Source organism: Streptomyces sp. CLCI03 (assembly GCF_053615355.1).
On the sequence record NZ_JBSIFU010000001.1, the window covers coordinates 170,619 to 227,410 of the forward strand.

Below are 56,792 nucleotides of genomic sequence, written 5' to 3' on the forward strand. Positions count from 1 at the left end.
GACCGACCCCCGGCCCCCAAGGAGCGCCTTCCCATGTCACGACCCCGCAGGCGGATCACCCTCGCCGGCATCATCGACGGCCCCGGCGGCCACGTCGCCGCCTGGCGCCACCCCGCCACCCAGGCCGACGCCCAGCTCGACCTCGACTTCCACGTCCGCAACGCGCGGACCCTGGAACGCGGCCTGTTCGACGCCGTGTTCATCGCGGACATCGTCGCCGTGTGGGGCACCCACCTGGATTCCCTGTGCCACACCTCGCGCGCCGAGCACTTCGAGCCACTGACGCTGCTCGCCGCCTACGCGGCAGCCACCGAGCACATCGGCCTGGCCGCCACTGCCACCACCACCTACAACGAGCCGCACCACATCGCCCGCCGCTACGCCTCGCTCGACCACCTGAGCGGCGGCCGCGCCGCCTGGAACGTCGTGACCTCCGCGGCGCCGTGGGAATCCGTGAACTTCGGCCGCGCCGATCACCTGGAGCACGGCCGGCGCTACGAACGCGCCGAGGAGTTCATCGACGTCGTCAAGCAGCTGTGGGACGCGGGCGCCGACCTCCGCGACGGCCTGCCGGGCACCCCCGTCCACCACCACGGCGAACACTTCGACGTCGTCGGGCCGCTCGACGTGGCCCGCCCCCCGCAGGGCCGGCCCGTCATCATCCAGGCAGGGTCCTCCCCGGTCGGCCGGGAGTTCGCGGCCCGCCACGCCGAAGTCATCTTCACGCGCCACAACCGGCTCGCCGACGCCCAGGACTTCTACACCGACCTCAAGGCCCGAGTCGCCGGCCACGGCCGCGACCCGCAGAAGGTCCTGGTCTGGCCGACCCTCTCCCCGATCATCGCCGGAACCGAAGCCGAGGCCCGCGCCATCCTCGCCGAACTCCAGGACCTGGTGCCCGACCACGTCGCCCTGCGCACCCTGCAGGACTTCCTCGGCTTCGACCTGACCGGCCACCCCGTCGACGGACCCGTCCCCGACATCCCGTACACCAACCAGTCCCAGAGCACCACCGAGCGTCTGATCGGCCTCGCCCGCCGCGAGAACCTGTCGATCCGCGGCCTCGCCCTGCGCCTGATGGGCGACGTGATCGCCGGTACGCCCGAGCAGATCGCCGACCACATGGAGTCGTGGTTCACGCAGGGCGGCGCGGACGGCTTCAACATCGACTTCCCCTACCTCCCCGGCTCGGCCGACGCCTTCGTCGACCACGTCGTCCCCGAACTCCAGGCCCGCGGCCTGTACCGGACCGCCTACGAGGGCACGACCCTGCGCGAAAACCTCGGCCTCGACCTCCCCGTACGTTCCCAGAAGGCAGGTTCCGCGTGATGTCCGCCCAGAACACCGCCCCCGCCCCGCTGCTCATCGCGGCCGTCGCCCCCCACACCAGGGGCCCGCTGGACCTGCGCGGTCTCAAGGCCCTCGCGCACGCCGCCGAGCGCGTCGGCCTCGACGCCCTGCTGCTCGGCGACGGCGACGCCGAGGCACCGGCCGCCTACGAAGGCACCACCGCCGCCGCGGCCCTGGCCGCCGTCACCGAGCACATCGGCCTGCTGCCGGCCACACCGCCGGGCAGCCTCGCGCCCTACCATCTGGCCCGGATCACCGCGTCCCTCGACCACCTCAGCCACGGCCGGGCCGGCTGGTGCGCGACCGGCACCGGCCCGGGCACCGCCGCCGCGGCCGAGTACCTCCACGTCGTCAAGGGCCTGTGGGAGAGCTTCGACGCCGACGCCTTCGTCCACGACCGCGCCGGGGGCGTCTACTGGAGGCTCGACGGCCTCCAGCGGCTCGACCACGACGGCGAGCACTACACGGTCGCCGGCCCGCTGAACGTCGCCCGCCCGCCCCAGGGCCACCCGGTGATCGCTGCGACCGACCCCGCACTCGCCGCCGACGCGGACCTCCTCCTGCTGGAGACCGACGACCCGGCCGAGGCCGGCCGGATCCGCGCCCGCGTCCGGCAGGACGTCCTCGACGCCGGCCGCGACGCGGACGCCGTCAAGGTCGCCTTCACCCTGCCCACAGGTGCCGGCGCCGACGAGATCGCCCAGTGGTGCACCGCGCGACTCGCCGACGGGTTCATCGTCCCGCTCACCGCGCCCGACGACCCGTTCCTCACCACCACCGCCGAAGAGCTGCGCCGTTGCGGCCTGCTCCGCGCCTCCTCCACTCCCCGCACGACACTGCGCGACCGCCTCGGCCTGGCGCACCCGGCCGGCCGCCTCGCCGCCGCGGCGTCCTGACGGAGCGACCCCGATGAAGACGCTCATCCTGACCGGCAGCACGGCGGCCGCGTCCAGCACCGCCCGCCTGGCCGGACTCATCCGCCACCGGATCCAACGGCGCGACCTCGACGCCGTCGTATCCGACCTGGACCGGAGCCTGCTGCGGCTGCCCGGCCTGGACGCCGACGCCTACACCGGCGGCGCCCTCGCCCAGGACCCTGGCGTCCGCCACCTGGCCGACCGACTCGCGGACGCCCGGGCCGTCGTCCTGGTCACACCGGTCCAGCACGGCAGCTACTCCGGCGCCCTGAAGAACCTGCTCGACCACGCACCGCGCGCGGCGCTGCGCGACAAGCCGGTGCTGGTGGCCGCCACCGGCGGCACCCTTCACCCGGGCTCTGCCGCCTGCGACCACCTGCGCGCCGTCGCCCGTTCCCTGGGGGGCTGGGCCGTGCCCACCCAGGTCATCGCACAGCGCTCGGAACTGACCGCCGCCGAGCCGCCGCCGCAGTTGACCGCCCGCATCGACCGCGCCGTCGGCGAACTCCTGCTCGGCGCCCGCATGCTGGCCCCGGCCGCCCTCTGACGGCCGCCCTCCGAACCTGCCAACCCGCACCCTGGAGAAACATGTCCCGCCGTCTGTTCACCTCGGAGTCCGTGACCGAGGGCCACCCCGACAAGATCGCTGACCAGATCAGCGACACGATCCTCGACGCGCTCCTCACCGAGGACCCGACCTCGCGCGTCGCCGTGGAGACCCTCATCACCACGGGTCTCGTGCACATCGCGGGAGAGGTGACGACGAAGGCCTACGCGCCGATCGCGCAGCTCGTCCGGGACAAGATCCTCGAAATCGGCTACGACTCCTCGAAGAAGGGCTTCGACGGCGCCTCCTGCGGCGTCTCGGTGTCCATCGGCGCCCAGTCCCCGGACATCGCGCAGGGCGTCGACACCGCCTACGAGAAGCGCGTCGAGGGCGACGAGGACGAGCTCGACAAGCAGGGCGCCGGCGACCAGGGCCTGATGTTCGGCTACGCCTGCGACGAGACCCCCGAGCTCATGCCGCTGCCGATCCACATCGCGCACCGGCTCTCGCGCCGCCTGTCCGAGGTCCGCAAGAACGGGACCGTCCCGTACCTGCGCCCCGACGGCAAGACCCAGGTCACCATCGAGTACGACGGCGACAAGGCCGTCCGCCTCGACACGGTCGTGGTCTCCTCGCAGCACGCCTCGGACATCGACCTCGAAGGCCTGCTCGCTCCCGACATTCGTGAGCACGTCGTCGAGCACGTCCTGGCCCGGCTGGCCGAGGACGGCATCAAGCTGGACACCGAGGGCTACCGCCTGCTGGTGAACCCGACCGGCCGCTTCGAGATCGGCGGTCCGATGGGCGACGCCGGCCTCACCGGCCGCAAGATCATCATCGACACCTACGGCGGTATGGCCCGCCACGGTGGCGGCGCCTTCTCCGGCAAGGACCCGTCGAAGGTCGACCGCTCCGCCGCCTACGCCATGCGCTGGGTCGCCAAGAACGTGGTCGCCGCCGGCCTCGCCTCGCGCTGCGAGGTCCAGGTCGCGTACGCCATCGGCAAGGCCGAGCCCGTCGGTCTCTTCGTCGAGACCTTCGGCACCGAGACGACCTCCCGCGACCGCATCAGCCGGGCCATCACCGAGGTCTTCGACCTGCGTCCGGCCGCGATCATCCGCGACCTGGACCTGCTGCGCCCGATCTACGCCCGAACCGCCGCCTACGGCCACTTCGGCCGTGAGCTGCCGGACTTCACCTGGGAGCGCACCGACCGCGCCGAGCAGCTCAAGGCCGCAGCCGCCCGCTGACCCCCGTACGACCGCCCACCCCACCCCGCCCCGCAAGCCGCCCCCGCCGACCACGGGACCCCGGCCCACACCGTCCCGATCAGGAGGCCACGTGCGTATCGCGGTGACCGGATCCATTGCCACGGATCACCTCATGGCCTTCCCGGGCCGATTCGTCGACCAGCTGCTCCCGGACCAGCTGGAACACGTCTCGCTGTCCTTCCTCGTGGACTCGCTCGAAGTGCGGCGGGGCGGGGTGGCGGCCAACATCGCCTACGGGCTCGGCGGACTGGGCCTGGCCCCCGTCCTCGCCGGGGCGGTGGGCGCGGACTTCCACGAGTACGAGGTCTGGCTCAAGGACCACGGGGTCGACACCAGCGCGGTGTACGTCTCCGACACCCGCCAGACCGCGCGCTTCATGTGCATGACCGACGAGGACGCCAACCAGATCGCGTCCTTCTACGCGGGCGCCATGGAGGAGGCGGTCGAGATCGACCTGAGCAGGCTCACCGACCCGGGCGACTCTCCCGTCGACCTGGTGCTGGTGTCGCCCAACGACCCGGCCGCGATGGTCCGCCACACCCGCCAGTGCCGGGCACTGGGCATCGAATTCGCCGCCGATCCCTCCCAGCAGCTCGCCCGACTCGACGGCGACGAGGTGCGGGAGCTGGTGACGGGCGCGCGCTGGTTGTTCACCAACGCCTACGAGTCCGCGCTGCTGCGCGAGCGCACGGGCTGGGACGAGCCGGACATCCTCGATCGGGTCGGCACCTGGGTGACCACCCGGGGCGCCGACGGCGTCCGGATCGAGCGCAAGGGCGAGCCCGCACTCACCGTGCCGGCCGTCCCCGGAGTCCGCACCGAGGATCCGACGGGCGTCGGCGACGCCTTCCGGTCGGGCTTCCTCGCCGCCGTCAGCTGGCAGCTGCCGCTGGAGACCGCCGCTCAGCTGGGCTGCGCGGTGGCAGCCCTCGCCCTCCGGACCGTGGGTCCCCAGGACTACGAGGTCGACGGTGCCGGGCTGCTGGAGACGGTCGCCGCGGTGTACGGGCCCGAACCGGCCCGGCTGCTGGGCCCGGCGCTGGAGAAGCTGATATGAACCGGACCCGGGCCGATGCCCTCCGGGAGGCGCTCGCGACCCGTGTGGTCGTCGCCGACGGTGCCATGGGAACGATGCTCCAGGCGCAGGACCCCACCATGGAGGACTTCCAGCAGCTGGAGGGCTGCAACGAGGTCCTCAACGTGACCCGCCCCGACATCGTGCGCTCCGTCCACGAGGCGTACTTCTCGGTGGGTGTGGACTGCGTCGAGACCAACACCTTCGGCACGAACTACGCGGCTCTGGCGGAGTACGACATCGCCGAACGCAATTTCGAGCTGTCCGAGGCCGGTGCGCGTATCGCCCGCGAGGTCGCCGACGAGTTCACCGCGTCCACGGGGCAGCAGCGCTGGGTGCTGGGCTCGATGGGCCCCGGCACGAAGCTGCCCACGCTGGGCCACATCACCTACGGCCGGATCCGCGACGCCTACCAGGTCAACGCCGAGGGCCTGCTCTCCGGCGGCGCCGACGCGCTGCTCGTGGAGACCACGCAGGACCTCCTGCAGACGAAGTCCTCGATCATCGGTGCCCGCCGGGCCATGGAGGCGCTCGGCGTGAGCGTCCCGCTGATCTGCTCCGTCACCGTCGAGACCACCGGCACGATGCTGCTGGGCTCGGAGATCGGCGCGGCCCTGACGGCGCTGGAGCCGCTCGGTATCGACATGATCGGCCTGAACTGCGCCACCGGGCCGGCGGAGATGAGTGAGCACCTGCGCTATCTCGCGCGCAACGCCCGTATCCCGCTCTCCTGCATGCCCAATGCGGGTCTGCCGGTCCTGACCAAGCAGGGCGCGCACTACCCGCTGACCGCCCCGGAGCTCGCCGACGCGCAGGAGACCTTCGTCCGTGAGTACGGGCTCTCCCTGGTCGGCGGCTGCTGCGGCACGACCCCCGAGCACCTGCGCCAGGTCGTGGAGCGGGTCCGCGGCACCGCGGTCACCGAGCGCACCCCCCGGCCCGAGCCCGGCGCCGCCTCGCTCTACCAGACCGTGCCGTTCCGTCAGGACACCTCGTACATGGCGATCGGTGAGCGCACCAACGCCAACGGCTCGAAGAAGTTCCGTGAGGCCATGCTGGAGGCCCGCTGGGACGACTGCGTGGAGATGGCCCGGGACCAGATCCGTGAGGGCGCGCACATGCTCGACCTGTGCGTGGACTACGTCGGCCGTGACGGCGTCGCCGACATGGAGGAGCTCGCCGGTCGTTTCGCCACCGCCTCCACGTTGCCGATCGTCCTGGACTCCACCGAGGTGCCCGTCATCCGGGCGGGTCTGGAGAAGCTGGGCGGCCGGGCGGTCATCAACTCCGTGAACTACGAGGACGGCGACGGCCCCGAGTCCCGCTTCGCGAAGGTCACGGGGCTGGCCCAGGAGCACGGCGCCGCGCTGATCGCGCTGACGATCGACGAGGAGGGGCAGGCCCGCACCGTGGAGCACAAGGTCGCGATCGCCGAACGGCTCATCGCCGACCTGACGGGCACCTGGGGGATCCGTGAGTCGGACATCCTCATCGACACGCTGACCTTCACGATCTGCACCGGTCAGGAGGAGTCCCGTAAGGACGGCATCGCCACGATCGAGGCGATCCGCGAGCTCAAGCGACTCCACCCGGACGTCCAGACCACCCTGGGCCTGTCGAACATCTCCTTCGGTCTGAATCCGGCGGCCCGTGTCCTGTTGAACTCGGTCTTCCTCGACGAGTGCGTCAAGGCGGGCCTGGACTCCGCGATCGTCCACGCCTCCAAGATCCTGCCGATCGCCCGGTTCGACGAGGAGCAGGTCACCACCGCCCTCGACCTGATCTACGACCGGCGCGAAGGCGACTACGACCCGCTGCAGAAGCTGATGGCCCTCTTCGAGGGCGTCAACACCAAGTCCCTCAAGGCCGGCCGCGCCGAGGAACTCCTCGCCCTGCCGCTGGACGAGCGACTGCAGCGCCGCATCATCGACGGCGAGAAGAACGGCCTGGAGACCGACCTCGACGAGGCCCTGCAGACCCGTCCCGCCCTCGACATCGTCAACGACACCCTGCTGGAGGGCATGAAGGTCGTCGGCGAGCTCTTCGGCTCCGGCCAGATGCAGCTCCCCTTCGTCCTGCAGTCCGCCGAGGTCATGAAGACGGCCGTCGCCTACCTCGAACCGCACATGGAGAAGACCGACGACGAGGGCAAGGGCACGATCGTGCTGGCCACGGTCCGCGGCGACGTCCACGACATCGGCAAGAACCTCGTCGACATCATCCTCACCAACAACGGCTACAACGTCGTCAACATCGGCATCAAGCAGCCCGTCTCCGCGATCCTCGAAGCCGCCCAGGAGCACAAGGCCGACGTGATCGGCATGTCCGGCCTCCTCGTGAAGTCGACCGTGATCATGAAGGAGAACCTGGAGGAGCTGAACCAGCGCAAGCTGGCCGCCGACTACCCGGTCATCCTCGGCGGCGCCGCCCTCACCCGCGCCTACGTCGAACAGGACCTCCACGAGATCTACGAGGGCGAGGTCCGCTACGCCCGCGACGCCTTCGAAGGCCTACGCCTCATGGACGCGCTGATGGGAGTGAAGCGGGGAGTCCCCGGAGCCGAGCTTCCGCCCCTGAAGAAGCGCCGCGTGCCTCGGCGCGCCGACGCATCGGGGGCCGGCGCCGCAGGATCCCTGGTGGAGGAACGCGAGGAGCCCGGCGGCCGCTCCGACGTGTCCGTCGACAACCCGATCCCCACCCCGCCGTTCTGGGGCACCCGGGTCGTCAAGGGCATCCCGCTCAAGGACTACGCCTCCTGGCTCGACGAGACCGCCCTCTTCAAGGGCCAGTGGGGCCTGAAGGACGCCGACACCATCGAAACGGAGGGTCGGCCCCGGCTGCGCGGCTGGCTCGATCGGCTGCACACCGACGGGCTCCTCGAAGCGGCCGTCGTGCACGGCTACTTCCCCTGCGTCTCCAAGGGTGAGGACCTGATCATCCTGGACGAGTTCGGCGGAGAGCTGACCCGCTTCACCTTCCCGCGCCAGCGCCGCGGCCGCCGCCTGTGCCTCGCGGACTTCTTCCGCCCCGAGGAGTCCGGCGAGACCGACGTCATCGGCCTCCAGGTCGTCACCGTCGGCAGCCGCATCGGGGAGGAGACGGCCCGGCTCTTCGCCGCCGACGCCTACCGCGAGTACCTGGAGCTGCACGGCCTCTCCGTCCAGCTCGCCGAGGCCCTCGCCGAGTACTGGCACGCCCGCGTCCGCTCCGAACTGGGCATCGCCGGATCCGACCCGGCCTCCATGCACGGCATGTTCCGCACCGAGTACCAAGGCTGCCGATACTCCCTCGGCTACCCCGCCTGCCCCGACCTGGAGGACCGCGCCAAGATCGCAGATCTCCTCCGGCCGGAACGGATCGGCGTCCACCTCTCCGAGGAGTTCCAGCTCCACCCGGAGCAGTCCACCGACGCGCTCGTCATCCACCACCCCGCGGCCACGTACTTCAACGCACGCTGACACCGGAAAGGTTCGATCCCATGGCAGCCGTCGTTGCAGAACGGCCGACCCCCGTCCCTCTCAAGCCCGCCGCGCGCCCGGGCGTACGCGAACTACTGGCCACGGGCCGGCGCTCGTACTCCTTCGAGTTCTTCCCGCCCAAGACCGAGGCGGGCGAGCGGACCCTCTGGAACGCGATCCGCCGGATAGAAGCCTTCGCGCCCTCGTTCGTATCCGTCACCTACGGCGCCGGCGGCTCCTCCCGGGACCGTACCGTCGAGCTCACCAAGCGGATCGCGGCCGAGACGACCCTGCGCCCGGTCGCGCACCTGACGGCGGTCGGCCACTCGCGGGCCGAGTTGCGCCACATCATCGGCCAGTACGCGGACGCCGGCATCCGGGACGTCCTCGCCCTGCGCGGGGATCCGCCGGGCGACCCGAAAGGCGAGTGGACCCCGCATCCGCAGGGCTTCACGCACGCACACGAGCTGGTCGGCATGATCCGGCAGCTGGGCGACTTCAGCGTGGGCGTGGCCGCCTTCCCCGAGCGGCACCCGCGCTCTCCCGGATGGACCGACGACATCCGCCACTTCGCGGCCAAGTGCAGGGCGGGCGCCGACTACGCGATCACGCAGATGTTCTTCCACGTCGAGGACTACCTGCGGCTGCGTGACCGACTGGCATCGGTGGGCTGCCTGACACCGGTCATCCCCGAGATCATGCCGGCGACCGACTTCCGCCAGATCCGGCGATTCGCCGCACTGAGCGACGCCCGCTTCCCGTCCGCTCTGGCCCGCCGGCTGGAGGCAGTGCAGGACAACCCGGCCGACGGACACCGGGTGGGCGTCGACTACGCGACCTCGATGGCCGAACGCCTTCTGGCCGAGGGCGCTCCGGGCCTCCACTACATCACCCTGAACCGCTCCACCGCGACCCTCGAAATCCATCAGAACCTGGGCGTCCAGGCCGCCTCTTTCGGGTCGAGCCGGATCAGGCCGGCCTGATCCGAAAGGCACGGCCCAGTGCTGTGACGCACTGGCCCTTCATCCACCACCGGAGTCACCATGACCAGCACGACCCCTGCCGACTTCACCGACTTCAAGGTCGCCGACATCGGTCTCGCCGCGTTCGGCCGCAAGGAGATCACCCTGGCCGAGCACGAGATGCCGGGTCTGATGTCGATCCGCGCCGAGTACGCGGAGGCGCAGCCCCTGGCCGGCGCCCGCATCACCGGTTCGCTGCACATGACCGTGCAGACGGCCGTGCTCATCGAGACCCTCGTCGCCCTCGGCGCCGACGTCCGCTGGGCCTCCTGCAACATCTTCTCCACCCAGGACCACGCCGCCGCCGCGATCGCCGCCGCGGGGATCCCCGTCTTCGCCTGGAAGGGCGAGACGCCGGAGGAGTACTGGTGGTGCACGGAGCAGGCGCTGACCTGGCCCGGCGCCGAGGGGCCCAACATGATCCTGGACGACGGTGGTGACGCCACCCTCCTCGTCCACAAGGGCGTCGAGTTCCAGAAGGCCGGCTCCATCCCTGACCCGTCCACCGCCGACAACGAGGAACTTGCCGCCGTCCTCGGCCTGCTGCGGCGCAGCGGCATCGACTGGGTGAAGCTCGCGTCCGAGATCCGCGGTGTGACCGAGGAGACCACCACGGGTGTGCACCGTCTCTACGAGATGATGCAGGCCGGTGACCTCCTCTTCCCGGCGATCAACGTGAACGACGCCGTCACCAAGTCGAAGTTCGACAACAAGTACGGCTGCCGCCACTCCCTGATCGACGGCATCAACCGCGCCACCGACGTCCTCATCGGCGGCAAGGTCGCGGTCGTCTTCGGCTACGGCGACGTCGGCAAGGGCTGCGCCGAGTCGCTCCGCGGCCAGGGCGCGCGCGTCATCGTCACCGAGATCGACCCGATCTGCGCGCTGCAGGCGGCGATGGACGGCTACCAGGTCGCCACCCTGGACGACGTCGTCGAGACGGCCGACATCTTCATCACCACGACCGGCAACAAGGACATCATCATGGCCGCCGACATGGCCAAGATGAAGCACCAGGCCATCGTGGGCAACATCGGCCACTTCGACAACGAGATCGACATGGCCGGCCTGGCGAAGATCGACGGCATCGTCAAGGACGAGGTCAAGCCCCAGGTCCACACCTGGAAGTTCCCCGACGGCAAGGTCCTGATCGTCCTCTCCGAGGGCCGTCTGCTGAACCTCGGCAACGCGACCGGTCACCCGTCCTTCGTGATGTCGAACTCCTTCGCGGACCAGACCCTGGCCCAGATCGAGCTCTTCACCAAGCCGCAGGAGTACCCGACCGACGTCTACGTGCTCCCCAAGCACCTCGACGAGAAGGTCGCCCGCCTCCACCTCGACGCCCTCGGCGTCCGCCTCACCACGCTCCGCCCGGAGCAGGCCGCGTACATCGGCGTCCAGGTCGAGGGCCCGTACAAGCCGGACCACTACCGCTACTGATCACTGCTCTCGGCGGACACCCGCATTCGAGCCGGGCCCCAGGTGCTGGAACTCGCCGCCCCCGAAGCGGCCCGGCCGGCGGTCGCCCCTCACCCCACCCCGTCCTCGAACACGCCCTGCCCTTCGTGAACGGCTGATTCAATTCGCCGGTATCGGAAATGCGGGGTCGCTGTTCTTGGATTCCTGTGCCAGATTTTTTCATCGATTGATTTCAGGAGGTATGTATGACTGACAAGTCGTTCGACGGTGGCGATGCTCAGGATGTCAAGGAGAAGTTCCGCGAGATCCTGGAACGTAAGGCCCAGGTCACGCGCGCCCGAACGGCCCACGAAGAGGGCCGCCTTCGGGTGAAGAACATGAGCGGTTCGGCCGGACAGAAGCGGTTCATCCGCAGGAAGACCGGCTGATCTCCACCCCCTGTGCCGCCGCGGCTCATTCCATGGGAATGAGCCGCGGCGGCTTTTCTGTTCACAGAGTGAATGTGGCGAACGCATGCGCTGGAATTTCACTGGAGCCTCGCTGGATGAAACCCGGGCAGGCGGTGTATTCCAGCCACAACGGCGAAGACTCCGGTGCTGTGGGAAGTGACCGAGCGCGAGGTGCTTCGTCGAATCGGCATGTACCGGCTTGAATCGGATGTGTTCGTGTGCTGCGCAGGGCATGACGGTTGAAGACAGGTGGCCGAGTAGCCATCTCAGGTGGTGAGCAGTTCGGCGATCTCATGGGCGAGCTCCGGCCCGAGCGAGCCCCAGCCATCCTTGTAGCCGTACACACTCCCCAGGGTGCGGGCGTCGTAGTCGCCGTTCAGGATGTCTATGTCGGTGGGGGTGATGAGCGACGGGTGGGGGACACCGACGGCGCCCGAGACCTTCAGCAACTCCCTGCGCAGGGTGCGCAGGTACATCGCGGCCCGGATGGCCTTCGAGGGCGCGTCGATGCCGCGCGCCAGCCACGGGTTCTGGGTGGCGATGCCGGTGGGGCACTTGTCGGTGTGGCACTTCTGGGCCTGGATGCAGCCGATGGACAGCATCGCCTCACGGCCCACGTTGATCATGTCGACGCCGAGGGCGAACGCGACGACGGCGTTCTCGGGCAGGCCGAGCTTGCCGGAGCCGATGAAGGTGATGTCGTCGGTCAGGCCCCGCTCGGCGAACACGCCGTAGACGCGGGAGAAGCCCACGCGGAACGGCAGGGACACCGAGTCGGCGAAGATCAGGGGAGCCGCCCCGGTGCCGCCCTCGCCACCGTCGACGGTCACGAAGTCGACCCCTCGCTCACCCCGCGCCATCAGCGTGGCGAGTTCCTCCCAGAAGCCCATCTCCCCGATGGCGCTCTTGATCCCGACCGGCAATCCGGTCTCCGTGGCCAACAGTTCCACGAAGTCGAGCATCGAGTCCACGTCGTGGAACGCGGTGTGCCGCGACGGCGAAGCGCAGTCCTTGCCCGCAGGAATGCCGCGGATCCCGGCAATCTCGTCGGTCACCTTCGCGCCCGGCAGCATGCCGCCGAGCCCCGGCTTCGCGCCCTGCGAGAGCTTGATCTCGATCGCCTTGACGGGCGCGCCCGCGACCAGTGATTTGAGCTTGTCGAGGTTGAACGTCCCGTCCTCGTTGCGGCAGCCGAAGTACGACGTACCGATCTGGAGGACAAGGTCCCCGCCGTTGAGGTGGTAGGGCGACAGGCCGCCCTCGCCGGTGTTCTGCATCGTCCCGGCCAGCGCCGCGCCCTTGTTGAGCGCCGTGACGGCCGCGCCGGACAGCGAGCCGAAGCTCATCGCCGAGATGTTGATGACGCTCGCCGGGCGGAACGCCTTCGCGCGGCCGCGCGGTCCGCCGAGCACCTTGGCCGAGGGCAACGCCGCTTGCGGGTCGCTCGGATCGGGCAGCGCACCGGCGAACGTACGCTGCTTCACGTACGCATGACCCTGCACGTGCTCGACGTCGTTGTCGGTGCCGAACCCGAAGTAGTTGTTCTCCCCCTTCGCCGACGCGTAGATCCAGCTGCGCTGGTCACGGCTGAAGGGACGCTCCTCGTCGTTGGACGTCACGATGTACTGCCGTAGCTCGGGGCCGATCGTCTCCAGCACATACCGGGCGTGTCCCACCAGGGGGAAGTTCCTCAGCAGCGCGTGCTTCTTCTGCACGAGGTCGCGGGCGGCCACCAGCGCCAACCCCGTGGCGGCTGCCGCACCTATGCTCCGAGCACGCATCACAATCGTTCCTCTCCTCGACCGGCCGAACCTCACGCTGACCATCTACCCCGCGCCGCGGACATGCCACGCGATGCCGGAGACCCGAGGGCACCGCCCCTGCGGGAGGGCCGCCGCGCGGCCCGTACGGGGGTCGGGCCGCGCCGCGGGCGGGTCAGAGCGCCGAGTCGAGGTGCCCGAGGTGCTCGATGAGGTTCATGTTCTCGGCGTAGTCCACCGGGCACTTGATGATCGACACGCCCGGGTCCGCCAGTGCCTCACGCAGCGTCGGCAGCAGGTCCCCGGCGGACTCGATGTGGTAGCCCTTCGCGCCGAAGCTGCGGGCGTACTGGACGATGTCCGGGTTGCCGAAGTCGGTGTTGGAGTTTTCCCCGACCTCCAGGTCCATCTTCCACCTGATGAGCCCGTAGCCGTTGTCCTCCCAGATCAGCACGGTCAGCGGAATGTTCTCGCGGACCGCCGTCTCGATCTCCTGGGAGTGCATGAGGAACGAGCCGTCGCCGACCGCCGCCAGCACCTTCGTCTGCGGCCTGGCGAGCTGAACCGCGAGCGCGCCGGGCAGCGCGAAGCCCATGGTGGACAAGCCGTTGGAAATGAGGCAGGTGTTCGGCGCGTACGTCGGGTAGAGCCGGGCCATCCACATCTTCAGCGCGCCCGTGTCGACCAGCACGATGTCGTCGCGACCGAGCGCGGCGCGGGTGTCGGCGATGACGCGCTGCGGGGCGAGCGGGTAGCGCTCGTCCGCGGCGCCCCGCTCGAGTTCCTTGGCCAGCAGCGCGCGGGTGGCCGTGGTGTCCTCGTCGTCGACGGTCCAGCGCAGGCCGTCGAGTTCGGTGGCGAGGGCGTCGAGGGAGGCAGAGATGTCGCCGATGATGCCGACGTCGACCGAGTAGCTGTCGTCCACCTCCGCCGGGACGCGGTGGATGTGGACGATCTTCTTGTCACCGTCCGGGTTTATCCGGGACGGGTCGAACTCCTGCAGCTCGTAGCCGACGGCGATGATGACGTCGGCCTCCTCGAACCCGAAGTTGGTGTAGTCGCGCCGCATGAAGCCGAACGTGCCGGTCGCGCACGGGTGGTCGTCGGGCAGGACGCCCTTGCCGTGGAAGGTGGTCGCCGTCGACACGTCGAGTGCGGTGGCGAACGCCGTCAGCGACTCCGCGGCGCCGCCGCGCGCCGCGCCGTGTCCGGCGAGGATCACCGGCCGGCGGGCCTCCCGCAGGAGCTCCACCGCTCGATCGATCTGCTTCGGGGACGGTGCCTCGGGCTGCACGACGTTCCTGCGCAGCGGGCGCAGGTCCGAGCCGTCCGTCGCCGCGTCGACGTCCTCGGGCACGGCGAGATAGACGGCGCCGGGCCGCTCGGACTCCGCGGTCTTGAACGCGCGCCGCACCATCTCGGGGATGGCCTGGGTGGTCGGGACCTCCGCCGACCACTTCGTGACCGGGGCGAACATGCTCACCAGGTCCACGAACTGGTGGGACTCCTTGTAGTTGCGCTCCTTGCCGACCTGCGCGGTGATCGCGACGACGGGCGTGCTGTTCGTCATGGCGTCGGCGACGCCCAGCATCAGGTTGATCGCGCCGGGCCCCAGCGTCGCGGACATCACCCCCGCCGAGCCGGTGAGCCGGCCGTGCATCTCCGCCATGAAAGACGCGGCCTGCTCGTGCCGGGTGAGGACGTAGCGGATCTTCTCCGAGCGGGCGAGGGCGTTGGTGAAACGGATGTTCTCCTCGCCGGGTACGCCGAACACCACCTCGACGCCCTCGTTCTCCAGGCAGCGAACCAGGAGTTCGGCCGCTCCGTCGGGGGTCTGCTTCCGGTGCTCGGCGTCGCTCACGCTGATCGTGTCCTCTCCTGAGTTCTGGCCGCGCCGATGGGCGGACCGGTCAGCCGTCTACCCCGGCCGGCCGCACTCACAAGCTCACCCCGGACCAGAAGGAAGCCAACCGCGTCCTCGCGATCGGACGGGCACCGGTCGAGCACGGCTTCGCCCATCTCAAGAACTGGCGGATCCTCATCAAGCTCCCCACCGACCCCGCCCGCGCCACCCGCCTCCTGCGCGCTCTGCTCGTCCTGACGAACATCGAGATCAACCGCCGACAGATGATCTTCTTCGCGGACTCCCGTCCATGACCAGCGTGAGCATGTGGAGAATCGGTCACACCAGCCCTTTGAACTGCGACTTCAAGTTGGCGGAGGCTCAGTGGAGCCCACCCGATGGAGTCCACCCGATGTGTGGGCCCCCGCTCCGGCCGGCGGTGTGTTCCACCGACTCCATCGAGTGGAGCCCACCGGGTGGGCGCGGGGGTGCGGTGGACACCGCGATGCCCGACACCGCCCCGGGTGGACTCCAACCGGTGGACTCCACTCCCGCGACCGTGCGCTCGCACCGCACCGGTGCGGCACCCCTTGACCAGGGTGCGCAGCCGAGAGCGCACCCCCCTTGACCAGGTTGGCCACTCCGCACGTTTCTCCTTGACACAGCCCCTTCCGGCCCCCCACCCCAGCGGCCGTGGCCGACAACCTGCAGTGGGCTCCCACCGCCACTCAGCTTCCGCTGCTAGCCCTGCTCCTGATCGCCATCGGTACCGGTTCTGTCAGCACCGACCTCACCCGCGGAACAGCCCCTACGACCTGGCTCACCGCCGCCTCCCGACGTACGGCGTTCGTCGCGAAAATTTGCGTCGCGAGCCTGATGGTGACCGCCACCGCATTGGCGACGGCGTTGATCGCTGGAGTTGCCGGAGCACTGGCCCTGTTGCTCGGGGGCATGCCCCAGCCCTCCTGGGGAGAAACTCTGCCGGCGCTCTTGCGGTTCGTGTTGGTCATGGCCTGCTGGCCGGCAGTGGCCGCTTCGGTAGCGGCACTCGTACGCAACCGAACAGCCACCGTGCTGGTGCTCGTTCTGTGGCCGCTGATCATAGAGCGGGCCGCAGGCGTACTGTTGGGCCAGCTCCTCGGAGCCGACAGTCTGCCTGGCGTTCTGCCCTTCGCGGCCGCGCGGGCAGCCATGTCGGGAGCCCCCGACACCGGCGATGGCGCAGATGCCGCGCTCGAACGGACGCTACTCGGCAGCGGGCTCGACCCTTGGACCGGAGTGGTGGTGCATGCCCTGTTTGCCTTCGCCATCGGAGCCGCGGGAGCCTGGGCCTACTCTCGGCGCGACGCAGCGTAGACGAGGCGCGAGCCTCGATGCCGGGCCGGGCGACTAGCAAGCCGTCGGCGAACCCTGCCGCACCGACTACTGCGAGGGCGACGGCAGCGCTCAGGGCCTGGCGGAGCTCGCGGAACGGTGCAGAGCCACCACGGTCTCCACCACCGCACGGGCCCGTTCCACCTGTTCGTCGCGCAGCACCCGCAGCGTCCGGATGATGTTGGCCGGGTGTCGGCGAGGACCTGGCCGATGAAGTGCGCGATGGTGCGGGCGATGCACGGAGCGGCAGCCGCGGGCGCGTGCATGGATCACTCCCTGATCGCCATCAGGTAGAGGACGCCGACCTCGTCCACGACGAAGGAGTCGGCGAAGGGCTCGGTGTCGTCGGACAGCGCGGGCACGGGGAAGACGACCAGCTCTGCGATGGCCGGCAGCAGTCCCGACAGCTGCGCCACCTCGGGCGCGAGCCGCGACGCCGTGGCGTCGTCTCCGGCTTCCACCGCCAGGATGTAGTCGAGGTCGAGCTGGACCAGGTGCGGGGGTAGCGAGGGAACGATGGGTGACACGGGCAGCTCCTGACGTATGGCTGCCGTGCCGATCATGGCGATGTCCCGACAGCTTCCGGCGGGGTCCTGTGGATCGAGGCCGGAGCTCTCTCCTCCCCTCAGAAACGGACAAACCCTGCGGTCAAGGGGCCTTACCGGAACCCCTTGACCAGCGCTCCACTCGACGCTGAGCCCCCTCGACCAGGTCGACCGCGTAGCCGCGTAGGCCGTATCTCCGCTTGACCTGCTCTGCGATGGGCGACCGTCAGACAACGGCCAAGGGGTACCTCTGCACGCTCTCCTTCCTCGGCCCCGGTGTGGGGCAGTGAGTGCGTGAAGGAGATACGACGATGGCGACGATCCACTGCCACCCGGCAGACGGCACGCGGACGCCGGCTCCGCCGGGCGCCGCGCTGGACGCGGGCAAGCCCCGCGCTGGTTGGGCAAGCCGAAGTGGACTCCTTGAGGGGGCACTTCGGATCCTCCTTGGGTACCCACTTGGGTGCCCGACACCCGGCAGGGCGACAAACATGCAGGTCAGCGCCCGAATCAGCGTGAAATCCGCTCCGTCACACCCCTCTTGTTGTCCGTATGGGAGGAGATCATCGGGTTCCAGGGGGGCCCGGCGCCCTCCACGACCAGGCAGGTCCGGCTTGCGGCCGACCGGTGCAGCTGGTCGCGAGCGTTGAAGGGGTGGAGCTGATGGCCGGCAGGCGGCTGACGAATCCGGCGGGATCCTCGAACGACCTGCGGGGCGATGTGCTGCGCGTGCTGGGGGTGCTGAAGGTGGCCACGGCCGACCAGATCCAGCGGATTGCCTCACCGCACCTGACCTACCGCCACACCACGAAGGCCACCGCCTCGGAGCGGAAGACCGCCCGCACCGCCTCGCACGCGGGTGCGCTCTCCGATCTGCGCAAGCACGGTCTCGCCGAGAACGGCGGCACCACCCGAGCGGGGGAGACCTTGCGGAACCTGACCACCAAGGGCCTGGAAGCTGCCTCCTACGAGCTCGGACGCCCGCTCACGGAGATGGGCTCCACCGCCCGCGGTGCGGGCTCCAGCGGGGCCACCCACCCCATGGCAGTCAACGAGACCGTCATCGCCATGCTCCGCCCCAAACCCGACCTCCGGCTACTCACCGGGGAGCCGGCCGAAGCCAAGGCGTCCGCGCAGGCCGCCGTCGACGCCCCGGCCGGTATCGGCACGATCGCCTCCTACGCGACCGAGGTCCCGCTGCCCGCCACCGGCACGTGGGGTGCGCCGGGCAAGGGCGGCGCCCAGGCCGACATCGTGCTCACCGCACCGCAGGACCAGATCCCGCTGCTGTTCATCGAGGTCGACAACTGCCACGAGACCGCCGAGGAGATCGCGGCAAAGCTGCTGAAGTACTCCAGGTTCTTCAAGCGCCAGATCAAGGACACCGACGGCAAGGACAAGCCGATGTGGCGCACCCGCTGGATGGCCCGCGTCGCAGAGCGAGGAGAGGCCCCGCACCCGCCCGTGCTGATCGTCTTCAACCACATCGGCGCCCGCGACCCCAACCGCACCCTCCCGCGGCTCCAGGAACTGACCCACCCGCTGTGGGCGGGCGAGCCGGCTGACGGGTTCAGCAGCTACGACCGCAAGATCCCGATCATCGCGACCGGCCTGCGCAACCTGCGCGAACACGGCCCCAACGGCCCGATCTTCCTCCGCTTCGGCCGTACCCACATGCAGCCCCTGCGCGACGCGATCGGCAACCCTCGACGCGATGCCGCCCTCGCCCGCCGGGCGGAGCGGGCGCGAGCACAGCAGGAGGAGTACCAGGTGCGGCTGCGCCGTGCAGCGGAGCAGAAGAGGGCCGAGCGCGAGGCCCTTCGCCCTGTCTGCGGTGGCTGCGGGACGAAGTTCGACAACGACCGATCGGAGAACACCCAGCTGTCCCCGAAGCCGGGCCACCGGTGGTACTCGACGCTGTGCGAGCCGTGCGAGGCCAAGACGGTCGCGGCTGCGGACCAGGCCGACCGCAACCGCCTGGATGCGGAGGTCACCGCGACCGCAGAGAAGGCCCGCGGCTGGCGCTCCCGCTTCCGCCCCGGGCAAGCCCCTGACGCCTTGGGTAAGCCTGTCGGTGGCGACTGGGATGCTGGGACACATGGACAAGGATGAGGAGTCGCGGCTCCCACGCGAAGACGATGCACAGGTGACGGCGTACACCGATCCTGGCGCTGGAAGACACAGCGCTTCCATCCAAGAATTGCGTGACTGGGCCAGGGTCTGGGACACCTATAACCCCGAGGTCCACGGAAGCCAAGACATGCCTGGCTTCTACGCGCAGCCCCTCCGGCACGAGAACTGGTGGGGTAGCACCGTATCTCTGGAGCAACTTCTCGATCTCGCCCAGGTGCACGGCATCCCGGTTGCCTGGGTTCCCGACCGGGACGTTCTCCGGAAGCTTGCGGCGGCCGGCCCGACCCACGATGAAAAGCTGGCAGTTCTTGTTGCCGCAGAGGAAGAAATCCGAAGCCTGTGCCACGCGCGTCTCGACGAGTGCCTGGACGAGTGGCTCACAGCGGAGATCAAGGCTGGGCACAAGGCGCTGGCGGCTTGGGATGACGGGCACCGGGAGGCCGCAGCGACTCTTGCCATCGCTGCGCTGGAACAGATTCTGTACACCCTGACCGAGACGGAGAAGCGTACGCACGTCGCTCTCGGAAGGATCGGTAGGCAGAAACCCAACGACTACCTGCCAGCCCGGCAGTACGTTTTTGCGCCCCTGGCCACCCTCTTCGCACGCTACTACCCCGAAAGCAACGATCCGCTGCCCGAGAACCTCTCTCGCCACGCCGTTCTGCATCACCTGCCCCTCGACCACCTCAGCCGGGGGCACTGCACGATCGCCATTATGCTGCTCGTCTCCGTCCTGCGTCAGTCTCAGGAACGGGCTCAGGGCATCCGCGACGACCTGATGATGGCCGCCGCGGATTGAGTGCCATGAGTCAGCGAACCGGGACCCAGGTGCTCGCGTAGATCACGATGCTTCCGCCGACGGCGGTGGCCGCTCCTCTGACGAGATGGATGCTGGCCTCGCTGCGAAGCCGGCGTGCCCGGTGCTTCCACCGGGTGGCCCAGGACGGAGGCTCTGGCGAAGGGGGTTCCCCGGTCGCGCCGGTGTCCGTACCGAAACGCCCACCCCGCCGCGCCCCACCCGGGCCCGCGTCCCGGCGGCCGCATGTCGCCGGTGGCACTATTGAGTGCCACCGAAATTCCGACAATGTGCCTGCTCCAGCCGCCTAGTGTTCTGGCCATGGACTCTGAACGTCTCAAGCTCTCTTCGTGCAAATGGATGATCGCGGCCTTCGCCGCGCTCGCCGAAGGCCCGTCGTCCCATGACCTGGCGGTCCACCACGCCGGGATCGCTGCCGAGCATCTCCTCAAGTCATACCTGGCCAGCCTCCACCCGGCTCTCATAGTGGAGGGCAAGGATTTCAACTCCTTGCTGCACGCGACGGGTCACGGGGCACACGCTTCGGTTCCCGCGGAGCAGGTCAAGACCATCGGCTTGGCCGAAGCCCATGCCCGAGCGCAGAAGATCTTGCGGAAGAAGATGCCGGTCGATCAGCGGGCGCTTGGACCACTAGCCAATGCTCGTAACGGCGTCGCACACAGTGGCATGTACGACCGGTCAGAGGTCAATGCCGTCTTCACCACGTGTCTCCGGCTGATCGACCCCTTGCTCGTCGAGCTCAAGATCGACACTTCCTACTGGGGCCGCTACGAGTCCCTGCACAACCGGCTTCTCGAGGAGAACGTGGAAGCTGTCCGTGTCCGGCTGGAGAGCAAACTTGCCCGGGCCAAGGATGTCTTCTCTGAACGTTACGGCCACTTGCCCCAGAAGGAACGCGAGCTCGTCCTCGGCACGATTGCACGAGTCTCCCCTCCCGGCTACATCGAACACGACGAGCCCGCCACCTGCCCGGCATGCGACTCGCAGGGCTGGCTTAGTGGTGACACGCACGTTGACGAGGATGAGTGGGCGGTCATGTTCACCCCCTTCGTCTTCACATGCCCGGCCTGCGACCTGCGTGTCGAGCATGAGGAACTTGAAGAGCTGGAGGGGCTTGCGGAGGAGGTCAGGCTGGATGAGTCACCAACCGACTTCTACGCGGACTGGGAGCCGAGTGAAGTCCGTGGATCTTCATGGGATGGAGGACCATTCCACAACTTCTGATAGCCGGGCTTACCAACATCTCAGAGGGCGGTATGCAGGCTTTTGCCTTGTATCTGACTCTGCTATGAGATTGGCGTGCAGATCAGGGCTCCCCGGCCCGGGCTCGGCGACATACTGCGGTCATGAGTGGAGAGGATTCGACACGGCTGGCGAGAGCCCTCATCGAGTTCCGTGAGGCCGAAGGCATCTCGGAGCGTGAACTCGCGCGCCGCACCTGGCTGAGTGAGGCGACCATCAGGACCTTCGAAAGCGGCCGTGGGGACCTGCCCACCCCGACCGTTGCCCGAACCTTCGAGGAACTCCTCGGCTGTGCTCCGGGCAGCATCAAGACCGCGCCGTCCGAGGCGATGGGCCGTGAGGCATCGGCCGACTCCGCCGTGGACCTCGAGTAGGCGCGCTGGTCAGGGCTGAACCCCGGGCGATTGCGGACGTGGCCTGGTGAACAGTCCTGGCTCGGTTTCGGCCAGGATTCCGCGGTCGGCCAGCCGCTTGAGCTTGAGGCGGGTGTTGTCGATGTTGTTGGGCGCGACCGGCAGGTCCATCGCCTCGCACACCTGCCGGGCCCGCAGCGGATGGTCGGCCGCGGTGAACACCGCCAAGATCTGCTGGTAGGCCGGATGGTCCGGCAGTTTCAGTGCCGGCGGCGCGGGCGGCTGCGGGTCCGGCAGCTCCAGCAGCGTCTTGCGGGTGATCCGGACTTCTTCGGCGGCCCGGCCGAGTTCGTCGAGCTGGGCGGTCAGCTGCGTGATCTGTTCCCGCGTCGTCTCGGCCTGCGCGGCGATCTCGCGTTCCCGCTCCTCCAGCCGCGCCAGCACCGCGCCGAGCGTCAGCTCCCCGCCGGTCATGCGGTGCGCCAGGCGGGCACGATCGCCGAGGTCAGCCGGCGCAGTATCACCGCGGTCATCGCCCAATACACCCGCGACTCCGAACTGCGGGGCAGATGCTCGTAGTCGCGCACCAGCCTGCGGTGCAGCATCAAGATCCCGTAGGCGCGTTCCACGACCCACCGCTTGGCCTGGGGAACGAACTCGGTCTGCGCGGGATTGCGCTCGACGATCTCCACCTAGATGCCCACCTTCTCCCCGTGCGCGACGACGGCGTTCTTGAAGCCCCGGTCGACCAGGGCCTTCTGCACGGTGTCGGTGTCGGCAGCGACCTTGTCCAGCAGCGCGATGCCGACGGCGTTCTCGTGCGCCGACGCGGCCGCCACGACCACCGCGATCACCAGCCCCAGAACGTCAACGGCCAGGCCGCGCTTGCGGCCCGGTACTTTTTTGCCGCGTCACGCCCCGTCGACTGCGCGGGCACCCCGGCCGCCGCGTGCACGCTCTGGGTGTCAAGCACCACCAGGCTCGGGTCCGCCTTCCGACGCGCCATTTCCCGCACCTGCCAGCGCAGCAGGTCGTGAATGGTCTGGTCGATACCGTCGTCACGCCAGGTGTAGAAGTAGTACTTCACCGCGCCGGGCGGCGGAAAGTCGTGCGGGAGCAGCTCCCATTGGCAACCGGTCCGGCCCTGGTAGAGCAGTGCGTTGACGATCTCCCGCATCGCGTAACGCCCCTGATGGCCGCTGACCGAGGGATGCGCAGCCTTCCACGCGGCGATCACCGGCTCGACCAGCACCCACTGCTCGTCGCTCACGTCGGTCTTGTAGGGCTTGCGCTCACTCACGGCGCCCAGCCCAACACGCTCACGGCCGTCGGCCGGCCGGGATACCGCACCGCCACACGTTCAGGTGACGACAATCCCCCTATGCACTCTCATACCGCCCTCTCATAGCTCCGAGCGTCACCCGCCGTCTCATCGAGGAGTTCGCGGCACGGCCCGAACCCGCCGCTACTACCCGCCGGGCGGTGGTCGACGGCATCACCGACCGGGAACGCGAGGTCCTGACCCTCGTCGGCCGCGGCCTGTCCAACACCGAGATCGCCGAAGAGCTCACCATCAGCGTGGCCACCGCCAAGGCCCACCTCGCACGGCTCTTCACCAAACTCGACGCACGCGACCGGGTCCACCTCGTCATCCTCGCCTACGAGATCGGCCTGGTCGCGCCCCCACGGTGAGGTTCACCGGCGGATGACCAGGCCAGCGGCGGGCCACCCCACAGCAGCAATGAAGATCGCGATAGCGGCTGGCTTCACTCTCCCCGCTTCAGAAAACCTTCGTTTTCTGAAGATCGCCCCGCAAGGCCACCCGGACCTCTCATAGCCTTCAAAAACCCCTTCAAAAACCAGGGTCATTCAACAACTCCGGACCACCGTTTTCTGACATGATCCGGGGCCATGACCACCCCTGAACCGGCCGAGCCGGGCCTCCTCGTCGCCGAACCGCTCGTCCGCACCGAGATCAAGATCGGATACGCACGGGTCTCGACCAGCGGGCAGAAGCTCGAACGGCAGCTCGACGCACTCACCGCCGCCGGATGCCGGAAGATCTTCGCCGACAAGAAGTCCGGCAAGAACGCGCTCCGCCCCGAGCTGAAGGCATGCCACGCCTTCCTCGACCCCGGCGACACCCTCATCGTCCCGAGCCTGGACCGCTACGGCCGCAGCCTCCAGGACCTCATCAACATGGTCGCCGAACTCCGCACCCGCGGCATCGGCTTCACCTCGCTGCACGAGAACCTCGACACCACCACCCCCGGCGGCCGGCTCGTCTTCCACGTCTTCGCCGCCCTCGCGGAGTTCATCCGCGAACTCATCGTCATCGGCACCAACGAGGGCCTGGCCGCCGCCCGCGAGCGCGGCCGGGTCGGCGGACGCCCCAGCGTCGCCACCGAGGAAGTCATCCGCGCCGCCCGCGACCTGCTGCCCGACCCCGGCCGCTCGATCACCTCGATCGCCAAGCTGCTGGGCGTCTCCCCGGGCACCCTCTACAACCACATCCCCGACCTGCGCGAGCTACGCGTCGGCGCCGTACCCCGCCAGATCGAAGCGCCCACGAAGTAGACCGACTCCAGCAAGATCAATCTCAGTGTCGTGCGCAGAGCACTTGTCAGTGCGGCGCAGAATTCTGTCAGTGCTGTGCCGTAGCACGCGAAGTGCGACCTGGCGGGCGCGAAGCGATGTCCTGCCTTTCCGCTGCCCAGCCCGGCATGGTCCGTGAGGGGGACGCGTCGGCACGCCACACTACGAGCGGAACTGGCGCCGTGGGTCCTTGCGCTAGACACATGCCCGTGATCATCGGCTACTGCAGGACAACAACCGCCCGCTGCCGATCCGCCGGCGGGACCGTACTTCCGACCAGGGCTGAAGGGGGGAGCCCATGTCGTCGAGACGGCTTCTCCGAGTAAACCGACGCGTCATGCGCGCCGTACGCGGCTGGCCGCGTGCCCTGCTCCTCACACTCGCCGTGACGCTCACGGTGACCGCGCCCGCCGGCGGGGCGGCGGCCGAGCCGCGTCCCGGCGTCCCATCCACGGCTCCCGGCCCGTCGCGAGCGGACGGTGAGGGGACGCTGTCGCAGGTCAAGGTGAAGCGGCGCGTGGACGTGCGCACTCTGCCCCGGCCGAAGCGCGTCCCCAAGCCGCAGGTGCAGCCCTACCTCGCCCCTCCGAAGGGGCCGGCGCCGGTGGGACCGATGAGGCAGCCGACTCTGCCGGCCACCACCGCGACCCTGACCTCGAAGACCGGCGCGTCCCCGAAGGCGGCGCCGTCCACGGCCGTCATCCAGCAGCTGAAGACCTTCCCCACGCTCGGCAACGTGGACGCCACCGGTCCGTCCGACACCCAGCTCGCGGTCGGCCCCACCCACATCGTCCAGTTCGTGAACCGCTCGGGCCAGGTCTACGACAAGGCCAGCAACGCCGTCGGCGCGCCCTTCGACCTGGGTGCCTTCTTCGGATTCGCGGCGGACACCGGCGGTGACCCGCGGGTGCACTACGACGCGGGCTCCGGTCGTTTCTTCGCCGCGTACGAGGGAATCCTGGCCGGCGGCGACGAAAACGACGTAGCGGTCAGCGACAGCTCCGACCCTCGCGGGCACTGGAGCGTCTACATCGCCGGGAGCAACACCTCCAACATCCGGCAGGACCAGCCGAAGCTCGGCTACACCAATGACAAGGTCACACTGAGCTGGAACAACTACAACCTCAGCGCACCCCCGCCGCTGCCGTACCTGGGCGAGGTGACTGTGGTCGCCAACAAGGCCGACCTGCTGGCCGGAGGCACAGTCAGCTTCACGACGTTCGGCCAGGACACCGGCAGGTTCCAGGTCGTCCCGGCCACCTCGCTGTCGGGGATCAACGACCAGCTCGCGATGGAGCACGACCCGCGTGACCCCACCAACTTGGTGGTGCACACGCTCACAGGGGTGCCTGGCGTCAGCACGGTCACCCGGACCGAGAACACCATCGCCATCGGAAGCGCGCCCGCACCACCGACGTGTGGCGGCGTGAGGGGATGCGCGGCTCAGCCGCCCGGGGGCGACGCAACCATCGCGACGAACGACGACCGCATGCTCTCGGTCGCGTGGCAGAACAACCACCTGTGGGGCGTCTTCACCGTCAGCTGCACCCCTCCCAGCGACACCGCGGTCCGCAACTGCCAGCGCTACGTCCAGATCGCGACCGGTGGTGGCCAGAGCCTGGCGACCAACCTCAATCTCGGCCTCGTGGGCGGAGACATCTACTACGGTTCGGTGGCCCTGAACGACGAGGACGACCTGTTCTCCGGATTCACCGCTTCCTCCCCCGGCAGGTTCCCCACCGGTGTGGCGATCGCAGTCCCGGGCGGCAACTTCCCCGCCAGGACATTCGGCGACTTCTACGCTGCGGGCACCCAGGCCTTCTCGTGCAACTGCGGCACCGACCTGCGCTGGGGCGACTACTCCGGCATCGCGCGCGACCCCAGCAATCCCAAGGACGTCTGGACGGTCCAACAGATCGGCGCCATCGCCAACACCGGGATCACCGGCGGTGACTGGGGCACCGCAATGGACCGCGTCACGCTGTCCCCGCCGACTGTCACGAGCGTCACCCCGAACCACGCGCCCGAACTGGCCCAGTGCGTGAACACCGTGACCGTGCGCGGCACGGAATTCCCGACGAGCGGCACCACCGTCAGCTTCGGCTCCGTGCCGGCGACGAACGTGAACGTCATCGGGCCGGAGGAACTGACCGCGCAGGTGCCCCCGCAGGCACGGGGCACGGTGGACGTCACCGTGACCAACGCCAACGGCACCAGTCCGGTCACCGCCGCCGACCAGTTCACCTACGACCCGGACACGACCGCACCGACCGTCTCCGCGAGCATCTCGCCCGCGCCGAACGGCGCCGGCTGGAACACGACCAGCCCCGCGACCGTCAACATCAGCGCCTCGGAAGGAGCCTGCGCCTCAGGGGTCCAGAAGATCACCTACAGCGCGAGCGGCGCCCAGCCGATCGCATCCACCGACGTCTCCGGAGCAAATGCCGCAGTCCCGATCACGGTGAACGGCCTGACCACCGTGACGTACACCGCCACCGACAACGCGGGCAACACCTCCCCACCGCAGACGATCACCGTGCGGATCGACACTGCAGGGCCGACGATCACCATCGTCCGTCCGGCGGCCGGCACCTACCTGTACCGTCAGCCGGTCACCGCGTCCTACTCGTGCACGGACGCCGTCTCCGGGGTGGCGAGCTGCGTGGGCACGGTCCCCAACGGCAGCCCGATCAACACCTCCACGCTCGGCCAGCGCACGTTCACGGTCAACGCCACGGACAACGCCACCAACCCATCCACCAAGACCGTCACCTACAACGTGGCGTACCGGATCTGCCTGCTCTACGACCCCAGCCGCCCCACCCGGCTGCTCGGCCAGGTCATCATCAGCCTGCGGATCTGCGACGCGAACGGCAACAACCTCTCCAGCCCGAACATCACGCTCACGGCCAGCCGCATCACCGGCCCGGTCACCAGGCCGGTCACAGGCCGGTTCAGCTACCTCCTCTCCTCCTACAGCCTCCCCGTCAGCACCCAGAACCTGCCCAACGGCAACTACAACCTCGAATTCACGATCAGCGGAGCCGACACCACCACCCACGTGGCCCCCTTCACCCTGCGCTGACACCCACAGCGCCCGTCGAGCGCACCGGCCCGGCCCCGATCTCGGAGCCGGGCCGGTGCGCGTCAGGGCAGCTTGCGCGCCACCCGTGACGACGGCTCCCCACCGACGCTGGCCAGCACCACGCCCTCGAAGACCTCGCCGCCGCCGAGATGATCATCCGCGGAGACATCATCGACCGCTTCCACGACAACGTGCTCTACAGCCTTCCGGGACTCCCCGCGTCGTCACTGCCTACTGACAACAACTCTGCGTTCCCACTGACATCAACCCTGCGCACGACACCAGCAAGATCAATCTCAGCGGCACTTTCTGTACGCCAACTACTCACACCCGGTGCTCACGGCCGAAGTCTCGCAGCCGTGAGCTACGAGCTGGGAACGAGGGAGTCCTGGATGGGGCCTGTGGTCTGCTGGGCAAGCTCCGGCGGATGGACGTACAGGCAAAGACGTACGAGACGATCCCGGCCGGGGATCACGGGCTACGGCTTCTTGCGGCGGTACCGGGTGAAGACGGAGACCAGCTCGGCCAATGCGCGCGCTTCAGCACGGTCCGGTCGTCTACGTGGGGCCGTGAGGGGTAAAGCGACTCAAGATTTTTCACCCGTGACGGAACGGCCCGTCGACCGGCGGCTCGCACCCCACGGGTGCCTCAATCCGCGTAAGTGTCATTTGAATGTTCGTCCTACGGGGGGGTCTCACATGTCCGTCTTACCTGGAGTCTTAAAGCACCCTACAAACCGTCAAGTCAGTGCGTGGCACCCCGATTTTCAGGTTCGCATGAGTCCGCATCACCATGCGATGATTCACGCATGACGCTGATGGAGAACGAGGCAACCCAGCCAGAGGGGGAGGCCCAGATAGGCCCGGACGAGGCCGACGAGAGCCCCGCGCACATGACCCAGGAGCGCACGATCGAGCTTCTCCTTGAACGCTCGAAGCGCGCGAACCGGACAGTGCCGATCAGGAGGGCTTTCGCCCAGACAGGCAAGGCGCCCAACACCGAACCTGGCGCCCTGCGTTCCCTCGTCGCCAACAAGCAGGAACGAGCTCTCGACCTCTACCTGCTGGTGGCCGCCGTCACGAGCGCTGGCGACTATTCGGTGACCGACTGGTCCTCGACCTGGGCCAGGACAGTCGGCGTCTTCGACGAGAAGACCGGAGCATCTGCGGTCTCCCGGGCCTGGAAGGCACTCAAGGACCTCAACCTCATTTCGACGGCCCGAGGCACGGGCCGACGGACCACCGTGACCAAGCTCCTTGAGGACGGCCTGGAATCGAAGCCTCCGTATGAGCCGCCGGTCATGGGGGAGCCGTACTTCCAGCTTCCGTTCGAGTACTGGGACCGAGGTCTTCACACGACCCTGTCTCTCCCGGGCAAGGCCATGTACCTGATCGCCCTTGCGCAGAGGAAGCCGAAGTTCAGGCTGACCCACGCCAAGATCAGCGAGTGGTACGGCTTTGCCGAGCAGACGGTCGCGAACGGCATCAAGGACCTGATTGAGCATGGGGTCCTGGCGCAGGTCGGTGTGGAGTCCTACGAGACTCTCGCCGTCCGCTCGGGGGTGGCCTTCCGGCCCGTCTACGGCCTCAAGGAGCCGTTCAACCACCGAGGGCTTCCTACGCCCACCACCGAGGATTCCTCCGCGCAGTAAGGCGTGGTGGACTGAAGACCGCACCGCCCTCGCAGGTTGGCGCCAAGAAGGGCGGTGCGGTCCCGTTAGCCGGTCTGACCGGCAGATTAGGAGGGCTTCTTGCCCAGCTTCTTCCCCACCATAGGTGCTGATGCCCAGTTCCATCCTCTCTCCCCCCGCCGCAGGTGGGGTAGGGGGGGCCTGGTCATCGTGGTGCTGCTGGTCCTGTGGACCATCAACCCCGAGTACGTCGAGAACATTGCGACGTGGGTCGGCGCGACCGCGCCGCTGTTCCTTCCCGCGCAGGCCGACCGGGGACGTGCTGAACCTCCCCGCGGTGGCCAGCTGCGTATCGCGTGAGGCAAGCCGCCAGAACGCCACGGCGTTCTGGCGGCACCCCGCAGCGTGCCCGAGCTCCTGCTGCCGCCGACGATCCCGCGCTGTACTCGCTCCGGCACCTGGTCGACGCCCTCGCCACAGCGGCGCCCCAGGGCGGTCGCCCGGGGACGCCGTACACCCCCGACTGTCGTCGCAGGTCGGGGGTGTTCCTGGATCTTCCACTGGCTGTAGCGCGCCCCGGCCGACGACCGAAACACCAGGCCGACAGCCATCAGACCCGTTAGACCCAACACTCCCAACCCAGAGGACCGCATGGCCCAGGTCGAGATCACCTCGTTCGGCTACCTGCACGGAACCGCGCCCGAGGCGCGGGTGACGATCGACCTGCGCCACCACTTCCGCGACCCGCACGTCCGCCCGGAACTGCGCTACCTGACCGCACACGACGAAGTGGTGCGCGACGCGGTGCTGGCCACCGACGGCATCGAGGAGGTCCTCCAGGCGGTCGCCGCCATGATCACGGCGTTCCTCGCCGGGCCCCGGCAGGACGAGGCCGTCACCGTCGCGTTCGGGTGCGCGGGCGGCCGGCACCGTGCCGCTGCGGCGGCCGCCGTCCTCGCCCAGCGCTGTACCGACCGGGGGTTGGACGTGTTCCTGGTCCATCGGGACCTGGACAAGGAGGTCGTCGAGCGCTGAACACGAGCATGCCCACTGTGCCCCGTCCGCGATTCGCGGACGGGGCCTTTTGCGGTAGACGGCCTGGACCCCGCCGTGGGGGCTCCAGGCCGGTCACTGCTTGAGCAGCAGGTGCAGGACGGTCACCACGCCGATGCGACCAGAAGGGCGATGCCGACGGACGGGTGCAGGAACGCGATGTAGGTCGCGAATCCGCCGACGCCCAGAAGCATCGCCGTGCGCAGGTCGAGCCCGTTGCCGTTGTTCACCGGACACCCGCCTTCGGTGCGGAGGTCCGGCCGTAGAGCGGCTCGATCTCCCCCTTGGCGACCATGAGCTTGGCGCGGGCCCGCAGCCGGCGCATGTGCCCTTCCACGGCCCGAGAGCTGATCCCCAATTCGTCGCCGATCTCCTTGTGGGTCATCTTGGCCTCCCAGATGCACCCGCAGATCGCACGGACCTCCGGCCCGGCGGCATTCCCGCCCCTGGCGACCCATCTGGCGTAGGCGAACATGAGGCGAACGTACTTCTATAACTTCTCTGTTCGGAGTCCGCCCGGCTGGGCGGGGGCGCGGCCAGCGCAGCGCACTCGGCGGCGGCGCGTTCGTGCGCGTCTGCCAGGAGCTCGGCGCTGTGGGCGAGTTCTGCCGCCCGGCGGGCCGGCAGGACGGCCCGACCTCAGCGGCGTCGCTCGCCTCTCACCCGATCCGCATCCACAGCTCCTGTGTCACAGCCGCGCGCCGCAGGGGTCGCGGTGGGCGGCCGCGTGGCCCGGGAGCCGCGGGTACCGCCCGGGGTGCCACCAGTACCCCGCAGGGGTGATTTCTGCCCTCGCGTATGCGCAGGCGGTTTGTGCGGTGCGTTCACGCTCAGTCACCGTATGCCACTCGCGTGTCACCAAGGCCGTGATTCGGCGTGGCGTTTTGCCCCGAATCATCACCGTCGGTAGTTTTCCGTGTCACGCTGCGTGATCAGTTTTCGGCTCCATCTCGCACCGCGACGTGATCCCGAGGACCACCATGACCAAACGCGCCCTGCTCGTAGGCATCGACCTCTACCCGGATCCGCGAAACAACCTCAACTCCTGCGTCGCCGACACGCTCGCGATCAGGAGCATGCTCGAAGGGTTGTACGGCTTCGACCCCACGGACATCCAGCTCGTACACAACCAGAACGCGACGCTGGCCAACATCCTCGAACAGCTCGACTGGCTTCTCACCGGAGTGACTCCCGGAGACCAGATCGTCTTCTTCCAGTCCTCCCACGGATACAGCTATCCCGAGGGCAACACCATGGTCGAGGTGCTCTGCGCCTACGACGCCTTCTTCAAAGACAGCGACCTGGCACGCCGCACCCTTGCACTGCCGCCGAACGTGCTGACGGTAATCCTGGACTCCTGCCACTCCGGCGGCATGAGCAAGCGATTCGTCACCACGCAGAAGAACGGGTCGGCGGTCACCACCCAGTGCCACGTCGCTAAGGGCAAGTTCTGGACGCCTGACCCGGAACGAGCCGCCCGCGACGCCCAACTGCTCGCACAGGTGACCCAGTTCAAGTTCTTCGGCCGATCGGCCACCGCCGACGCCGGAGCCATCGCCAAGAACCTCATGATCAACCCGGTCGGCGTCCCGCCGGCCAAATCGTTCAAGGAAGCCGCGGCCGAACTCAACGGAGTGTTGTTCTCGGCCTGCCTGGCGAACGAGACGGCAGCCGCGGGAAGCCCGCCCACCGATCAGCTGTCCGCCTTCACCTACGCCCTCATCAACGACATCCGTCCGGACCTACCGGTGGCTGAACTCAACAGGCTGGTGAGCCAACGCCTCGACCGGCTCAACATGACCCAGCACCCCATCGCCATGGCACCTTTCATGCAGCCACACCTGCTCACCCAGCCCCTCATCTCCATGGGCGACGGGACCAAGGCCTTCAAAGCCGATGAGCAGATCCCGAACATCGGCGACTCAGTCGAGGCATGGCTGAACGAGAACCTGAGCGAGCGCTAGGAGGCCTCCTTGCCGAGGTCGTCGAACCCAGCCACTCAGGCCAGTTCCCAGACCGCCAGGAAGAAGCAGGCACCGCCTGCTGCCGCACCGAATCCCCCAAAACCCAGGCAGAAAGCCCCGAAGAAGAGCAGCGGTGCCAGTGGCGCCGCGAAGAACGCCGACGACCATCGGCAAGATCACTCAGGAGGAGAGATGACCGCGACATCACTCGACCCCAGGGCCGAGCGGTTCAAGGAGCAGCTTGAGGCGGCCTTCGCCGGGCAGGCCTCCGGCAAGAGCTTCGACGTGCCCGACGTGGGCAACGGCTACGGCGACGTGGCGACGATCACCTGGTCGCTGCTGGAGAATTACGTCGCCGCCGCCGAGGCCAACTCCAAGGGCTACAAGGTGGCCACCAAGGACTTCGTCGACAACAAGGTCGAGAACGTGCCGGACGAGAAGATCTGGCCCCTCGTATGGCAGGCGGTCGAAACCCTCGGGCCGCTGATCATCGACATCGCCACCAAGGACTTCAGGCCGCAGAAGAAGGACCTGATCTCGGCGATTGACAGCGTGCCCGCACACCGGCGCAAGGACAAGGACTGGGTCGACTACGCCACCACGCTCGCGCTGATCCTCGCCCAGGGAACCGTCCAGGTGCTGTCCGAAAAGAAGGACTTCGCCACGTCCGGGCAGTATCCGACGATGCCCAAGCCGCCGAACGGCGCCGATCCGGCCTACTTCCGGGACGCCCTGACCTTCGCCACCGCGAGCACCAAGTTCCTGGATTTCACGTTCAACTTCTGACGACCGTGGGCGGCGCGGGCCGCGACGACGGCAGAACCCAGCCGGCGCCCGCTTCGCGGGCGCCGGGATGCCCAGCTGTTCCGCGAGGTAGTCCACGACCTCCGCCGGTACGTCGGCCGCGTCGTCCAGGAACACGGGGTGCCGGTAAGAACCCTGTCACCAGCCGCAAACGGCGGTGATCTTGCGAGGGCATCCCTCGTGCGGGTGAGCCCGAGGCTGTACGGCTGCGGTGTGTGAGCCCACGCGAGGACGATCTACGAACGTGGCCCGTACCCAGTTGGACGCGCGGGCGTCGGGCAGCCGTGACGCTGGGGGGGCTACTTCTCTTGCGCCGGCGTTGTCTGTGCAGGGTCAGCAGACTTGTCCACGTGCGCCGGCGCATCCGCTGTCTCCACTGTTGGGCAGCAGGCATAGTTGGGCATGGTGTAATCGCCTGCCCTATTGATGCGGCTGCAGTTAGAGCACCGGATCGGCCTCGGGGTGTTCAGGACAAGCTTGTTACCCAGCATGGTTTGGATGATCAGCCCTTTGGAGTGGCCGGCATCGATCAAGGCAGTGAGCACAAAGTCGTACACCGTCAGTACGCGTTCGCACTCACAGACGATACGTTCGAGGTGGAAATCCCTTACCTCGCGCGCGAGGACACCCTCCTGGAGATCGAGAAGCCGTTCCATCTTGGCGATATCTTCGGCGTCAGATCTGGTGAACTGATTTGGGTGGGTGGAGATCACCAACACCACCCGCGACGGCATCAACCTGCGCGGCTGGACCCTGCGCGACAGCGACGGCAACCGCTACCGCTTCGACAACGTCCGCATCGGCGCCCGTGCCACGATCCGGATCCACACCGGCAACGGCCGCGACACCCGCACCGACCTCTTCCAGGACCGCCGCAACTACGTCTGGGACAACAACTCCGACACCGCCACCCTGCGCGACGACCGCGGCCGCACCGTCGACACCGAGACCTGGGGCCGCCGCCGCTAGAACCGCGACCGCGGGCCCCGCACCATGTCGGGGTCCTGCGTGACATGACCGCACGGGCCGTCGCCTCACCGGGCGACGGCCCGCACTGCTGAGCTGCGCGGTCCCGGGAAAGGCGCTGCTCAGTCGCTCTTGGTGCCGGCGAGGGCGTCGGCGAGTTCGTCGTGGCTCATCCCGGAGCGGCCGCGGATCCCGGCCTTCGTCGCCTTCTCGTACAGCTCGGCCTTCGTCAGCGACTCCAGCGACCGGGCACGGGAGGTTCCCGAAGAGCCGGTGGTGCGCTTCTTTGCGCCGCGGGAACCCTTCCCCGCGTTCTTCGTGCGGGCGGTGGAGGTGCTGGCCTTCTCGCCGGTGTCCTTGGGGCTGCGGGCCCGCTCGACGGACGCGCGCAGAGCCTCCATGAGGTCGACGGCGCCGGTGGCCTTCGGTGCGGGCTCGGCCTTTCTCGACCGTCTCGCCGGCCTGCTTCGCGGTGATCAGTGCGGCGACCTTCTCCTGGTACACGTCGCGGTAGTCCTCCGGCCGCCAGTCGATGGCGAGGGCGTCGATCAGCTGGTGGGCCATCTTCAGCGCCCGCGCTCGCCTTCCCGGCCTCGGGCAGGTCGGGGATCTCCTTCCGGGGGTCGCGGATCTCGTCCGACCAGTGCAGCGTGTGCACCGCGAGGAGCCCCTTCTCCGCTTTCAGCGCCACCAGGTACTCGCGACCGCGCATCACGAACGTCGCGATCCCGGCCCGGTTGGACTCCTCCAGCGCCTGCTCCAGCAGGCCGTAGACCTTCGCGTACTCCTTGCCCTTCGGCCCCAGGTAGTAGGTCTTGTCGAAGAAGATCGGATCCACGGTGTCCAGGTCCACGAACCCGCTGATCTCGATCGCCCTCGACCGGCCCGGCGCGATCTCGTCGAGCTCCTTCGGCTCGACGAGCACGTACTCCTCGCCGGTGTCGAAGCCCTTGACGATCTCCTCCAGCTCCACCTCCTTGCCGGTGCGCTCGTTCACCCGCCGGTTGCGGATCCGGTCCGAGGTGCCGCGCTGCAGCTGGTGGAAGTGGATCGTGTGGCTGTCGGTCGCGGTGTAGAGCGAGACCGGGAGCGTGGTGTTGACTGAACCAATTGACGAATAACCGCAGGTCAGACGGCATTTCTGCTAGCTTCCGCTCATGCTTGAGACGGGTGATCCCTCTCGGGATCTGATCAACTTCGTTCTGCCACAGACCGGTGCCCTGGTCGAGGTGGCCGACCCAGCCCAGCCGTACGTCCTGCTGGACGCCGCCGGGGACAGGGTGGAGCCGGTCTCGGCGTTCTTCGCGCGCGTCGTAATCGGCCCGGACCTGGAACTGGGGTGCCATACCCCGACCCTGCCACCCGCCGCCCCGCCCCCGCGAACGGGTTTCCCGCCCGGCGGGGCCGGGGCGGGGGCGGGCGCGCTACGAGGTCGCCTCCTCCGGCGTCGCCTGCTGGGGAACCCGTACGGTGACCAGGTCGCCGACGCCGGCCACCTCGTTGAGCGCCTGTGCGAGCGACAGCAGCACCTGCCGCACCGACTCGATCTCCGCCCGCAGTTCCGCCGCCCGGTCCCACTGCCGTTCGTGTGCGACGGGGTCGACCTGCTCCCCGCGCTTCGCCTCGTACGCGGTCAGCAGCGGATGCCAGCGGCCGAGCAGCGGGCGGATGGAGAGGTTCAGGACGTTGACCGCCAGCGCCCCGAAGGTGACCTTCCCCGGTGCGACGCGCGGCGCGACCGCGGGCCCGTACCGCCGCAGGATCTCCCGCGTGGTCGCGAACACCGTGTAGAGCGAGGACAGCGCCTCCCGGAGCAGCCCCTCGTCCTCGCCGAGCTCGACGACCGAGATGCGGGTGGCGAGTTCGACGTACAGCTCCCAGGCGGCCTGCCGCTCGGCGTCGGCGGGCTCCCACGTGCCGCTGATCTCCCCGACGAAGGGGATCCCGAGCTTGACGTTGATCTCCTGCGCCTTGAACCGGCCGCCGCCGCGCCTTCGTCCTAACCTCTGCCGCAAGCCCATCCCGCGAACCTCCCCCGGCCGTCAACCATGCCTGCCACCCTATGAGTTACCCAAGATTGCACAAGGGGAGCCAGGCAAACGGGGGGTCAGCCATGCCCGAACGCACTTACAGACGCGACGCCTTCATCTCGTACAGCCACCAGCAGGACGTCCCGCTCGCCCAGGCCCTCCAGCGGGGTCTGCAGAGGCTCGGCCGGCCCTGGACCCGGCGCCCGACGGTGAGCGTGTTCCGCGACACGACCAGCCTCGCGGCGAGCAGCGATCTCGGCGGCGCGATCCTCAAGGAACTCGGCCGGTCCGAGTACTTCATCTACGTCGCCTCTCCGGCTGCCGCACGCTCGCGCTGGGTCGGCGAGGAGATCGCGTTCTGGATCCGGAACCGCCCGATGGACCGCTTCCTCATCGCGGTCAGCGACGGCACGATCGCCTGGGACCGCCGCGCCAACGACTTCGACTGGAGCCGGACGACCTGCCTCCCCGACTCCATGCGGCGCGCGTTCGCGCGGGAGCCGCTCTGGGTGGACCTCACGAGGGTCCGCCTCGCCGCCCGGTACTCCTTACGCGACGCACCCTTCCGCGACGCCGTCGCCACGCTCCTCGCCCCGCTGCGCGGCGTGACCAAGGACGCGGTCGAGAGCGAGGACCTCCGCCAGCGCCGCACCGCGGTCCGGATGCTCAGGGGGGCCGTCGCCGCCCTGTCCCTGCTGCTGGCCACCTCCCTGGCCGCTGGGGGCCTGGCCTGGCAGCAGCGCAACGAGGCCGTCGCACGCGCCCGCATCTCCGCCTCCCAGGCCCTCGCCGCCCGAGCCCTGGAGGAGGCCTCCGTCAACCCGGCCAAGGCCGCCTCGTTCGCCCTGTACGCCGACCAGGCCGGACACACGGGCGAGTCCGACCGGGCCCTGGCCCAGGCGGTCGTGGCGAACGAGTACACGGCCCGGCACGTCCAGGGCGGGGCGGAGGGGGTGGAGAGTTACCGGGGCGCCGCCCACGGGCCCATGACGCGGGTGGCGCTGAGCCGGGACGGGGGCATGCTCGCCTACTACTCGGACTACAACGCGGAGGCCAGCAAGGTCGATTACCCGCCCGCCTCGCAGCGCTTCATCCACCTCTACGACCTGCGCGCCGGCAAGCCGCTGCCCTCCCTCCCCACCAGGGGCTGGCCGGACCACGGCGAGGCGGCGCTCCGGCTCAGCTCGGACGGCGGCACGCTGGTCGTGGAGAACTACAGCAACCAGCTTGAGGTGTGGGACGTGCGACAGGCCCGCCTGACCCGAAAGCTGGTAGCGAGGAACGGAAACCTGTTCACCGCCAACGAGGGTGTCGGTATCGCACTGTCCGGGGACGGGCGCTGGCTGGCTGCCACCTACGCTTCCTCTCGCGAAGGGGAAGGAGCACTCCTCAACGTCTGGGACCTGGCGAGCGGGACACCCGTGGTGAGCGGGGAGGCCCTCGGCACCGCGTACGGGGGCGGTATCTCCTTCGACGGCTCGGACCGACTGTCCCTCCTCACCCCGGCAACCGGTCAGATCCGTACCCTCACCCCACAGTCCCGCTCCTGGAGCGCCCCACGCTCCGTGCCCGGCCTCTCCTCCCAGGGCTACGTCACAGAACTCTCGGCGTCCAATGACCGCGCCCTGACCAGGGGGTCGGACACGGGCCAGCAGGAACTGTGGGACCTGGCCCAGGGCCGGCGCCTCGCCACCGGTGCTCTTCCCAGCGACTGGAACACCCTGCTCCTCCCCGACAACGCCGAGCTGATCGTGAGTGCCGACGGGCCGACCGTGTCGCTCTACGACTCCCACCTGCGCAAGCAGCGCGTCCTGGGTTCCTTCAGTCGCGACGTTGCCAACGTCTCCGCGTCCGGGGACGGCGCGTGGGTGGCGGCTGCGTCGGTCGACGGCTCCGTCAGTCTCTTCGCCCGCACGGGGCACGGGCAGCGCGCGGTACCGAACGGGGACCGGCTCACGCCCGACGACCTCACGGCTTCCGGCCGGCTCGCCACCCGTAAGACCGGGAACGGCGCCATCGAGATCTGGGCAACGGACGATCCGTCGACGGGACCCCGGAAACTGGGGCGGTTACCGCTCGCCGACATGGAAGGCGAGTACGCCCTCGCGGCCAACGGCGACGGCTCCCGTGTGGTGCTGACGCACGGGGGCGAGCTCTCCGTGTGGGACCCCCGAACGGGGAGCCGCATCTCCGCGAAGCGGTTCGAAGGCGACGACAAGGTGTCCGCGCTCTCCCTGTCCTTCCTCGGCGACGACTTCCACGTCGTCGCCCCAGCGGAGAAGGAGGTGCTGGTGATCGACATCCGGTCCTGGGCGATCACTCAGCGCATCCCTGGTGACACCGCTGCGGTCAGCGCGGACCGTACGACGGTGGCCGCGCGCATTCGCGGCGAGCTCTACCAGCCCAGCAAGATCACCGTATGGCGCTGGTCGGGTGGGGGCCGGGTAGGACAGATCGGCAAGGGCGAGGGCGACGAAAGGAGCCATTCCCTCACGATCAGCAACGACGGCTCGAAGGTGGCGACCATGGACGGCGACCGGCGCCTCTGGATCATCGACGTCGCCACGAGCCGAACCGTCACCACTGCCGGGACAGAACGCGATCTGATCGACCACCTCGTCTTCAGCGCTGACTCCCGGCACGTGGTCCAGGTCTCCGGTAAGGGCGCGCAGAGCGCGCTCCAGATCTGGGACGCCTCGACGGCCGACCCGATGGCCCTCTGGCCGCTCGGCCTGGCGGACCCGGCCGACCCCAAAGCCAACAACACCCCGCACATCGTCCCGAGCACCGGCGGCGGTGTCCTCGTCTACGCCCCCGACGGCACCCTCGTCCACCGCGCAATCGAGAGCGCCCCCTGGCGTGAAGCCCTATGCGCCCTGACTCCGGGCTCGTTGCCGGCGAAGGAGTACGACCGCTACCTCAAGGACATCGGCGTCAGCGCCCCCTGCCGCGGCTGAGCCGGGGGCGGCCGGCCCGTCGGGAAATCGTTCGACAGCGGTTGCGGTGATCGGCGAGGACATGATCGAAGTCTGTTGCCCCGCCCCCACCCCGGGCGGACCGCCTTCCCCAGCCTTCACCCGAAGGGGTGGATTCTTGCGATCATCGAGACACAACGCCATCGCTCCCAGTAAGCACTGCCGCACGCTCGACCAGCGCGCCACGTCCCACGGTCCTCATTGGGCCAGATTCTCCCGGTCTGGGGCGCCCTGGTTCCTAACGCTCCATCCCTCTTCCACAGCCGGGAATGGGGCTGTCGAGATGCCACGCCAGCCGGGATGACGGCTGGAGCGGCGTGCGCCGAAGCTCGCTAGTTCAGAGAAGAGACGAGCCCGAAGGAGAGGACCCCGCTCCAGATGGATCTGGCCATCGAAGATCACCACCTTGACCTGCGGTGTCGTCCTGCTGGGGGGCCTCTTTCCAGTACAGGTCCAGATCGCCCGTCCCGCCCGATGGCGCCCGTGGCCGCGCGGCGGGCGAATACCGCTCCTTCTTGCACAGGTGACCAGAATCGGGCATTACCGATCATGTTGACGAAACTGCAGGCCGCCCGTGTCTATCGTCTGTACCGCTCATTCATGAAGAACTCTCGGGGGAACGCGTGGCGGGCCCCGGGGCCCCGGGCTCGGCAGTCAGCCGTCCCGTGTCCCGAGAGGGGAATCATGGAGAAGCGCTCGTGGTCCTGGTCGGTTGACTGGCGGGGTGTGCGTCGTCGCATCCGCCTGTGGATCGCGCCGACGGTGACCGCGGTGTACTGGGTCGGACGCATGCTCCGGGAATGGATCCTTCCCCGGATGTGACGACGTCCCCGGCTACTGAAGCAAGCCGGGGACGTTCGACCAGTACGACAGAAGGTGCCCTCGCCGCTCCAACGGCGGGGGCACCGCCGTATCCGCCGTACGTGATATCACCATGCCACGCCTCACACACTCGGCGGGCCGAGTGTGTGAATTCCGGGGGCTGGCACCCATGTACGGCGGGCTCGTATGGATCCGGCCGGAGAGATCGTTCAGCCTCCGGCCGGGTAGCTGAACAGGTGGTTGTCGTCGAGCACGAGCCCGACGTACTCGTTAACGAGGAGCGGTACGGCCTCCGGGTTGGTGGGCATGTCCGCGCCGGTCCTCGCGTCGAGGACGACGGGGCCGCCTGCTCCACGGCCGTAGATCCGTCCGTGCCACACCGCGGTGACGGTCGGGGGAGTGCGTCCTTGATCGCCGTCCTGGAGCGACCACAGCAACGTGCCGGTGGCCGCGTCCACGGCCACGACCGCGAACCCCTTCGTACACACCAGCGTCGCGGCGCGGTCGTAGGTGCAGTCGACCGCGCGCATCCCCGACGGCATGAAGGCGCGGGCCTTCCCGCTGGTCACGTCCAGCAGCTGGTCGCCCTTGTCGCCGACCTGCGGGCCCGAGACCCGGACCGTGCCGGGCCCGGCACCGTTCATGATCGCGGCGTAGGTCTTCCCCCCGCGCCACTTCTCGGTGCCGGTGACGAGATCGACCCCGATCGGCGCGGAGGTGAGCGGCTCGATGTGGCTCAAGCCCACCGCCGTGCCCGCACCGACCTGAACGGCCTCCAGCCCGGGCTGTGTCCAGCGCACCGCGTGGGACGCGGTGTCGATGCCGTACGACACCGCGTCGTCGCCGCCGGTCACGGTGACGACGGCCGTACCGTTCGCCGCACCGACGGCCGTGGCCTGCACCCTGCGGGAGTTGTGTGCCCACTCGGGCAGCTTGACGGTCGTCCGCCAGGCGGCCTTGTAGGGCGGCGCCGTACTCACCGCGACGAGCTCGACCATCGCGCCCGCGGTGTGGGTGCCGGAGGCGGGCGTCGTCAGCAGGAAGGGCACCAGGACCTCGCTGCCGGCCAGGACCGGCGGCAGGACGAACCCGTCGCTGTCCTCGTGCAGAATCTTGCCGCCGGCCGCCTCCTCGCCCACGATGCGGCCGTCGGCAAGGTCGACGACCTGGACGCCCGTGGGGGAGACGACGAAGGCCCGGGCCTCGTGCAGGAGGACCGGCAGGTCCTCGCCGCCACCGCGCACCTGCCCGGCCAGGTTGGTCCGCCCCTTCGTGGCCGCCTCCGGCAGCAGCACCTGTCCGCGCGCGTCGAACCACTGCGGAGGGTCGTGCGGCACCAGGGCACGCTTCGCCGGCGCCGAAGGCGTTGCGGTGGCCGGGGACGTGCTGCTGTTCGGCTTCGCGTCGTCGGCGGCCGGACCGCATCCGGCGAGCAGACCGACGGCCAGGGACAGAGCGAACGCTAACGGCCGCACAGGAGCACGCACAGGAACCTCACTCGGGGTCGGGTAGACGGGGAAAGATCACGTCGGAGAATACGCGCCGCCCGACCCCCGGTTGAGGCCTCGCATCAGCACCATCGTCTCCGTGTGCACGGTCTGCCGACAGGTGCACGCCGACCGCCCCACTTCCGTACACGGATCACCTTCCGGAGGCCAGCGCCGCCTCGACTTGGCTCTGCGTCGCGCTCTATGCTCCCGACACGGCAAGACGCGCACGCCTCCCGCCGACACCGGCGCCCACGCCGCCCGGTGATCGAACGGCCAAGGTCCTTCGGGGGTCCAGCCAAGGTGAGCCCGAAAGGGGCAGTGGGATGATCTTGGCGAATCAGCGGTGCGGTTCGACGAAAGCGTCTTCGGCCGGGTCGTGCCCGTCTTCCTGGCCGTCCGCATCGGTCCAGGCTCCGAAGGGCCCAGGCAGGCCAGGCTCGTCGGCGCCGAGCAGGAGGGCCCCGCCCTTGAGCCGGTGCTCGCCGGGGATCACCGGCTGCCCGCTTCGAGCTGGGCCGGAATACGGCTGGCCCTCAGCTCCTGCAGGTCCGGGATGTGGTTGTAGAGCGTGCCGGGGCTCACCCCGAGGAGCTTGGCGATCGAGGTGATCGAGTGGTCGGGGTTGGGCAGCATGTCGCGGGCGGCCCGGATGATGTCCGCATTGACGACGCTGGGCCGGCCGCCGACCTTCCCCCGGGCACGGGCGGCGGCCAGGCCCTCGCGGGTGCCGGAGACGATCAGCTCGCGGATGAACTCCGCTAGCGCGGCGAAGACGTGGAACACCAGCCGGCCGCCGGGGGTGGTGGTGTCGAGCCGCTCGTGCAGCGAGGTGAAGCCGATCTCCCGCTTGCGCAGCTCGCCGACCATCGTGATCAGGTCCTGCAAGGAACGGCCGTAGCGGTCGAGGGCGGGTACCACCAGGGTGTCGCCGGTGGCGAGGAAGGCGTGGCACGCCTTCAGCTCGGGCCGTAGGTCGTTCTTCCCTGACTTCTTGTCGGCGAAGATCCGGCGGCAGCCGACCGCGGTGAGGACGTCGAGCTGGCGGTCGAGCTTCTGTCCGCCGGTGGACACCCGTGCGTATCCGATGCGGATCTCGGTCCGGACGGCGGGCTCGTCGCCCAGGAGTTCGAACTGGGCGTCTTCAAGTGGCGTGCTCACGCCCGGAATCCTGTCAGAGAACGGTGCCCGAAGGTTGTTGAACCACCTAGGTTTTTGAAGGAGTTTTTGAAGGCGCTGGGGTCCTTCCTTGGGCCCGCCCGGCGATCTTCAAAAAACGTTGGTTTTCTGAAGCGGGGAGAGTGAAGCCAGCCGCTATCGCGATCTTCATTGCTGCTGTGGGGTGGCCCGCCGCTGGCCTGGTCATCCGCCGGTGAACCTCACCGTGGGGGCGCGACCAGGCCGATCTCGTAGGCGAGGATGACGAGGTGGACCCGGCCGCGTGCGTCGAGTTTGGTGAAGAGCCGTGCGAGGTGGGCCTTGGCGGTGGCCACGCTGATGGTGAGCTCTTCGGCGATCTCGGTGTTGGACAGGCCGCGGCCGACGAGGGTCAGGACCTCGCGTTCCCGGTCGGTGATGCCGTCGACCACCGCCCGGCGGGTAGTAGCGGCGGGTTCGGGCCGTGCCGCGAACTCCTCGATGAGACGGCGGGTGACGCTCGGAGCTATGAGGGCATCTCCGGCGGCAACGCCCCTGATCCCGTCGAGGATGGTCTTCAGCGGCATGTCCTTGACGAGGAAGCCGCTCGCTCCGGCGCGAAGCGCGCCATAGACGTACTCGTCGTCGTCGAAGGTGGTGAGGACGAGGACGCGGGTCTTCGACTCCGGATCCGCGTTGATCCGGCGGGTGGCCTCGATGCCGTCCATGCCAGGCATGCGGATGTCCATGATGGCGACGTCCGGCCGTAGCCGTTGGACCAGTTCCACCGCCTCGGCACCGTCACCGGCCTCCCCTGCTACCTCCAGGTCGGGGATATCGGCGATGAGGACGCGCAGGCCGGAACGGATCAGGGGCTGGTCGTCGACCAGAACGACACGGATCATCGACCTGCCTCCACAGGCACCGGAAGCCGAGCTGCCACGCGGAAGCCGCCTTCCGGACACGGCCCGGCGCTGAACTCGCCGTGCAGCAGACTGACCCGTTCGCGCATTCCAGCGATGCCGTATCCGGATTCTGCGACGGTGCCGCCCGAGCCGAGGTCGACGATATCGACGGCCAGTTCGTCGGGGCGGTAGTCGACCATGACGCTGCAGTCCCGGGTGCCGGAATGCCGCACGACGTTGGTGACCGCCTCCTGGACGATGCGGAAGGCCGCCAGGTCGACGTCGGAGGGCAGGTCGCGACGTTCCCCCCGCCACCGGACGTCGACCCGGACCCCGGCGGCCGCGGTCTTCCCGACCAGCTGACCGATGGCGGCCAGACCAGGAAGCGGATCCAGCGGCGCGGACTCCTGGTCACTCCGGCGCAGCGCGCCGAGCATCCGCCGCAGGCCGGCGAGGGTCTCTCTGCTGGTGGCCTCGATGGCGTCCAGCGCTTTGCGGGTCTCGGCGGGCTGGGTGTCCATGACCAGGCTGCCCACGCCGGCCTGGATGGCGATGATGCCGATGTTGTGGGCGACCATGTCGTGCAGTTCCCTGGCGATCCGCAGCCGCTCGGCCGTGACCGCCTGCTGCGTGGCCTGGGCGCGTACCGTGTCCGCGTGCGCCCGGTTCTGATGGATCGTGTTGCCGATCAGCCAGGCGATGACGACGGTCGACGCGAGGGCGGCCGGCACCGAGACGTTGAAGAAGTACCCGCGTCCCAGCCGCCAGACCGTGTACGCGGCCAGCACGCCGACCGGGAGCACGGCCGCGAAGACCGAGACCCGCCGTGAGCGGGTCGCCGCGGTGTAGCCCACGGCCGCGTCGGCCAGAAGGAAGAGCACGACCGGCGTCGCCCGCACCGGCATCCCGAGCGAGAACACGGCGCCCGCGAGCGCGATGGCCACGGCCGCCAGCGGCGCGCGGAACAGCAGTAGCGCGCCCAGGGTCGTGACGACGGCGGTGACCAGCAGCGGTGCGTCCTCGATGTTGCCGTTGTACCGGAGCAGACGCTGCAGTTCGTCCGGCCGCTGGAACGTGCGTACCAGGATGAGGGTCGACCAGAAGGCCGCCACCCACACACCCGGCGGCACGCGTTTGAGCAGGGGTGGATGAGGAGTGGCGATCATCAGTCGATCCTATCGACGCGCTCCCATCGGGGCATTGGCCCACGGGCGTAATCCCCCGGGCTACCAGCAGGGCTCACAAGTGTGAACCACCAGCCGATGCCGGCTCCTTGCCCTCCCCGGCAGCTTGGACCCATGATCGAATCCACCCGGCTGACCAAGCAGTACGGCGATACCGTCGCCGTCGACAACCTGACCTTCACTGTGGAACCGGGCAAGGTCACCGGCTTCCTCGGCCCGAACGGCGCCGGCAAGTCCACCACACTGCGGATGATCCTGGGCCTGAACGCCCCCACCAGCGGGTCCGTCACCGTGGACGGGGTTCCCTTCTCGCACCGCCCGCGCGGCCTGCGTCACGTCGGCGCTCTGTTGGACGCCCAGGATGTCCACGGCGGACGTACCGCACAGGCACACCTGTCCGCCCTGGCCCGTAGCAACCGCATCCCGCCGGCCCGCGTGGACGAGGTCCTCCAGGAGGTCGGGCTGGCCAAGGCGGCGCGGCGCAGGATCGGAGGGTTCTCCCTCGGGATGAAACAGCGTCTCGGCATCGCGGGCGCCCTGCTCGGCGATCCCCCGGTGCTCCTGTTCGACGAGCCCCTGAACGGTCTGGACCCCGAGGGCGTGCTGTGGGTGCGTGGCCTCTTTCGCCGTCTGGCGGCCGAGGGCCGCACCGTGTTCGTCTCCAGTCACATGATGGCCGAGATGGAGCACACCGCCGACCGGCTCATCGTCATTGGCCAGGGCCGGCTGATCGCCGACGAAAGCCTGGAGGACTTCTCGGCCCGCAACGCCTCCCTGGGCGTGACCGTGCACACGCCCGACCTGGCGGCCCTGGAGGCCGTGCTGATCGCCGAGGGTGCGTCGGTGCGCCGCGAGAGCGACCAAGCGGGCCGGGTCACCGGCCTGACCGCAGCCCGGATCGGCGACCTCGCCCACCGGCACCGCATCGTGCTGCACGAACTCGCCACCCACACTTCGTCCCTGGAGTCGGCGTTCATGTCCCTCACCGCCGACAGCGTCGAATACCTCGCAGGAGAAGCCCGATGAGCATCATGACGTTCTCCCGTACCCGGCCGTCCGAGCGCGCCGCCGAACCGGTGGCCGGGTTCCTCGATCTGCTAGCCGCTGAGTGGATCAAGGTGCGGTCCCTCCGGTCGACCTACTGGGTGCTTGCCCTCAGCGCCGTCGTCGCCATCGCGATCAACGTCAACGCTGTCCACTCCGACCTGACGTACATCGACCAGCCGCATCCCCCACTACCCGGCCTCCCGCCCTACAAGTACGACCCGCTGTTCCACGGCCTGGGCCGCATCGCCGCCAGCGTCATGGCACTGGCCGCGGCCAGCTTCGGCGCCATTACGGTCTTCGGCGAGTACGCCACCGGAATGATCCGCACCACGCTCGCCGCCGTCCCCGACCGGGGCGCGGTGATCACGGCCAAGGTGGTCCTCGTCACGGCGATCACGCTCGTCCTTGGTGTGATCGTCTCCGTGACGTCGTTCTTCACCACCAACGCGATGCTCGCCTCCCGCCACGTCGGACTCTCGATCCAGGACCCCGGCTGCCTGCGGGCCGTCGCGGCATACGCGCTGGTCATCCCGGTCTGCGCGCTCATCGGCATGGCGCTCGGCGCCGTCCTGAGACATGCCACGGCCTCGATCGTCGCCGTCGTGGGGATGCTCTTCATCCTGCCTATGCTCTTCGGCGGCGAGAGGTACCGGCTCTTGAAGGAGATCGGCAACCACCTGCCGCTGGCCGCGCAAGCCCGGCTGTCGCTGAACCCCGACGGCCACACCAGCCTGGGCGAATATCCGGCCACGATCACGGGCTCCTGGATCGCGCTCGCGGCCTGGGCGCTCGTCTCGGTGGCCGTTGCTGTGATGGTCGTGCGGCGACGGGATGTCTGAGCTCGGCTCAGCGGGCTGCCTCCGCCACGTCTTTGCCGAGCGCACTGAAGTCGACGTCGAGGTGGGCGTCGTAGTCGTCCGGGGTGATGCCGAGTTCGTGGGTGGAGTACTCGCCGAAACGCATGATGTGCTCGGTCAGGTACGGGGAGATCTGGGCCAGGTCGAGCGGGTCGATGACCTCGCCCTCAGCCTGCAGCTCGCGGACCACGTCCGCGATGTCCAGAGTGTTGTGGAAGATCACCAGATTGGCCAGCAGAGAGGTGAACTTCACGTCCTTCTCCTGCTCGACCGGGTCGTTCGCCCTCACCGTGCCGCGCTGTCCGAAGTGGACCCAGTCCGAGAAGCCGTTGAACGCCTCAACCTTGTTGGTCGCGGCCGTCACCCGGCCGCGCAGCGGGGCATCGGAAAGGTAGCGCAGCAGCTGGACAGTGCGGATCACCCGGCCGACCTCGCGGAAGGCGGTGTAAGTGGCGTTGCGGCGTGAGCCGGAGCGAAGCCGCTTGAGCAGCAGGGTGGAGGAGATGGCGCCCTCGCGGACCGAGACCGTGACCCGCATGAGGTCCTTGAAGTGGGTCTCGATCAGGCTCCAGTCGATGACGTTGCGGCCCACCTCGCCGAACAGCGCGTCGATGTGCTCGTAACTCGTGGTCCGGCTCGGGCGGAAGAACAGCAGGTCCTTCCAGTTGCGGATTCTGGGCATCAGGTCGATGCCCAGCAAGTAGGCCAGGGAGAACACCGGGTAGCTCTGGCCCTGGGTGTCGGCGTGGACCGTGGTCGGCTGCACCTCGGAGGTGTTCTTCAGCAGGCCCTCGATGATGTAGACGGCCTCCCAGACACCGCACGGCACGAAGTGCGTGAACAGCGCGATGTACAGGTCCGAGACGTGGTGGTAGGCGATGCCGCCCACCGCCCCGTACCGCACGGACGTCTCGGCGAGCAGGTTGTCCAGGTAGGTGTCCATGTGGGTGCCGTCGGCCGCGGCGGTGGTGCCGCTGCCCCACGCACGGGACATGTCGAGCTGGGCGTGCGCGTTCACCACGTCGGTGATCGCCTCGTTCAGCTTTGCCGTGGTCGCGTGCCGCCGGGCGGCGATCGAAAGCTCATGGCCGGTCACCCCTGCGATGTGCCGGGCGGCCTCGGCGAAGGTCATGTTCGTGCCCTTCACGAACGTCGTGATCACGTACCGGCCGAACGGGTCCCTCAGCTTCGGGTCGTTGCCGGAGGCCGGCCCGAACCGGTGCCACCACTCGATCCAGTACGCCGTGCGCGCCACGATCCCCAGCAGCGACCGCTCCGGCATCCGTTCCTTGATCGCCTGCTCCAGCCGCTCGGCGCTCTTGCGCGGCTTCTCAGCACGACGCGGCTTGAGCTTGGGCGCCCCCGAGTCGGGATCGATGAACAGCTCGTCGTTCTCCGGGTACTCGCCATCCGCCTTCGCCGCCGCCAGGGTCAGCCGCCTGCGGAGTTGGGCAACCAGCGCGCCGCCGTCGAACGGCGTGGTGTCCCCGGCCTCGCGCAGGCCGACCTCCACCAGATACTCCGGCAGCTTCTCCTCCACCGCCTCCCACGGCAGCAGCTGCTCGGACCAGTCGGCGTACTCCTCCGAGCCGAGCACCGCGACGTCCCCGGTCCGCAGCTCGTCGGCGAGGTAGCAGAACACCATCGCCTCGAAGTGCCGGCGCACGAAGTACCCGGGCCTGCGGCGGTCCCGGATCACCTTCTGCCAGTTCTGCGTAGCGAAGGAGATGCTGACGGGCCGGCCCTGGTCGTCACGGTCCGGGATGTAGTCACGGGTCAGGGTCCGGTGGGCCTTGGCGTGCGCGAGGGCGTCGAGGACGCTTGTGTCCTCGCTCGTGGCCTTCAGCTCGATGACGTCGGTCAGGTCGAACATCACCGGCCGGTCCGCCTTCAGGTGCCCGTGCAACAGCACCTCCCAGTTGTCACCGTGGTGGGCGGAGACCCTCTCGATCTGGGCGTACTGCGCGTCGAACCCACCGAACCTCTCCACCGCCGCCGTCACGGAGGCCAGACCGTTCGACTGCACCATCAGCCCCTCGGAGAGCAGCAGGAACGCGGGCGACACCCGGCCCTCCAGCCGCCCCGCGACCTCCTCGGCGCTGGACTCCTCGTCCAAGCCCTCCAGCGCGTCCAGAGACTGCTTGGTCATGGCGGCTGCCTGCGCCCGCGCCGTCTGCGCGGGCCCGCCGACGTCGACCTGCTGAAGCAGGGTGCGGTAGTTGCCGACCAGGGCCTCCACGATCTCCTGCTGCTTGCGGCGGATTTCCTCCAACTCGTCACGGGCCTTCTTCACCTTCGCGAACATCCGCTTGCAGAACATCGTGGCCACGTCGTCGCGGGCACGCATCCGCGCCTTCGCGGACAGACACGCGATCAGCGCGACACGCTTGTCCTCGGTGTAGTCCTTCAGCGTCGCGGCGTCCTGGGCCTCCGCCTCGCCGGCAAAGTCCGCGACCTTCCCCGACGCCACCCCTTGGAGCCACTTCGCTGTGTCGCCCAGACTGTCGACCCACTCCAGGTGCCCCTTCAGCCGCTTGAAGTTCGACCAGGTCGCCCGGCCCGGGTTCTGCTTCAGCGCGTTGAACAGCGTCTTGCGGTCCAGTCCCACCACGTCCGGCAACCCCAGCAGCCGACGCCTCTCCTCCGCCGTCATCCGGTCGCGGATCCCGGCCAGGATCTCCTCGTTCACCTGAGCCCGCACCGTGGACGCCATCGCGTCCAGCGTCGAGAACCGGGGGATCTCCAGCCCGGCCTCGACCAGCTTCTCCAACGCGATGTTGATCAGGTCAGCCGGGTTGTTCTTCGACGCCGACTCGATCCGCATCGTCTCCTCGGCCACCTTGCGCGCCGCTGGCCCGTCGTAGCGCATGCCGCACCGCTCGCGCACCAGGCTGCGGTGGCTCTTGGCGGTCCGCTGCGAGGCGTACACCGGCAAGGTGCTCTCCGACAGCTCCACTACGCGCCGCACGAACTCCACGACCTGCTCCGGCACGTCCTCCTGCTTCGGGAAGCAGCCCATCCGCTGATATGACTTCAGCGCCAGCAGCAACGCGAACTGATGCTCGTCGGAGTCCGTGACCTCCTCAGCCCAGGCCCGCTCCTCCTCGCCCGGAGTGAAGAACACATGCAGCTCGCGCGCGGTGATCAGCCGCTTGAACCGTGGATACACGGTCCGCTCGATCGAAGTCATCCCACCCACCCGTGGCCCAACACTGGACGGACGCGCCTGGCGCGCCCACGTGCCGGATCATCCCGGGAAACGAGCAGCGGAAGATCAGAACCGTGGAATGGGCAACACGGTCAGGCCCTCAGTGGTAGATCCGCAAGAGCAGCGGCTCAGACCTTCAAGATCGTCCCACTGCCCCTTTTGGGCTCACCTTGGCTGGACCCCAACGGGGCATGTAAGCGCACGGTGGAGGCCATACTGGTGGCTCCCTCTCTCGTCTTGTGCGGGATGGGTGGCCCGGGGCAGTCGTCAGCCGGACAAGCAGGGCGGCTGTCCCGGGGCGGAGCTACAACTCGAAGGTGCTGGGCTTGGTCCAGCGGTAGGGGTTCGTCCAGCGGCCGGCGGTCGCGGCGGGCCAGTCGAGCTCCCAGCCGGGCCGGTATCCGCAGGCGCCCCAGCCGTCCGGCCGTCCGTGCGGGATCTCCAGCCCGGCCTCCGTCGCGGCCCGTGCCGCGTCGTAGACCTCGTGGGCGATCCGTACGGCGGCGCTGCGGCTGTCGGCCCGGCCGGTGAAGACGTGCAGCCCCCGCACGCCGGGCATCTCGGTACTGCGTATCGGCACGTCCACCTCGAAATACGGCAACGGCATGGCACCCATCTCCTTCCTGTGTTGAGGGGCCACCGCGACCGCCCCGGGCCCCTGCGGGTGCAAGGGGGGCCGGGGCGGCACGGAGTGCGCTCAACTCAGGGCGTCAGCTGGCCGTCTCGATCGCGGCGCGCAGGTGGGTCCGCGCACGGGCCAGGAGCACGGGCACGTCGGCGCCGGGCTCGGTCAGCGCGTCGGTGAGGTGGGTGGCGGCGGAATCCAGGTCGTCCCCGGCGTCCTGGAAGTTGCCGAGGCTGGAGGAGGCGAGGACGTCGCAGACCTCTTCGACCAGGTCGATGAACCGGTTCGGGGTGAGGTCGCGCGGCGGTTCGCTGCCGATGAGGGCGGCGAGGTCGGCGGTGAAGCAGGTGTCGAGCGCGGTGAAGGTGTCGACCGGAGCGGTCTGGACGGCCATGAGGGCCTCCTTGTCAGAAATCGAGCCGGATGGTGATGGGGGTGCGGCGGTCGCCGTAGCCGCGGCGGGGGTTGTGGACGGTGCGGCGGTGCGCGGCCAGGCTGGCGCCCCCGCCCTGGATCGGGAGGTGGCAGTCGGGGCAGCCGTTGAACCAGTCGTCTCCGTCCGGGAGGCCGGCCGGGGTGAGCGGGTGGGGGTGCGGCCCTTCATCGGCCCGGCTCACCGGCCCTCGCCCCCGGCCGGCTGCCGGTCGGCGAGGGCCAGGAGCTCCGCAGCGAGTTCCGGCGCGGCCAGGATGGTGCGCAGGGCGGTACGGTCCGGCCGGCCGCGCGCAGTCGGCCAGCGCCGCGACAGGGCCTCGATCTCCGGGGCCGCGGCGTCGTGGTCCTGGTTCCGGGACAGCTGCTGCTCGATGGCCGCGCGGTCTGCCGCGAAGAACGGCGGGTGCCAGGTCACCGTGCCGTGGGCCCCGGCTGGCAGGCTCAGGGCCAAGCCCGCACTCTCGTGCTGTCGGTGGCGGGAAGGTCTGCCCAGTGAGTGGCGCCACGCGGGAGGGCTCGGGTGCCGCATGCAGTCGCCAGTTGGGCGACGATTTGACCGCCGCGGCCGTGTTCCTCCGGGTCGCAGGCAGGGCTCCAGGCACCGTCTGCGGGGGCGGGGCCGCCGTCGTCGACCTCTATGCTCAGGGTGTCGGTGCGCTGCTCAAGGCGGAGGAGTACGGGGGGCAGGGCGTGTTCGACGGCGTTGGTGACAAATTCGGAGACGACGAGGAGGGCCTGGTCGGTCGCATTGCTGTCCGTACCCCAGGCGTCGAGTACGGCTTGGGTGATGCGGCGGGCCCGGCCACGGTGGGCACGTTCGCGCGCAGGGTGGGGGAGTGGAGGAGCGGAAGCGCCGCTCGCGGAGCAACCGGTCGCAGCTGCCCGTCGGCCGGGCGCGGGTGTGGGCGTGGTGCTTCGAGGCCTGGAGGAGGAGGACGCGCGTGAGCGGGCCGCGCAGCGGGTCGAGGGCGCCGATCTCGACGACGCGCTCAGCGATCGGGAGGCGGAGTGGGCGCGCTCCCAAATGTCCTGGAGGCTGTTGTAGGGCCGGCCGGCCGCGATGCGGGTGATCTGGTCCTCGCTGATGCCCTTCATCGAGGACGGCGACAGCCCCCACCCGCTGCTCTCGGTCTCCTCGATGCGGAGGCCGCCCTGCTGCCGGACGGCCTGGTCCTCGACGGCGAACTCCTCCCCTGGGATACGGCCACGGGCCAGCTGTCCCCCCTCGACGAGGGGACAGCAGCGCCGCACCGCCGCCCGCAGCCTCCGGTGGTCGCCACCATAACGCCGACAAAGCCCCGGCCGAATTTCATTTCCGTCAAATATTGACTATGCATGAAGCCGATACGGAAAAGGTTGAATGTGGCAGCAGTTCGGCGGGGGGAAAGAATCCCCATAGGTCGGTCGTCGGCTCTTCGAGCAAGGACACTCACACGCGCGCATGAAATCCCTCCCGCAACCCGCAAATGGATCCACTGAGCTTCACTTGAGGATTCGCTCATCCTGCGCCATTCATAAGGAAGCCCTTCGAGACGTATCTCATACTTTTTCAGCCATGGTCGAAAGCGAAATACTACGGTCCGTTTCAGGGACTGGAGGCGAAGCCGGCGCCGATGGCACGGCGACCAGGCGTCAGTGGGATGCCTTGCGACGGCGCCGGAGGAGGACGTAGCCGGCCCCGCCCATGACGGACAGAGCGGCGACGGAGCCGACCAGCCAAGGAGTCGCCTTCCGGGCCGCGACCGCCTGAGGCGCGATTGCCGGGTCCTGGCAACCAGGTGCGGCTTCGGTCACTCGGTAGCGTGCCCATTCCTTGGCGGGCTTGCCCTTCTCGTTCCAGTGCACGGTGTAGACGCCAGGCTGCACTTCACACCGGATCCGGACCGTGGCGTCGACTTTCTTGCTGCCGCGCATCACTACCGACTGTGTGAAGGCCGGGGAGGACAGCTTGACCTCCCCGTCCCCGGCCATGTGCGAGTTGTCGGTGGCGGTGATCGTCCCACCCGCCCGCACGGTACGCACGTCCCAGGGTGTCTGTGGCCACGGCGCATCGCCAGGCCAGTGTTCCTCCTGCGACTCCAGCGGCAGTTCGGACACCCTCCTCGCGCACTCCACGCGCTCGGTTTCGTCGGCCGGCGCCACCCTGACGCTCCCCCACAGCCGGTCGATCCCGGACGGGTTCTCCTCGCCCACCGGAGACCTGAAGCGCACCTCATAGGGGCCGGAGGCGGCCGTACAGGCGACCGTCATGATCGCGGTGACGAGACGGTCCTCCCTTCGTAGCGTGCCCGCCGTCGCGAAGGCGCCGGAAACCACTCGCACGCCGTTCCTGGTGTCCGCGTCGACCGTGGCGCTCGTCGAGATCGTGACCCGATCGCCCGGCCGGACCGTCAGCTCCGCCCCACTCGGCAACGGCCGGGGCGGATCGGAGACCGGCGCCGCTAAGGCGCCACCCGTCGCGGCTGACAGCGACAGGGCAAGCATGGCGGCCACACCGAACCGAGTCTGATTAGTAGCCATTAGCCCTCATTTCAACTTCGTTGACGATCTTTCAAAGTGCTGCATAGTCTGCCCCCTCTTCGAACTGACGCACCATTGCCTCCCGCCTTGGCGCGCTATGGCCTAGCTCAGAAAGCAAGTTCTGTGAGATCCAGATGGTTAAACACACTCGCTCTCAGCATCGCGACCGTCTTACTCGGCAGCACTGTCGCTGCGGCTTCGGGCACTCCGGCCCCGACCGCCTCAGTGCCGGTCACCGCTCCCGCCCTCCCCTCCCCGCCCTCCGCCGCGCCAGGGTCTCCGCCCGGTTCCGCCCACGGTCCCACCCCCACCCCCTCTGCGCCGCCTTCTTTGTCGCCACGCCCTGCTCCGTCACCGCCTTCGCCTCCCGCTTCCGCCTCTCCTTCTCGTTCCGCCGCGGCGGAGGCGGAGTTCTGGAGCGCTGAGCGAATGGCCAAGGCCAAGCCGGTCGGCGCGGTGCGCAGCGATGCTCCGGCGGCCCCGGGCATGGCCCCGGCCGCCCCTGCCGGCACCCCCACGGCAGCCCACTTCGACGGACTACCGATGGTCGGGACGTTCTTCTTCCAGGGCACGCCGGTCAGCGGGGACAGCACCTATTGCAGTGGCAGTGTCGTACGCAGCAAGGGCAAGAACATGGTGCTCACCGCAGGCCACTGCGGGACCCAACTGAGAAATTCGGTGCAACGCATCTTCGTGCCGCAGTACCGGTACGGCCTCGGCTCGGGCGATCAGCCTTGGGGTGTCTTCCCCGTCCATGAGGTCTACATGGACGGGCGGTACGAGAACAACGGGCGGGGGCCGACGTCCGACCTGGACTTCGCCTTCGTCACGGTCAACGCGAACGCCAAGGGAGCGGTCGAGAACCTCACGGGCGCCCTCACTTTCACTCCGGCGACAACGTACGAGCACAATGTGACCGTGGTCGGATACCCCTCCAAGGGCAAGGACAACCCCTCCCACAAGGCCATCCGCTGCGACGTACCAACCACCCGCCTGCACGGGTTCCGGCAGATGAAGATGGAGTGCGGCGGTTTCCACCCCGGTGTCTCCGGCGGGCCCTGGATCAAGGGATACAACCCAAAGACAAACACCGGACAGGTGATCGGAAACGTCGGCGGTGTCGGCGGCGGCGGCGACGTCCACTGGATCTCGTACTCGCCGCTGTACGGCAAGGATGCCCAGGACCTCTACAACGACGCCAACAACGGCATCGGGGAGAAGAATGTGCACCGCCCGAACCCCTACCAGGGCGCGACGGACGGCCCCGTCCTGCCCGGCAGTGGCGAGACCTGGAAGCACGCGAAGCAGATAGCCTCGGGCGACTTCTCCGGCACCGGGCACAGTGACCTGCTCGTCATCTGGACCGACGGCGAAGTCACCCTCTACCCCGGCGACGGCAACGGCGGCTTCCACCCCGAACGGCAGCTCCTGGCACCCAACGCGGGCTGGAAGCCGGCCGCCACCATCACCGCCGGCGACTTCACCGGCTCCAACCAGTTCGACCTGATGGTCCGCTGGGACGACGGCCGGATGACCCTGCACGGCGACGTCGGCTCCCACGGCCTGGACGGGGGAACCGAGATGGCGGCCTCCGGATCCATCTGGAGCCACGCCACCCAGATCGCCGCCGGCCGCTTCAACGCCGCCACCTACGTCACCGACCTCATGGTCCGCTGGTCCGACGGCGAACTCAGCCTCTTCACCAACGTGAGCGCCGGCACCATGGGCCAGGAGTACAAGCTCAAGGACCCCAACAGCACCTGGAAGGACGCCACCCTGCTGACCGCGGGGCAGTACTCCGGCAACCAGAAGTGGGACCTCATGGTCCGCTGGTCCAGCGGCGCGCTCAACAACTACGTCGGCACCACCACCGGCGGCCTGGGCAGCGAGCAGCCCATCCACGGCCCCAACAAGACCTGGACCCACAGCGTCATCATGACCACCGGGCAGTTCACCGGCGACGGTCTCACCAACGACCTCATGATCCGCTGGAGCGACGGCGAAACCACCATGTACAAAGACACCCGCATGAACAACCTCGGAACCGAAATCATGATCGCCCCACCCGCCTAGGCAGGCCAGCAGGCACGGCGTACGCAGGCCGGTCCCCGGACTGCGTACGCCTGGGTCGCATCTCGCTGCGAGACCGGCTGGCGACCTGTAGACCCTTCAGCAGGTGCTCCACTGACACCTTGAGATGGAACTTAGAGCGCGCCGCAACACACCCGTGCGGCGCGCTGACTGCCTCAGTGGCAACTGACTCCAGCGGCAGGTCAGCTCTGACTCCGCGTCTGTGAGGGCCGTTTGGACGGATCTCGTTCGGGCGGAAGAAGCTCGTCGTTGGGTGAACACAGTTGATCAACGGGGGACCGCCGGTCGCAGCGCGACTGGGAGCAGGCAGTCCAGCGGGCCATGGCCGCCCTCGGCGCACCGTGGCAGGCACACGCCGGACTGGACCGCGTCCTGCTTGTCGGCTTTCTGCGCCAATGGCTGATCCTCGCCCGCGTTCTCCGGCTCGATCTCGGCAGCTTACCGAGGCATTCTGGGCGTAGACGCGAGGAACAGCTCGTACATGGGCACGCCAGCGCCTCGAGGGGCCGACCGCGCGTTTTCCAGGGCCTGCCTGTGCGAATGGGCGACACCTGACCGCCCTGCGTTCGGCCTGGATCCTGCTCGACGTCGTTGCCCTGCTCAGCCTGCTCTGCCGCACCGGCTGGAGTCCGCCGCGTGGGTCGACCCGGCCGACGGGCACGACGGCCTGGCGCGAAGCGAGCGCCCGGTGGAACCAGGGTGACGCCATCCTGCGCGTCTTCACCGACACCGGCGGGCCTCCGGCGCCGCGGCGGGACCGGGGACTCCGCAGCGGTCCGGGGCGCGGGTGCGACGCCGACGGGCAGGACCCGCACGGTGCGTACCGGTCGGTGCCCGACCGTGCTTCGCTTCGGCCGCGAGCCGCGTGGTGATCAGGCGCATTTAGGTTGCGTAGGTCGGGGAGTCGGTGCGCGGGTCCAGCCGGCCGGCCTCGAGGTGGAAGGCATGGCCTGGGTGTGGTCGGGCGGCTGCGGTGCGACGTGGCCGCGATGTCTGGTCAGCGGTCCGGCACGGTTCCGTCGGCGGACGGAAGATCACTGCGGCTGATTCAGATCTAGAAATGGCTTGAATCCAGATTTGGCGGTCGGTAGGCCAGGCTGCTGAGGTAAATCAAGCCGACCAGCCCTCGATTGCGGCAAATGTATGGTGTCCATTTCGCCAAATCGGCTTGAAAGTGTCCATCTTTTCGCGTTCGACTGGCGGATGCCGGATTGAGGGAACCTCAGCAGTTCCTCAAATTGATTGACCATCCCGCCATGATCGATAGTGTTCATTTTGCTCCACCGAATGCGACACTCTGCCAATCGGGGAATCACATGAAGCTCAAGAACTCGATTCATGCTGCGCTGCTCATCACGGCACTGATATCCGGAACGGTGGTTCCGGCTTTTGCCGCTGACGGCGGTCCCGCCGTCAGCGCGGCGGATCGGGCCGTGGCCACCGTCCAGAAGGCCACCGGTACCACCGATGTCGCCCCCGACAGCACCAGAGGCAAGGTCCTGGCGACGGATCGCGGGCTCGTCACCGTGACCACCCCGGTCAGCGCTGAAGGGCGGGTGACCGTGGCGGCCTCTGACGGCTCTGCAGTGACGATGGCCTTACCCGCAGCGGTGAACGCCGCAGGTACCACCTCGGCGGCCGGCACCACCGTATATCCCAATGCGGCCGCGCACACCGACCTCGCCACCCAGGCCACCGTGGACGGCGGTGCCCGCGCCCTGGTCACCCTCAAGAACGCCGACGCCCCCACCACTCAGCGCTTTGACCTCGGCCTGCCCGACGGCGCCACCCTGATTG

At 68.8% G+C, this 56,792-nt stretch carries 51 protein-coding genes and 4 pseudogenes (2 of these 55 cut by a window edge); 31 read left to right on the top strand and 24 right to left on the bottom strand.

Translation table 11 applies throughout. The features are described 5' to 3' along the window. From ACWG52_RS39225 to ACWG52_RS39270, 10 genes are all read left to right on the top strand, one after another. A protein-coding gene (locus tag ACWG52_RS39225; RefSeq protein WP_453129139.1) for an amino acid adenylation domain-containing protein crosses the window boundary here: on the top strand, positions 1 to 2 show a 2-nt sliver of it. Its footprint begins 7,255 nt before the window's first position; only 2 of the gene's 7,257 nt are visible here; its start codon lies beyond the left edge, outside the window; its stop codon straddles the left edge of the window (only 2 of its three bases are visible, at positions 1 to 2). A gap of 31 nt (positions 3 to 33) precedes the next feature. After that, the gene (locus tag ACWG52_RS39230; RefSeq protein ID WP_389818260.1) at positions 34 to 1,329 is read left to right on the top strand and encodes an LLM class flavin-dependent oxidoreductase; all 1,296 of its coding nucleotides are present in this window, start codon (positions 34 to 36) and stop codon (positions 1,327 to 1,329) included. After that, a complete protein-coding gene (locus ACWG52_RS39235; protein ID WP_389818257.1) occupies positions 1,329 to 2,246 on the top strand; it encodes an LLM class flavin-dependent oxidoreductase in 918 nt (305 codons plus the stop codon). Before ACWG52_RS39230 ends, ACWG52_RS39235 begins: the two co-directional genes overlap by 1 nt. A 13-nt stretch (positions 2,247 to 2,259) precedes the next feature. Continuing rightward, positions 2,260 to 2,814 (top strand): NADPH-dependent FMN reductase, encoded by a 555-nt coding sequence (locus ACWG52_RS39240; RefSeq protein ID WP_453129140.1) that lies wholly within the window; start codon positions 2,260 to 2,262, stop codon positions 2,812 to 2,814. A 41-nt stretch (positions 2,815 to 2,855) separates the two neighbouring features. After that, a complete protein-coding gene (metK, locus tag ACWG52_RS39245; RefSeq protein WP_390140195.1) occupies positions 2,856 to 4,064 on the top strand; it encodes a methionine adenosyltransferase in 1,209 nt (402 codons plus the stop codon). Positions 4,065 to 4,155: 91 nt separating this feature from the next. Beyond that, positions 4,156 to 5,142, top strand: coding sequence for a carbohydrate kinase family protein (locus ACWG52_RS39250; protein WP_390169612.1), 987 nt, complete (start codon positions 4,156 to 4,158; stop codon positions 5,140 to 5,142). Further along, positions 5,139 to 8,618, top strand: coding sequence for a methionine synthase (gene metH, locus ACWG52_RS39255; RefSeq protein WP_453129142.1), 3,480 nt, complete (start codon positions 5,139 to 5,141; stop codon positions 8,616 to 8,618). Before ACWG52_RS39250 ends, metH begins: the two co-directional genes overlap by 4 nt. A gap of 20 nt (positions 8,619 to 8,638) precedes the next feature. Next, a complete protein-coding gene (gene metF / locus ACWG52_RS39260) occupies positions 8,639 to 9,601 on the top strand; it encodes a methylenetetrahydrofolate reductase [NAD(P)H] (RefSeq protein ID WP_390141784.1) in 963 nt (320 codons plus the stop codon). Between the two features lie 60 nt (positions 9,602 to 9,661). Continuing rightward, entirely contained in the window at positions 9,662 to 11,080 is a 1,419-nt protein-coding gene (ahcY, locus tag ACWG52_RS39265; protein ID WP_453129143.1) for an adenosylhomocysteinase, read from the top strand. 224 nt (positions 11,081 to 11,304) lie between these two features. Continuing rightward, a complete protein-coding gene (locus ACWG52_RS39270; protein WP_390141704.1) occupies positions 11,305 to 11,487 on the top strand; it encodes a DUF5302 domain-containing protein in 183 nt (60 codons plus the stop codon). A gap of 287 nt (positions 11,488 to 11,774) precedes the next feature. Here ACWG52_RS39270 and ACWG52_RS39275 read toward each other — a convergent pair whose 3' ends face one another. Together ACWG52_RS39275 and ACWG52_RS39280 are read right to left on the bottom strand one after the other, a co-directional pair. Then, positions 11,775 to 13,289, bottom strand: a complete 1,515-nt coding sequence (locus ACWG52_RS39275) for an FMN-binding glutamate synthase family protein (RefSeq protein ID WP_390141702.1) — start codon at positions 13,287 to 13,289, stop codon at positions 11,775 to 11,777. A gap of 154 nt (positions 13,290 to 13,443) precedes the next feature. Next, entirely contained in the window at positions 13,444 to 15,129 is a 1,686-nt protein-coding gene (locus ACWG52_RS39280) for an acetolactate synthase large subunit (protein WP_390169537.1), read from the bottom strand. A gap of 17 nt (positions 15,130 to 15,146) precedes the next feature. Between ACWG52_RS39280 and ACWG52_RS39285 the strand changes: the two genes are divergently transcribed. Then, entirely contained in the window at positions 15,147 to 15,425 is a 279-nt protein-coding gene (locus tag ACWG52_RS39285; protein ID WP_453129187.1) for a transposase family protein, read from the top strand. A 379-nt stretch (positions 15,426 to 15,804) separates the two neighbouring features. Continuing rightward, complete coding sequence (locus ACWG52_RS39290) at positions 15,805 to 16,467, top strand: ABC transporter permease subunit (RefSeq protein WP_453129146.1); 663 nt, start codon at positions 15,805 to 15,807, stop codon at positions 16,465 to 16,467. Between the two features lie 287 nt (positions 16,468 to 16,754). Here the strand turns inward: ACWG52_RS39290 and ACWG52_RS39295 are convergent, their stop codons facing one another. Further along, the gene (locus tag ACWG52_RS39295) at positions 16,755 to 17,012 is read right to left on the bottom strand and encodes a hypothetical protein (protein WP_390141695.1); all 258 of its coding nucleotides are present in this window, start codon (positions 17,010 to 17,012) and stop codon (positions 16,755 to 16,757) included. A gap of 681 nt (positions 17,013 to 17,693) precedes the next feature. Between ACWG52_RS39295 and ACWG52_RS39300 the strand changes: the two genes are divergently transcribed. The 4 genes from ACWG52_RS39300 to ACWG52_RS39315 all read left to right on the top strand — a co-directional run bounded on the left by ACWG52_RS39300 (position 17,694) and on the right by ACWG52_RS39315 (position 21,596). Next, positions 17,694 to 19,142: a replication-relaxation family protein gene (locus tag ACWG52_RS39300; protein WP_453129147.1), complete on the top strand. Its 1,449-nt coding sequence runs from the start codon at positions 17,694 to 17,696 to the stop codon at positions 19,140 to 19,142. Continuing rightward, positions 19,129 to 19,962: a hypothetical protein gene (locus tag ACWG52_RS39305; protein ID WP_390141691.1), complete on the top strand. Its 834-nt coding sequence runs from the start codon at positions 19,129 to 19,131 to the stop codon at positions 19,960 to 19,962. The genes ACWG52_RS39300 and ACWG52_RS39305 overlap by 14 nt, the downstream gene beginning before the upstream one ends. A gap of 318 nt (positions 19,963 to 20,280) precedes the next feature. Next, positions 20,281 to 21,204, top strand: a complete 924-nt coding sequence (locus ACWG52_RS39310; RefSeq protein WP_453129149.1) for a hypothetical protein — start codon at positions 20,281 to 20,283, stop codon at positions 21,202 to 21,204. Between the two features lie 122 nt (positions 21,205 to 21,326). Continuing rightward, positions 21,327 to 21,596 (top strand): helix-turn-helix domain-containing protein, encoded by a 270-nt coding sequence (locus tag ACWG52_RS39315; RefSeq protein WP_453129150.1) that lies wholly within the window; start codon positions 21,327 to 21,329, stop codon positions 21,594 to 21,596. A gap of 9 nt (positions 21,597 to 21,605) precedes the next feature. Here the strand turns inward: ACWG52_RS39315 and ACWG52_RS39320 are convergent, their stop codons facing one another. Together ACWG52_RS39320 and ACWG52_RS39325 are read right to left on the bottom strand one after the other, a co-directional pair. Further along, on the bottom strand, positions 21,606 to 22,049 hold the full coding sequence (locus ACWG52_RS39320) for a hypothetical protein (protein WP_453129151.1): 444 nt from the start codon (positions 22,047 to 22,049) through the stop codon (positions 21,606 to 21,608). Beyond that, a pseudogene (locus tag ACWG52_RS39325) lies at positions 22,046 to 22,875 on the bottom strand (IS5 family transposase). Before ACWG52_RS39325 ends, ACWG52_RS39320 begins: the two are co-directional and overlap by 4 nt. A gap of 101 nt (positions 22,876 to 22,976) precedes the next feature. Here ACWG52_RS39325 and ACWG52_RS39330 point away from each other — a divergent pair. From ACWG52_RS39330 to ACWG52_RS39340, 3 genes and pseudogenes are all read left to right on the top strand, one after another. Continuing rightward, a pseudogene (locus tag ACWG52_RS39330) lies at positions 22,977 to 23,267 on the top strand (response regulator transcription factor); the annotation flags it as partial. 219 nt (positions 23,268 to 23,486) lie between these two features. Beyond that, complete coding sequence (locus ACWG52_RS39335; RefSeq protein ID WP_453129153.1) at positions 23,487 to 24,152, top strand: recombinase family protein; 666 nt, start codon at positions 23,487 to 23,489, stop codon at positions 24,150 to 24,152. 355 nt (positions 24,153 to 24,507) lie between these two features. Beyond that, positions 24,508 to 27,255: an OmpL47-type beta-barrel domain-containing protein gene (locus ACWG52_RS39340; protein ID WP_453129154.1), complete on the top strand. Its 2,748-nt coding sequence runs from the start codon at positions 24,508 to 24,510 to the stop codon at positions 27,253 to 27,255. A 62-nt stretch (positions 27,256 to 27,317) separates the two neighbouring features. On the opposite strand, the gene ACWG52_RS39345 is transcribed toward ACWG52_RS39340, so the two are convergent. Then, positions 27,318 to 27,440 (bottom strand): hypothetical protein, encoded by a 123-nt coding sequence (locus ACWG52_RS39345; RefSeq protein ID WP_390141685.1) that lies wholly within the window; start codon positions 27,438 to 27,440, stop codon positions 27,318 to 27,320. A gap of 623 nt (positions 27,441 to 28,063) precedes the next feature. Here ACWG52_RS39345 and ACWG52_RS39350 point away from each other — a divergent pair. The 3 genes from ACWG52_RS39350 to ACWG52_RS39360 all read left to right on the top strand — a co-directional run bounded on the left by ACWG52_RS39350 (position 28,064) and on the right by ACWG52_RS39360 (position 29,920). Continuing rightward, positions 28,064 to 28,906, top strand: coding sequence for a hypothetical protein (locus ACWG52_RS39350; protein ID WP_390141683.1), 843 nt, complete (start codon positions 28,064 to 28,066; stop codon positions 28,904 to 28,906). 189 nt (positions 28,907 to 29,095) lie between these two features. Next, positions 29,096 to 29,245, top strand: coding sequence for a hypothetical protein (locus ACWG52_RS39355; protein ID WP_390141583.1), 150 nt, complete (start codon positions 29,096 to 29,098; stop codon positions 29,243 to 29,245). 291 nt (positions 29,246 to 29,536) lie between these two features. Continuing rightward, positions 29,537 to 29,920 carry a RapZ C-terminal domain-containing protein gene (locus ACWG52_RS39360; protein WP_390141581.1) on the top strand — a complete coding sequence of 128 codons (384 nt, stop codon included), beginning with the start codon at positions 29,537 to 29,539 and terminating at the stop codon, positions 29,918 to 29,920. 122 nt (positions 29,921 to 30,042) lie between these two features. Here ACWG52_RS39360 and ACWG52_RS39365 read toward each other — a convergent pair whose 3' ends face one another. Both ACWG52_RS39365 and ACWG52_RS39370 read right to left on the bottom strand, forming a co-directional pair. Beyond that, complete coding sequence (locus tag ACWG52_RS39365; protein WP_390141579.1) at positions 30,043 to 30,168, bottom strand: hypothetical protein; 126 nt, start codon at positions 30,166 to 30,168, stop codon at positions 30,043 to 30,045. Next, complete coding sequence (locus tag ACWG52_RS39370; RefSeq protein WP_390141577.1) at positions 30,165 to 30,413, bottom strand: LexA family transcriptional regulator; 249 nt, start codon at positions 30,411 to 30,413, stop codon at positions 30,165 to 30,167. Before ACWG52_RS39370 ends, ACWG52_RS39365 begins: the two co-directional genes overlap by 4 nt. Before the next feature lie 505 nt (positions 30,414 to 30,918). Between ACWG52_RS39370 and ACWG52_RS39375 the strand changes: the two genes are divergently transcribed. After that, entirely contained in the window at positions 30,919 to 31,902 is a 984-nt protein-coding gene (locus tag ACWG52_RS39375) for a caspase family protein (RefSeq protein WP_390141575.1), read from the top strand. A gap of 192 nt (positions 31,903 to 32,094) precedes the next feature. Further along, positions 32,095 to 32,688, top strand: coding sequence for a hypothetical protein (locus tag ACWG52_RS39380; RefSeq protein WP_390141572.1), 594 nt, complete (start codon positions 32,095 to 32,097; stop codon positions 32,686 to 32,688). A 317-nt stretch (positions 32,689 to 33,005) separates the two neighbouring features. On the opposite strand, the gene ACWG52_RS39385 is transcribed toward ACWG52_RS39380, so the two are convergent. Next, positions 33,006 to 33,419, bottom strand: coding sequence for a hypothetical protein (locus tag ACWG52_RS39385; RefSeq protein ID WP_453129157.1), 414 nt, complete (start codon positions 33,417 to 33,419; stop codon positions 33,006 to 33,008). On the opposite strand from ACWG52_RS39385, the gene ACWG52_RS39390 reads away from it, so the two are divergent. Further along, positions 33,409 to 33,675: a lamin tail domain-containing protein gene (locus ACWG52_RS39390; RefSeq protein WP_453129158.1), complete on the top strand. Its 267-nt coding sequence runs from the start codon at positions 33,409 to 33,411 to the stop codon at positions 33,673 to 33,675. The genes ACWG52_RS39385 and ACWG52_RS39390 overlap by 11 nt on opposite strands. 119 nt (positions 33,676 to 33,794) lie before the next feature. On the opposite strand, the gene ACWG52_RS39395 is transcribed toward ACWG52_RS39390, so the two are convergent. The 3 genes and pseudogenes from ACWG52_RS39395 to ACWG52_RS39405 all read right to left on the bottom strand — a co-directional run bounded on the left by ACWG52_RS39395 (position 33,795) and on the right by ACWG52_RS39405 (position 35,693). Continuing rightward, a complete protein-coding gene (locus ACWG52_RS39395) occupies positions 33,795 to 34,073 on the bottom strand; it encodes a hypothetical protein (protein WP_390141566.1) in 279 nt (92 codons plus the stop codon). Between the two features lie 260 nt (positions 34,074 to 34,333). Next, a pseudogene (gene ku, locus ACWG52_RS39400) lies at positions 34,334 to 34,804 on the bottom strand (non-homologous end joining protein Ku); the annotation flags it as partial. Positions 34,805 to 35,096: 292 nt separating this feature from the next. Further along, positions 35,097 to 35,693, bottom strand: a complete 597-nt coding sequence (locus ACWG52_RS39405) for a hypothetical protein (RefSeq protein ID WP_453129160.1) — start codon at positions 35,691 to 35,693, stop codon at positions 35,097 to 35,099. A 92-nt stretch (positions 35,694 to 35,785) separates the two neighbouring features. Here ACWG52_RS39405 and ACWG52_RS39410 point away from each other — a divergent pair, with 92 nt between their 5' ends. Continuing rightward, on the top strand, positions 35,786 to 38,659 hold the full coding sequence (locus ACWG52_RS39410; protein ID WP_453129161.1) for a toll/interleukin-1 receptor domain-containing protein: 2,874 nt from the start codon (positions 35,786 to 35,788) through the stop codon (positions 38,657 to 38,659). A gap of 1,049 nt (positions 38,660 to 39,708) precedes the next feature. Here the strand turns inward: ACWG52_RS39410 and ACWG52_RS39415 are convergent. From ACWG52_RS39415 to ACWG52_RS39430, 4 genes are all read right to left on the bottom strand, one after another. After that, complete coding sequence (locus ACWG52_RS39415) at positions 39,709 to 40,836, bottom strand: hypothetical protein (RefSeq protein WP_390141561.1); 1,128 nt, start codon at positions 40,834 to 40,836, stop codon at positions 39,709 to 39,711. Between the two features lie 642 nt (positions 40,837 to 41,478). Continuing rightward, positions 41,479 to 42,147 carry a recombinase family protein gene (locus ACWG52_RS39420; protein ID WP_390141558.1) on the bottom strand — a complete coding sequence of 223 codons (669 nt, stop codon included), beginning with the start codon at positions 42,145 to 42,147 and terminating at the stop codon, positions 41,479 to 41,481. A 218-nt stretch (positions 42,148 to 42,365) separates the two neighbouring features. Beyond that, positions 42,366 to 43,028 carry a response regulator gene (locus tag ACWG52_RS39425; protein WP_453129163.1) on the bottom strand — a complete coding sequence of 221 codons (663 nt, stop codon included), beginning with the start codon at positions 43,026 to 43,028 and terminating at the stop codon, positions 42,366 to 42,368. Continuing rightward, entirely contained in the window at positions 43,025 to 44,194 is a 1,170-nt protein-coding gene (locus ACWG52_RS39430) for a sensor histidine kinase (protein WP_390141552.1), read from the bottom strand. Before ACWG52_RS39430 ends, ACWG52_RS39425 begins: the two co-directional genes overlap by 4 nt. Positions 44,195 to 44,326: 132 nt before the next feature. Between ACWG52_RS39430 and ACWG52_RS39435 the strand changes: the two genes are divergently transcribed. Together ACWG52_RS39435 and ACWG52_RS39440 are read left to right on the top strand one after the other, a co-directional pair. Next, positions 44,327 to 45,238 (top strand): ABC transporter ATP-binding protein, encoded by a 912-nt coding sequence (locus tag ACWG52_RS39435; RefSeq protein WP_453129165.1) that lies wholly within the window; start codon positions 44,327 to 44,329, stop codon positions 45,236 to 45,238. Beyond that, a complete protein-coding gene (locus ACWG52_RS39440) occupies positions 45,235 to 46,098 on the top strand; it encodes an ABC transporter permease (protein WP_390141546.1) in 864 nt (287 codons plus the stop codon). Before ACWG52_RS39435 ends, ACWG52_RS39440 begins: the two co-directional genes overlap by 4 nt. Before the next feature lie 7 nt (positions 46,099 to 46,105). On the opposite strand, the gene ACWG52_RS39445 is transcribed toward ACWG52_RS39440, so the two are convergent. The 6 genes and pseudogenes from ACWG52_RS39445 to ACWG52_RS39470 all read right to left on the bottom strand — a co-directional run. Beyond that, positions 46,106 to 49,306, bottom strand: a complete 3,201-nt coding sequence (locus ACWG52_RS39445) for a Tn3 family transposase (protein WP_453129168.1) — start codon at positions 49,304 to 49,306, stop codon at positions 46,106 to 46,108. 322 nt (positions 49,307 to 49,628) lie between these two features. Beyond that, the gene (locus ACWG52_RS39450) at positions 49,629 to 49,931 is read right to left on the bottom strand and encodes a hypothetical protein (protein WP_390141540.1); all 303 of its coding nucleotides are present in this window, start codon (positions 49,929 to 49,931) and stop codon (positions 49,629 to 49,631) included. A 103-nt stretch (positions 49,932 to 50,034) separates the two neighbouring features. Beyond that, a complete protein-coding gene (locus tag ACWG52_RS39455) occupies positions 50,035 to 50,343 on the bottom strand; it encodes a hypothetical protein (RefSeq protein WP_390141538.1) in 309 nt (102 codons plus the stop codon). A gap of 13 nt (positions 50,344 to 50,356) precedes the next feature. Then, on the bottom strand, positions 50,357 to 50,566 hold the full coding sequence (locus ACWG52_RS39460) for a hypothetical protein (RefSeq protein ID WP_390141535.1): 210 nt from the start codon (positions 50,564 to 50,566) through the stop codon (positions 50,357 to 50,359). Beyond that, on the bottom strand, positions 50,563 to 50,835 hold the full coding sequence (locus tag ACWG52_RS39465; RefSeq protein WP_453129169.1) for a hypothetical protein: 273 nt from the start codon (positions 50,833 to 50,835) through the stop codon (positions 50,563 to 50,565). Before ACWG52_RS39465 ends, ACWG52_RS39460 begins: the two co-directional genes overlap by 4 nt. After that, positions 50,826 to 51,191: pseudogene (locus tag ACWG52_RS39470) on the bottom strand (ATP-binding protein); the annotation flags it as partial. The pseudogene ACWG52_RS39470 and the gene ACWG52_RS39465, both read right to left, overlap by 10 nt. A 100-nt stretch (positions 51,192 to 51,291) precedes the next feature. On the opposite strand from ACWG52_RS39470, the gene ACWG52_RS39475 reads away from it, so the two are divergent. Continuing rightward, complete coding sequence (locus ACWG52_RS39475; RefSeq protein ID WP_453129189.1) at positions 51,292 to 51,429, top strand: hypothetical protein; 138 nt, start codon at positions 51,292 to 51,294, stop codon at positions 51,427 to 51,429. 587 nt (positions 51,430 to 52,016) lie between these two features. Here the strand turns inward: ACWG52_RS39475 and ACWG52_RS39480 are convergent. After that, entirely contained in the window at positions 52,017 to 52,877 is an 861-nt protein-coding gene (locus tag ACWG52_RS39480) for a hypothetical protein (protein WP_453129171.1), read from the bottom strand. A gap of 456 nt (positions 52,878 to 53,333) precedes the next feature. On the opposite strand from ACWG52_RS39480, the gene ACWG52_RS39485 reads away from it, so the two are divergent. Further along, a complete protein-coding gene (locus ACWG52_RS39485; RefSeq protein WP_453129172.1) occupies positions 53,334 to 54,977 on the top strand; it encodes a trypsin-like serine peptidase in 1,644 nt (547 codons plus the stop codon). A 1,052-nt stretch (positions 54,978 to 56,029) separates the two neighbouring features. Here ACWG52_RS39485 and ACWG52_RS39490 read toward each other — a convergent pair. After that, positions 56,030 to 56,269, bottom strand: coding sequence for a hypothetical protein (locus tag ACWG52_RS39490; RefSeq protein WP_390141523.1), 240 nt, complete (start codon positions 56,267 to 56,269; stop codon positions 56,030 to 56,032). A gap of 42 nt (positions 56,270 to 56,311) precedes the next feature. Between ACWG52_RS39490 and ACWG52_RS39495 the strand changes: the two genes are divergently transcribed. Further along, positions 56,312 to 56,792, top strand: the 5' portion of a protein-coding gene (locus tag ACWG52_RS39495; RefSeq protein ID WP_453129173.1) for a hypothetical protein. 470 nt of this gene lie beyond the right edge of the window; only the first 481 of its 951 coding nucleotides appear in the window; it begins with the start codon at positions 56,312 to 56,314; the stop codon falls past the right edge of the window.

What these genes read in the sequence shown, in the direction of transcription:
- ACWG52_RS39375 (WP_390141575.1), top strand. Translation starts at nt 30,919, where the DNA reads ATGACCAAACGCGCCCTGCTCGTAGGCATCGACCTCTACCCGGATCCG.
- ACWG52_RS39445 (WP_453129168.1), bottom strand. Translation starts at nt 49,306, where the DNA reads ATGACTTCGATCGAGCGGACCGTGTATCCACGGTTCAAGCGGCTGATC.
- ACWG52_RS39320 (WP_453129151.1), bottom strand. Translation starts at nt 22,049, where the DNA reads ATGACCGGCGGGGAGCTGACGCTCGGCGCGGTGCTGGCGCGGCTGGAG.
- ACWG52_RS39435 (WP_453129165.1), top strand. Translation starts at nt 44,327, where the DNA reads ATGATCGAATCCACCCGGCTGACCAAGCAGTACGGCGATACCGTCGCC.
- ahcY (WP_453129143.1), top strand. Translation starts at nt 9,662, where the DNA reads ATGACCAGCACGACCCCTGCCGACTTCACCGACTTCAAGGTCGCCGAC.
- ACWG52_RS39490 (WP_390141523.1), bottom strand. Translation starts at nt 56,269, where the DNA reads ATGAACACTATCGATCATGGCGGGATGGTCAATCAATTTGAGGAACTG.
- ACWG52_RS39455 (WP_390141538.1), bottom strand. Translation starts at nt 50,343, where the DNA reads ATGGCCGTCCAGACCGCTCCGGTCGACACCTTCACCGCGCTCGACACC.
- ACWG52_RS39410 (WP_453129161.1), top strand. Translation starts at nt 35,786, where the DNA reads ATGCCCGAACGCACTTACAGACGCGACGCCTTCATCTCGTACAGCCAC.
- ACWG52_RS39240 (WP_453129140.1), top strand. Translation starts at nt 2,260, where the DNA reads ATGAAGACGCTCATCCTGACCGGCAGCACGGCGGCCGCGTCCAGCACC.
- ACWG52_RS39335 (WP_453129153.1), top strand. Translation starts at nt 23,487, where the DNA reads ATGACCACCCCTGAACCGGCCGAGCCGGGCCTCCTCGTCGCCGAACCG.
- ACWG52_RS39425 (WP_453129163.1), bottom strand. Translation starts at nt 43,028, where the DNA reads ATGATCCGTGTCGTTCTGGTCGACGACCAGCCCCTGATCCGTTCCGGC.
- metH (WP_453129142.1), top strand. Translation starts at nt 5,139, where the DNA reads ATGAACCGGACCCGGGCCGATGCCCTCCGGGAGGCGCTCGCGACCCGT.
- ACWG52_RS39305 (WP_390141691.1), top strand. Translation starts at nt 19,129, where the DNA reads ATGGACAAGGATGAGGAGTCGCGGCTCCCACGCGAAGACGATGCACAG.
- ACWG52_RS39235 (WP_389818257.1), top strand. Translation starts at nt 1,329, where the DNA reads ATGTCCGCCCAGAACACCGCCCCCGCCCCGCTGCTCATCGCGGCCGTC.
- ACWG52_RS39370 (WP_390141577.1), bottom strand. Translation starts at nt 30,413, where the DNA reads ATGTTCGCCTACGCCAGATGGGTCGCCAGGGGCGGGAATGCCGCCGGG.
- ACWG52_RS39315 (WP_453129150.1), top strand. Translation starts at nt 21,327, where the DNA reads ATGAGTGGAGAGGATTCGACACGGCTGGCGAGAGCCCTCATCGAGTTC.
- metF (WP_390141784.1), top strand. Translation starts at nt 8,639, where the DNA reads ATGGCAGCCGTCGTTGCAGAACGGCCGACCCCCGTCCCTCTCAAGCCC.
- ACWG52_RS39360 (WP_390141581.1), top strand. Translation starts at nt 29,537, where the DNA reads ATGGCCCAGGTCGAGATCACCTCGTTCGGCTACCTGCACGGAACCGCG.
- ACWG52_RS39310 (WP_453129149.1), top strand. Translation starts at nt 20,281, where the DNA reads ATGGACTCTGAACGTCTCAAGCTCTCTTCGTGCAAATGGATGATCGCG.
- ACWG52_RS39485 (WP_453129172.1), top strand. Translation starts at nt 53,334, where the DNA reads ATGGCCAAGGCCAAGCCGGTCGGCGCGGTGCGCAGCGATGCTCCGGCG.
- ACWG52_RS39340 (WP_453129154.1), top strand. Translation starts at nt 24,508, where the DNA reads ATGCGCGCCGTACGCGGCTGGCCGCGTGCCCTGCTCCTCACACTCGCC.
- ACWG52_RS39275 (WP_390141702.1), bottom strand. Translation starts at nt 13,289, where the DNA reads ATGCGTGCTCGGAGCATAGGTGCGGCAGCCGCCACGGGGTTGGCGCTG.
- ACWG52_RS39300 (WP_453129147.1), top strand. Translation starts at nt 17,694, where the DNA reads ATGGCCGGCAGGCGGCTGACGAATCCGGCGGGATCCTCGAACGACCTG.
- ACWG52_RS39230 (WP_389818260.1), top strand. Translation starts at nt 34, where the DNA reads ATGTCACGACCCCGCAGGCGGATCACCCTCGCCGGCATCATCGACGGC.
- ACWG52_RS39395 (WP_390141566.1), bottom strand. Translation starts at nt 34,073, where the DNA reads ATGGAGGCTCTGCGCGCGTCCGTCGAGCGGGCCCGCAGCCCCAAGGAC.
- ACWG52_RS39350 (WP_390141683.1), top strand. Translation starts at nt 28,064, where the DNA reads ATGACGCTGATGGAGAACGAGGCAACCCAGCCAGAGGGGGAGGCCCAG.
- ACWG52_RS39380 (WP_390141572.1), top strand. Translation starts at nt 32,095, where the DNA reads ATGACCGCGACATCACTCGACCCCAGGGCCGAGCGGTTCAAGGAGCAG.
- ACWG52_RS39405 (WP_453129160.1), bottom strand. Translation starts at nt 35,693, where the DNA reads ATGGGCTTGCGGCAGAGGTTAGGACGAAGGCGCGGCGGCGGCCGGTTC.
- metK (WP_390140195.1), top strand. Translation starts at nt 2,856, where the DNA reads ATGTCCCGCCGTCTGTTCACCTCGGAGTCCGTGACCGAGGGCCACCCC.
- ACWG52_RS39450 (WP_390141540.1), bottom strand. Translation starts at nt 49,931, where the DNA reads ATGCCGTTGCCGTATTTCGAGGTGGACGTGCCGATACGCAGTACCGAG.
- ACWG52_RS39270 (WP_390141704.1), top strand. Translation starts at nt 11,305, where the DNA reads ATGACTGACAAGTCGTTCGACGGTGGCGATGCTCAGGATGTCAAGGAG.
- ACWG52_RS39440 (WP_390141546.1), top strand. Translation starts at nt 45,235, where the DNA reads ATGAGCATCATGACGTTCTCCCGTACCCGGCCGTCCGAGCGCGCCGCC.
- ACWG52_RS39430 (WP_390141552.1), bottom strand. Translation starts at nt 44,194, where the DNA reads ATGATCGCCACTCCTCATCCACCCCTGCTCAAACGCGTGCCGCCGGGT.